49 protein-coding genes, 1 tRNA gene and 2 pseudogenes (1 of these 52 running past the window's edge) are annotated in these 57,671 nt (G+C 39.8%); 22 read left to right on the forward strand and 30 right to left on the reverse strand.

Annotated elements, in window-relative coordinates:
- Positions 1 to 530 precede the first annotated feature (530 nt).
- The 10 genes from LI164_RS09890 to LI164_RS09935 all read right to left on the reverse strand — a co-directional run bounded on the left by LI164_RS09890 (position 531) and on the right by LI164_RS09935 (position 11,277).
- Positions 531 to 1,619 carry an AAA family ATPase gene (locus tag LI164_RS09890; protein ID WP_187116436.1) on the reverse strand — a complete coding sequence of 363 codons (1,089 nt, stop codon included), beginning with the start codon at positions 1,617 to 1,619 and terminating at the stop codon, positions 531 to 533.
- A gap of 159 nt (positions 1,620 to 1,778) precedes the next feature.
- Positions 1,779 to 1,866 (reverse strand) — tRNA-Ser (locus tag LI164_RS09895).
- 68 nt (positions 1,867 to 1,934) lie between these two features.
- On the reverse strand, positions 1,935 to 2,849 hold the full coding sequence (locus LI164_RS09900; protein ID WP_147567877.1) for a YitT family protein: 915 nt from the start codon (positions 2,847 to 2,849) through the stop codon (positions 1,935 to 1,937).
- 26 nt (positions 2,850 to 2,875) lie between these two features.
- A complete protein-coding gene (locus LI164_RS09905; RefSeq protein WP_147567878.1) occupies positions 2,876 to 4,252 on the reverse strand; it encodes a metallopeptidase TldD-related protein in 1,377 nt (458 codons plus the stop codon).
- Complete coding sequence (locus LI164_RS09910; RefSeq protein ID WP_147567879.1) at positions 4,246 to 5,628, reverse strand: TldD/PmbA family protein; 1,383 nt, start codon at positions 5,626 to 5,628, stop codon at positions 4,246 to 4,248. The genes LI164_RS09905 and LI164_RS09910 overlap by 7 nt, the downstream gene beginning before the upstream one ends.
- Before the next feature lie 84 nt (positions 5,629 to 5,712).
- Positions 5,713 to 6,690: an ABC transporter ATP-binding protein gene (locus tag LI164_RS09915; protein ID WP_147567880.1), complete on the reverse strand. Its 978-nt coding sequence runs from the start codon at positions 6,688 to 6,690 to the stop codon at positions 5,713 to 5,715.
- On the reverse strand, positions 6,690 to 7,712 hold the full coding sequence (locus LI164_RS09920) for an ABC transporter ATP-binding protein (protein WP_227087062.1): 1,023 nt from the start codon (positions 7,710 to 7,712) through the stop codon (positions 6,690 to 6,692). The genes LI164_RS09915 and LI164_RS09920 overlap by 1 nt, the downstream gene beginning before the upstream one ends.
- Before the next feature lie 17 nt (positions 7,713 to 7,729).
- Positions 7,730 to 8,677 carry an ABC transporter permease gene (locus tag LI164_RS09925; protein WP_331464371.1) on the reverse strand — a complete coding sequence of 316 codons (948 nt, stop codon included), beginning with the start codon at positions 8,675 to 8,677 and terminating at the stop codon, positions 7,730 to 7,732.
- Positions 8,678 to 8,688: 11 nt separating this feature from the next.
- Complete coding sequence (locus LI164_RS09930; protein ID WP_147567882.1) at positions 8,689 to 9,612, reverse strand: ABC transporter permease; 924 nt, start codon at positions 9,610 to 9,612, stop codon at positions 8,689 to 8,691.
- A gap of 66 nt (positions 9,613 to 9,678) precedes the next feature.
- Positions 9,679 to 11,277 carry a peptide ABC transporter substrate-binding protein gene (locus tag LI164_RS09935; protein ID WP_369123546.1) on the reverse strand — a complete coding sequence of 533 codons (1,599 nt, stop codon included), beginning with the start codon at positions 11,275 to 11,277 and terminating at the stop codon, positions 9,679 to 9,681.
- Between LI164_RS09935 and LI164_RS16500 the strand changes: the two are divergent.
- Positions 11,275 to 11,349 (forward strand): annotated as a pseudogene (locus tag LI164_RS16500) (hypothetical protein); the annotation flags it as partial. The gene LI164_RS09935 and the pseudogene LI164_RS16500 overlap by 3 nt on opposite strands.
- A gap of 178 nt (positions 11,350 to 11,527) precedes the next feature.
- On the opposite strand, the gene LI164_RS09940 reads toward LI164_RS16500, so the two are convergent.
- From LI164_RS09940 to dnaA, 11 genes are all read right to left on the reverse strand, one after another.
- Positions 11,528 to 12,355: a MurR/RpiR family transcriptional regulator gene (locus tag LI164_RS09940; RefSeq protein ID WP_227087064.1), complete on the reverse strand. Its 828-nt coding sequence runs from the start codon at positions 12,353 to 12,355 to the stop codon at positions 11,528 to 11,530.
- A gap of 201 nt (positions 12,356 to 12,556) precedes the next feature.
- The gene (locus LI164_RS16335) at positions 12,557 to 12,733 is read right to left on the reverse strand and encodes a transposase (protein ID WP_227087081.1); all 177 of its coding nucleotides are present in this window, start codon (positions 12,731 to 12,733) and stop codon (positions 12,557 to 12,559) included.
- 363 nt (positions 12,734 to 13,096) lie between these two features.
- Positions 13,097 to 13,834 (reverse strand): 1-acyl-sn-glycerol-3-phosphate acyltransferase, encoded by a 738-nt coding sequence (locus LI164_RS09950; RefSeq protein ID WP_227087065.1) that lies wholly within the window; start codon positions 13,832 to 13,834, stop codon positions 13,097 to 13,099.
- Positions 13,831 to 14,382 carry a Fe-S-containing hydro-lyase gene (locus LI164_RS09955; RefSeq protein WP_117657335.1) on the reverse strand — a complete coding sequence of 184 codons (552 nt, stop codon included), beginning with the start codon at positions 14,380 to 14,382 and terminating at the stop codon, positions 13,831 to 13,833. The genes LI164_RS09950 and LI164_RS09955 overlap by 4 nt, the downstream gene beginning before the upstream one ends.
- A gap of 2 nt (positions 14,383 to 14,384) precedes the next feature.
- Positions 14,385 to 15,227 carry a fumarate hydratase gene (locus LI164_RS09960; protein WP_227087066.1) on the reverse strand — a complete coding sequence of 281 codons (843 nt, stop codon included), beginning with the start codon at positions 15,225 to 15,227 and terminating at the stop codon, positions 14,385 to 14,387.
- A gap of 149 nt (positions 15,228 to 15,376) precedes the next feature.
- The gene (gene gyrA, locus LI164_RS09965; protein WP_005334671.1) at positions 15,377 to 17,917 is read right to left on the reverse strand and encodes a DNA gyrase subunit A; all 2,541 of its coding nucleotides are present in this window, start codon (positions 17,915 to 17,917) and stop codon (positions 15,377 to 15,379) included.
- Positions 17,918 to 17,974: 57 nt separating this feature from the next.
- Positions 17,975 to 19,906, reverse strand: a complete 1,932-nt coding sequence (gene gyrB, locus LI164_RS09970) for a DNA topoisomerase (ATP-hydrolyzing) subunit B (RefSeq protein ID WP_005334672.1) — start codon at positions 19,904 to 19,906, stop codon at positions 17,975 to 17,977.
- A 10-nt stretch (positions 19,907 to 19,916) separates the two neighbouring features.
- Positions 19,917 to 21,002: a DNA replication/repair protein RecF gene (gene recF, locus LI164_RS09975; RefSeq protein ID WP_117657337.1), complete on the reverse strand. Its 1,086-nt coding sequence runs from the start codon at positions 21,000 to 21,002 to the stop codon at positions 19,917 to 19,919.
- Positions 20,992 to 21,201 (reverse strand): RNA-binding S4 domain-containing protein, encoded by a 210-nt coding sequence (locus LI164_RS09980; RefSeq protein WP_005334675.1) that lies wholly within the window; start codon positions 21,199 to 21,201, stop codon positions 20,992 to 20,994. Before LI164_RS09980 ends, recF begins: the two co-directional genes overlap by 11 nt.
- Before the next feature lie 96 nt (positions 21,202 to 21,297).
- A complete protein-coding gene (dnaN, locus tag LI164_RS09985; RefSeq protein ID WP_227087067.1) occupies positions 21,298 to 22,407 on the reverse strand; it encodes a DNA polymerase III subunit beta in 1,110 nt (369 codons plus the stop codon).
- A gap of 340 nt (positions 22,408 to 22,747) precedes the next feature.
- Complete coding sequence (gene dnaA, locus LI164_RS09990) at positions 22,748 to 24,136, reverse strand: chromosomal replication initiator protein DnaA (protein WP_005334678.1); 1,389 nt, start codon at positions 24,134 to 24,136, stop codon at positions 22,748 to 22,750.
- Positions 24,137 to 24,328: 192 nt separating this feature from the next.
- Here dnaA and rpmH point away from each other — a divergent pair, with 192 nt between their 5' ends.
- The 13 genes from rpmH (at position 24,329) to LI164_RS10055 (ending at position 36,540) form a co-directional block, all read left to right on the forward strand.
- Entirely contained in the window at positions 24,329 to 24,463 is a 135-nt protein-coding gene (gene rpmH, locus LI164_RS09995) for a 50S ribosomal protein L34 (RefSeq protein WP_005334681.1), read from the forward strand.
- A 49-nt stretch (positions 24,464 to 24,512) separates the two neighbouring features.
- Positions 24,513 to 24,851, forward strand: a complete 339-nt coding sequence (rnpA, locus tag LI164_RS10000; protein WP_005334689.1) for a ribonuclease P protein component — start codon at positions 24,513 to 24,515, stop codon at positions 24,849 to 24,851.
- A 7-nt stretch (positions 24,852 to 24,858) separates the two neighbouring features.
- Positions 24,859 to 25,071: a membrane protein insertion efficiency factor YidD gene (gene yidD, locus LI164_RS10005; protein WP_029731685.1), complete on the forward strand. Its 213-nt coding sequence runs from the start codon at positions 24,859 to 24,861 to the stop codon at positions 25,069 to 25,071.
- Positions 25,072 to 25,104: 33 nt separating this feature from the next.
- Positions 25,105 to 26,166 carry a YidC/Oxa1 family membrane protein insertase gene (locus tag LI164_RS10010; protein ID WP_227087068.1) on the forward strand — a complete coding sequence of 354 codons (1,062 nt, stop codon included), beginning with the start codon at positions 25,105 to 25,107 and terminating at the stop codon, positions 26,164 to 26,166.
- A gap of 14 nt (positions 26,167 to 26,180) precedes the next feature.
- Positions 26,181 to 27,062 carry an RNA-binding cell elongation regulator Jag/EloR gene (jag, locus tag LI164_RS10015; RefSeq protein ID WP_005334695.1) on the forward strand — a complete coding sequence of 294 codons (882 nt, stop codon included), beginning with the start codon at positions 26,181 to 26,183 and terminating at the stop codon, positions 27,060 to 27,062.
- A 188-nt stretch (positions 27,063 to 27,250) separates the two neighbouring features.
- Positions 27,251 to 28,663, forward strand: a complete 1,413-nt coding sequence (gene mnmE, locus LI164_RS10020) for a tRNA uridine-5-carboxymethylaminomethyl(34) synthesis GTPase MnmE (protein WP_117606958.1) — start codon at positions 27,251 to 27,253, stop codon at positions 28,661 to 28,663.
- The gene (gene mnmG, locus LI164_RS10025; RefSeq protein ID WP_227087069.1) at positions 28,629 to 30,551 is read left to right on the forward strand and encodes a tRNA uridine-5-carboxymethylaminomethyl(34) synthesis enzyme MnmG; all 1,923 of its coding nucleotides are present in this window, start codon (positions 28,629 to 28,631) and stop codon (positions 30,549 to 30,551) included. Before mnmE ends, mnmG begins: the two co-directional genes overlap by 35 nt.
- Before the next feature lie 135 nt (positions 30,552 to 30,686).
- Entirely contained in the window at positions 30,687 to 31,406 is a 720-nt protein-coding gene (gene rsmG / locus LI164_RS10030) for a 16S rRNA (guanine(527)-N(7))-methyltransferase RsmG (RefSeq protein ID WP_105309790.1), read from the forward strand.
- A 723-nt stretch (positions 31,407 to 32,129) separates the two neighbouring features.
- On the forward strand, positions 32,130 to 32,894 hold the full coding sequence (locus LI164_RS10035; protein ID WP_005334704.1) for a ParA family protein: 765 nt from the start codon (positions 32,130 to 32,132) through the stop codon (positions 32,892 to 32,894).
- Positions 32,895 to 32,911: 17 nt separating this feature from the next.
- Positions 32,912 to 33,820, forward strand: coding sequence for a ParB/RepB/Spo0J family partition protein (locus LI164_RS10040; protein ID WP_029731690.1), 909 nt, complete (start codon positions 32,912 to 32,914; stop codon positions 33,818 to 33,820).
- Position 33,821: 1 nt separating this feature from the next.
- Entirely contained in the window at positions 33,822 to 34,361 is a 540-nt protein-coding gene (locus LI164_RS10045; protein WP_005334708.1) for a DUF4446 family protein, read from the forward strand.
- A 14-nt stretch (positions 34,362 to 34,375) separates the two neighbouring features.
- Positions 34,376 to 35,662: a serine--tRNA ligase gene (gene serS, locus LI164_RS10050; RefSeq protein WP_005334710.1), complete on the forward strand. Its 1,287-nt coding sequence runs from the start codon at positions 34,376 to 34,378 to the stop codon at positions 35,660 to 35,662.
- 2 nt (positions 35,663 to 35,664) lie between these two features.
- A complete protein-coding gene (locus LI164_RS10055) occupies positions 35,665 to 36,540 on the forward strand; it encodes a DUF3881 family protein (RefSeq protein ID WP_005334712.1) in 876 nt (291 codons plus the stop codon).
- A gap of 1,326 nt (positions 36,541 to 37,866) precedes the next feature.
- Here the strand turns inward: LI164_RS10055 and LI164_RS10060 are convergent.
- Both LI164_RS10060 and LI164_RS10065 read right to left on the reverse strand, forming a co-directional pair.
- On the reverse strand, positions 37,867 to 38,856 hold the full coding sequence (locus LI164_RS10060) for a serine/threonine-protein kinase (protein WP_227087070.1): 990 nt from the start codon (positions 38,854 to 38,856) through the stop codon (positions 37,867 to 37,869).
- A gap of 115 nt (positions 38,857 to 38,971) precedes the next feature.
- Positions 38,972 to 39,169, reverse strand: coding sequence for a hypothetical protein (locus tag LI164_RS10065; protein WP_173794181.1), 198 nt, complete (start codon positions 39,167 to 39,169; stop codon positions 38,972 to 38,974).
- Between the two features lie 201 nt (positions 39,170 to 39,370).
- On the opposite strand from LI164_RS10065, the gene LI164_RS10070 reads away from it, so the two are divergent.
- From LI164_RS10070 to LI164_RS10090, 5 genes are all read left to right on the forward strand, one after another.
- The gene (locus tag LI164_RS10070; RefSeq protein ID WP_227087071.1) at positions 39,371 to 40,369 is read left to right on the forward strand and encodes a serine/threonine-protein kinase; all 999 of its coding nucleotides are present in this window, start codon (positions 39,371 to 39,373) and stop codon (positions 40,367 to 40,369) included.
- Positions 40,362 to 41,594 carry a hypothetical protein gene (locus tag LI164_RS10075; protein WP_227087072.1) on the forward strand — a complete coding sequence of 411 codons (1,233 nt, stop codon included), beginning with the start codon at positions 40,362 to 40,364 and terminating at the stop codon, positions 41,592 to 41,594. Before LI164_RS10070 ends, LI164_RS10075 begins: the two co-directional genes overlap by 8 nt.
- Entirely contained in the window at positions 41,581 to 42,519 is a 939-nt protein-coding gene (locus tag LI164_RS10080; RefSeq protein WP_227087073.1) for a PP2C family serine/threonine-protein phosphatase, read from the forward strand. The genes LI164_RS10075 and LI164_RS10080 overlap by 14 nt, the downstream gene beginning before the upstream one ends.
- Before the next feature lie 145 nt (positions 42,520 to 42,664).
- On the forward strand, positions 42,665 to 43,990 hold the full coding sequence (locus LI164_RS10085; protein ID WP_227087074.1) for an AAA family ATPase: 1,326 nt from the start codon (positions 42,665 to 42,667) through the stop codon (positions 43,988 to 43,990).
- Positions 43,991 to 44,128: 138 nt separating this feature from the next.
- The gene (locus LI164_RS10090; protein ID WP_227087075.1) at positions 44,129 to 44,842 is read left to right on the forward strand and encodes a hypothetical protein; all 714 of its coding nucleotides are present in this window, start codon (positions 44,129 to 44,131) and stop codon (positions 44,840 to 44,842) included.
- Between the two features lie 64 nt (positions 44,843 to 44,906).
- Here LI164_RS10090 and LI164_RS10095 read toward each other — a convergent pair whose 3' ends face one another.
- The gene (locus LI164_RS10095) at positions 44,907 to 46,970 is read right to left on the reverse strand and encodes an ATP-binding protein (protein ID WP_227087076.1); all 2,064 of its coding nucleotides are present in this window, start codon (positions 46,968 to 46,970) and stop codon (positions 44,907 to 44,909) included.
- 212 nt (positions 46,971 to 47,182) lie between these two features.
- On the opposite strand from LI164_RS10095, the gene LI164_RS10100 reads away from it, so the two are divergent.
- Positions 47,183 to 48,943, forward strand: a complete 1,761-nt coding sequence (locus tag LI164_RS10100; RefSeq protein ID WP_227087077.1) for a diguanylate cyclase — start codon at positions 47,183 to 47,185, stop codon at positions 48,941 to 48,943.
- A 120-nt stretch (positions 48,944 to 49,063) separates the two neighbouring features.
- On the opposite strand, the pseudogene LI164_RS16340 reads toward LI164_RS10100, so the two are convergent.
- From LI164_RS16340 to LI164_RS10115, 3 genes and pseudogenes are all read right to left on the reverse strand, one after another.
- Positions 49,064 to 49,129: pseudogene (locus tag LI164_RS16340) on the reverse strand (LPS biosynthesis protein); the annotation flags it as partial.
- Positions 49,130 to 49,209: 80 nt separating this feature from the next.
- Positions 49,210 to 50,613, reverse strand: coding sequence for a sodium:alanine symporter family protein (locus LI164_RS10110; protein WP_005334730.1), 1,404 nt, complete (start codon positions 50,611 to 50,613; stop codon positions 49,210 to 49,212).
- Positions 50,614 to 50,866: 253 nt separating this feature from the next.
- Positions 50,867 to 51,763 carry a helix-turn-helix domain-containing protein gene (locus LI164_RS10115; protein WP_005334731.1) on the reverse strand — a complete coding sequence of 299 codons (897 nt, stop codon included), beginning with the start codon at positions 51,761 to 51,763 and terminating at the stop codon, positions 50,867 to 50,869.
- 271 nt (positions 51,764 to 52,034) lie between these two features.
- On the opposite strand from LI164_RS10115, the gene LI164_RS10120 reads away from it, so the two are divergent.
- Entirely contained in the window at positions 52,035 to 53,231 is a 1,197-nt protein-coding gene (locus tag LI164_RS10120) for an ATP-binding protein (protein WP_005334733.1), read from the forward strand.
- A 453-nt stretch (positions 53,232 to 53,684) separates the two neighbouring features.
- Positions 53,685 to 53,915 (forward strand): DUF6061 family protein, encoded by a 231-nt coding sequence (locus LI164_RS10125; RefSeq protein ID WP_009203541.1) that lies wholly within the window; start codon positions 53,685 to 53,687, stop codon positions 53,913 to 53,915.
- 157 nt (positions 53,916 to 54,072) lie between these two features.
- On the opposite strand, the gene LI164_RS10130 is transcribed toward LI164_RS10125, so the two are convergent.
- The 3 genes in view from LI164_RS10130 to LI164_RS10140 are tightly spaced (at most 3 nt apart) and all read right to left on the reverse strand, a layout consistent with a single transcriptional unit that may run on beyond the window.
- A complete protein-coding gene (locus LI164_RS10130) occupies positions 54,073 to 55,782 on the reverse strand; it encodes an ABC transporter ATP-binding protein (RefSeq protein ID WP_227087078.1) in 1,710 nt (569 codons plus the stop codon).
- Positions 55,775 to 57,538: an ABC transporter ATP-binding protein gene (locus tag LI164_RS10135; RefSeq protein WP_015524537.1), complete on the reverse strand. Its 1,764-nt coding sequence runs from the start codon at positions 57,536 to 57,538 to the stop codon at positions 55,775 to 55,777. Before LI164_RS10135 ends, LI164_RS10130 begins: the two co-directional genes overlap by 8 nt.
- A 3-nt stretch (positions 57,539 to 57,541) precedes the next feature.
- Positions 57,542 to 57,671, reverse strand: partial view of an ABC transporter ATP-binding protein gene (locus LI164_RS10140; protein WP_118507809.1) — the 3' portion only. The gene runs 1,343 nt beyond the window's last position; 130 of the gene's 1,473 nt are visible here — the last part of the coding sequence; its start codon lies beyond the right edge, outside the window — the gene reads right to left on this strand; its stop codon occupies positions 57,542 to 57,544.

Below are 57,671 nucleotides of genomic sequence, written 5' to 3' on the forward strand. Positions count from 1 at the left end.
ATTTGACTCGGATTTAAAATCAAAGTTCGTTCCAGGTCAAGAAAACTACTAGCTTTCTTATCCCTTTTACTGTTTTAAGGTTGACATTGTCATTCAATGTCCGTTCTGAATTTTCTCTTAAAGAATCTTCAGGGTTGTTGTCTATTATTTAATTATCAAGGATCTTTTTATTTGTTGTCGTCTCAGCGACAGCTTATTTATATTATCACATTCACAACCGCTTGTCAACAACTTTTTTATTTTTCTTTTTTTGCTGTTTGTTTCGATCATCTCTGTCGTTCGAAACAGCTTATCTAGAATATCATAGTTATTAACTCTTGTCAATAACTTTTTTATTCTTTTTTTGATTCTTAAGAATTGTTTTCTCGCGAATCAGCTTAGTTATAATATCATTTGGACAACCATATGTCAATACTTTTATTCATCTTTTTTTATTCTTTTTTTACATCTTTTTCTCATTAATTTTCCGCATCTATACTTAGTGTTTACACGCATATAACATACAAAATATAGTGCCCATTGTTACAATCTTATCTATAATAAATAGGTCCCATTATTTTTGCCAGATTCTCTGCTTTGATATTCTCTATGATATTTCCTTCTACATAATATAAACTAATAACAGATTCACACATTTTCCGGCAGATTCTTTCAAGGTCACGGACCCCTTCCTCCGGACACAGCGCAATCAATTCTTCTATTGCATCTTCCTCAATATCTACCTGCTCTATCTGATACTCCTTGATCAGTTTTGGCCAAATGTATCCTTTCACAATTTGCTTTTTGTCTCTTATCGTATATGGAGGTAATTCTACAATGTCCAGACGATCCTGTAATATCGGCGACAACGGTTCAAGACTATTAGCTGTTGCCACAAAAATTACATTTGACAGATCCAGCGGAAATCCCAGATAGTTATCTACAAATTTTGAACGGTCACTGTCTAATATGTCAAGAAGTACATTTTCCGGGCAGCCATGTTCGATGGAGCTTCCCATTTTGTCAATTTCATCCAATAAGATCAATGGGCAGAAGCTTTTTCCATGTACCAGAGCATCCACAATCCTTCCCGGCTTGGCATTATTGAATACGGTCTGTGTTCCTCGTAGAAATAATGCATCCGAAACACCTGCCAGTGATATTTTCACACAAGGTCTTCCCATCGCCTTTGCAATCGAAACTGCAATGGATGTCTTGCCTACTCCGGGAGGTCCGGCAAGCAGCATAACTGCCCCATAGTTCTTTCCAAGGTACTTCTGGCAAGCCATATAACGTAATACCTTCTCTTTTACCTCCAGCATAGCATAATAGGAATTGTCCAACATCGTCTTGGCTTCCATTAACTCAATCTCCGGAACCTTGAACTCAGACTCCCATGGAAGATTCAGCAATGTAGATATATATACTTCTTTCATGTCTGTCGGATCCATATCTATCAGGAAATCCTGTATTTCTTCCGGCATCCGTGCAAATACTTCCGGACGGATTCTTTTCTTCAGGCGGAATTTGAGCTGATCATGCTTTTCTTTTTCTAATACTTCTTTTGTCTTTTCCTCTGAAAATGTATTCTCTTCTACCTTCTCAAGCCGAAGCATGCGTCCAAGTTCTTTATCATCCATACTTTTTCTCCATCCCATGTTTCTTATACATCTTTTCTTCTATGCTTGTAGTTTATTTATTTAAAAAGATAGTACCCCAGACAAATGTAAATTTCAAGTAGCGGCCTTTGCTTAGAACGAAAAAAAGAGATTCGGAATTTCTTCCAAATCTCTTACCTACGGAGAAAGAGGGATTTGAACCCTCGCGCCGGTCACCCGACCTACACCCTTAGCAGGGGCGCCTCTTCAGCCTCTTGAGTATTTCTCCAGCAAAAATGATTATACTAGAGGTTTACCCTAATGTCAATCATTTTTTTATTTTATTTTTTCAAACTCTTACTTCACATTTGCACTGGCACTATTTTCTTCGCTCTGAGTACTCTTGTGCTCTTTTGTCAATGAAAATCCACGACCGCTGACTTCTCTGACTTCACTTACGATTACAAAGCTTTCCGGATCAATATTCTTTACAATACGCTCCAACTGATGCAGTTCACGATTTGACACAACAACGAGAAGCACCTGGCGGTCTTCCTGCGAATATCCACCTTCTGCACGCAGAATTGTAAGTCCCCGGTCCAGATGCCCGATAATCGCCTGGCGGATCGGCTCCGGATCTCTGCTGATGATCTTAACCTCCATTTTAGAGCCACCAAGGAGCAATACCTTATTCAGCACTGTTGTATAGGTCATAACAAGAATAACTCCATATAACAGCATTTCAGGCGGTATGAGGATAGCCTGGCCAAGCAGGATGCATATATCAAATGCATTCAAGCTGACTGACACAGGTATCTTGAAATATTTATTCAAAATCAACGGCGGAATATCCATACCTCCGGTGGATGCTCCCATACGAATGACGCTTCCAAGCCCCACTCCGATTCCCAGCCCTGAGAATATCGTGTTCAGCCAGATATCGTCTGTGAAATGTACATTTGCAAATATCTGTCCGAATAACTCCAGGCAGATTGGATAAGTAAATGTACTTACAATAGTTGTAAATGCGAATTTCTTTCCAAGAAAAATAAATCCGACTACCAGCATCACAATATTAAATCCCAGCACGAACATCGAAACGGATAATCCGGTCAATCTGTTCACTAAAAGTGCAATACCTGTCGTTCCTCCGGTCGGCAGCCCTGACGGAAGCAGGAATAATACCGCGACCGCTGCGTACATAGCATTTCCAATAATAACTGTCAACAATGTTATTCCCCGCTGTAACATTGTCTGATTTTTGTTTTCCACAATTTTCTTCCTCCGAAATCACATACTTATATTCCGGATACTGCCAATTCTCCTACATACACTGATGGAGCAATTACACTTGCGCAATCCGGATATGTAGATATGTAATCATTTGCGATTCCCTGAATCTGACCAAGCATATCAAAGAAATTACCTGCAATCGTCACCTGACAAAATGCATCTGTTTCCCGGCCATTCTCAATCTTTCTTCCTTTTACAATTAATGAAAATGTCCCCGTCATTACATTAATTCCTGCAAATACACCATCTACATCGGTTACAAGGATACCATGACACATTTTTTTCTTCAAGTCCAAAATTGAGGATTCTGTTTTCTCACCTAGATCACATTCAGATTGCAAAATAACATTTGTAATCCCAATTTCCACATCAGATTTTGGCGATTGTTTAAAACCATTTCCTGTAGGTTCGATTTTTAATTTTTTCGCAAGTTCTTTATTTACAAGTTTTGTTTTAAATATTCCTTCTTTTATCAGGTATTTTTCTTTCACAGGTATTCCTTCATCATCAATTCTACGGCATACTCTGCCCTCTTTCAAATCTGGCACCTCTTTTAATGAAACATTTGCAGATGCAATCTTATCACCCTCACGTCCTGCAAGCGCACTTCTTTCATTTTTAATCCGGTCTGCATAAAATGCCGGAATATACGCTTCCAGTAATTCTGCCATCACGGAGTTTTTCAAAATGACCGGATACTGCCCAGACACAATCGGTTCTGCATCAAGGCCGGCTCTGGCTTCTTTAGCTGTCTCACACGCCAGCTTCTTTGCACTGTCATCTGCCAACTCACTCACATAACAGCATCCTCTGGCATAAGATGCCTGTCCATCCTTCTCCGCCTTTAAATCTGCACGGAGACTGTGGTATCCTGTAGCATCCATGAACCTCTTATCTCCCGGTCCCAATACATAAATCTCTTCCAAATATTGCTCATATCCAAGATAATCCACAAGGTCTATATTCGGGACCTGATAAACTTCTTCCTTTGCCTCTGCAAGCTTTTTCATCACAGTCTCATGGTTCTCCCACATGAACTGCACTTTTTCGTCCTCTCCACATGATTCTTTTGAATTCTCAGAATTATCCACATCTTCTTCATATTTTTCACCCAGAGCTTCCATATTCTCTCTCAGCATTGTAATTAAATCTTCTGCTCCCGGAAGAGCTGTCCAGTAAGACTTTTCTTTTTTCCCGTCATGAGCAGCCTCGATTACATAGACTGCATCCTCGCTGTCCTGTTTTTTTACAGACTTGTGGCCACGTACACTTGTTGTTCTTGACTTCGTATGAACGACCTGGAAAGAAATGTGAGTATAGCCAGCTTTTTCAAGCTCCTCAGACAGCTTTTCTATTGTTTTCTGCTCTCTGCAATCTAACATATCTCGTCTCCTCCCACTGTCATCTCTGATACTTTTACGGTAGGCTGTCCTGCCCCAATATAGATAGCTCCGCTTCCGGCATAGCAGAACCCCTGACCAAGCTCATAATCCTTTCCTACCTGCTCGACTTTCTGAAGGATATCCCCTCCTGTTCCAATCAGAGTGGCACTGTGAACCGGCACCGTAATCTCTCCGTGTTCAATCAGAAATGTTTCTCCCGTATTAAAGTTGAACTCGCCGGTAATACTGTTGACCGAACCTGCATTGATACTCTTTACATAGATTCCACGGTCTACAGACGCAATCATTTTCTCTACGTCATCACTGCCCGGTGCAATATAAGTGTTGCTCATTCTTGCCACCGGCGCAAACCGATAGCTCTCGCGGCGACTGCTTCCATTTGCAGACAAACCAAGTTTCTTTCCATTCAGGCGGTCCACCAAATAATTCTTTAGGATTCCATCTTTAATCAGCACATTTTTTCTTGTCAATTCACCTTCATCATCGATATAGCCAGATCCCCAGCCATCACGAATACTTCCGTCATCAATCAGTGTCACTTTCTCAGAAGCGACTTTTGTACCTAATTTTCCTGAAAATTCACTTCCATTGTCAGAAACAGAAGTCGCTTCCAGAGAATGACCGCAGGCCTCATGGAAGAACAGTCCTCCGAATCCATTAGCAATAATGACTGGCATTCTTCCTGTCGGGCAAGCTCTGGCTCCCAGACAGCGGATGGCGTTCTGTGCGACCTTTCTGGCACACTCTTCTACATTTATCTGTTTCAGGAACTCATAACCTCCCATTGCCCCAGGTCCATAATAACTCCGCTGCACGTCCTGGTCGTCACGGACAACCGCCTCAATAGAGAGTCTTGTCTTCATGCGGTGGTCTTCCATGTAGCAACCTTCCGAATTGGCAATCTGCACATGCTGATCCATATCCAAATATTTCAGATACATCTGCGAAATCTGACTACTATATGCACTTCCTGCTTTGTCGCATTTTTCCATAAGTTTCATCTTATCTTTGACAGAAGCACTTTGGAAATATTCTGTCGTGCTGTCATATATTTTCTGATCTGCCGACAGCTTCTCCCAGTCCGGTCTGACTGGTTCCCCTGCTTTCCAGTTTTCTTTTAACAGACGGAAAAGATTCTCTTCCCTCTCATCTTCTGTGTAGAAATATGCACACTGGTCGCCGGAAAATATACGGATTCCTACTCCTGATTCAATTCCTGCCAGTGCCTCTGACATATTTCCACCTGTCATGGCAAGCTGATTCCGTCGTGTATGCTCTGCGAACACTTCTGCAAAATCCCCTCCATGAGACATGATGTAGTCTATGATTTTATCTGTCATATTCTGACTGAGCATGTCTTTTCCTCCTTAACATGTTACATTCAGACCTTTTAGACATGGTCTGTTCAAAATAAATTTTAAAAATTGTGAATCAAAATCTTATTTTTCTCCGTCTTTATCAAACAGATGGCACGCCACAAAATGATCCGGCTCTATCTCTCTGAACACTGGGGGCTCCTGCGCACACCGCTCGGTCGCATATTTACACCTGGTACGAAATTTACATCCAGATGGTGGATTCAATGGACTTGGAACCTCACCTTCCAGTTTCGTCTTTTCCTTCTGGCTCTCATAATCAGGATCTGCTTCCGGAATTGCTGAGATCAACGCCTGCGTATACGGATGCTTCGGAGATGAATACAGCACTTCATTGCTTGCCAGCTCCACGAAGGATCCAAGATACATAACTCCGACACGGTCGGAAATGTGTTTCACCATGGACAGGTCATGGGAAATGAACAGATAAGTCAGTCCCATTTCTCTCTGCAATTTGATCAGAAGATTGACGACCTGTGCCTGAATAGAAACATCCAGCGCAGAGATTGGCTCATCACACATAATAAACTTCGGTTCTACCGCCAGCGCACGGGCAATACCGACACGCTGTCTCTGACCACCGGATAACTCATGAGCAAAACGGTTGGCATATTCAGCATTTAAACCTACTTTATTTAACAGATCTGCGACTCTTTCATCCATTTCTTTCTGAGAAAGTTTCAAATGTACATGCATTCCTTCACTGATAATCTCTCCGATTGTCATACGTGGGTCCAGAGATGCATACGGATCCTGGAATATGACCTGAACATCCTTTTTGAAAGATAACAGTTCCTTTCCATGAAGTTTGGATACATCTTTTCCTTCAAAAAGAATCTTTCCCTTTGTCGGCTCATACAACTTGATAATCGTTCTTCCACAAGTTGTCTTTCCACAACCAGATTCTCCAACAAGACCAATTGTCTCGCCTTTTCGAATCTTCAGATTAATTCCGTCTACAGCCTTTACGACCTTTTTCTTTCCTGCCGGAAAATATTTACAAAGGTCTTCTACTTCAAAGATATAATTATTCTGATCCATTATTTTGCCTCCTTATCATAGAAGGATTCTACCTTCGGTGCTTTTGGATGCTGCAGCCAGCATGACACCTTATGTGTATCACTTAAGGATGTCTCCATTGGATTTCTCTCTTTACAGATTCCCATGCAGTACTCACATCTGGATGCAAATGGGCATTCATGTAATGGAAGCAGGAGATCCGGAGGTGTTCCCTTTAACGCATATAATTCTTCTTTTGATTCATTGGTAACCTTTGGCACGGAACTTAAAAGCGCCCATGTATACGGATGTTTGCTTTCATAGAAAATCTCACGGGCAGTTCCCCTCTCTACGACCTGGCCTGCATACATAACCTGAATACGATCCGCGAAATTAGCCACAACACCAAGGTCATGTGTTACCAGAATAATAGCTGTATTAGATTTTTCTTTTAATTCGCGCATCAGATCCATAATCTGTGCCTGGATTGTTACATCAAGCGCAGTTGTTGGTTCATCTGCAATCAGAATTTTCGGATTACATGCAAGTGCAATGGCAATCATAACACGTTGTCTCATACCACCGGATAATTCATGCGGATAATTATCAATTCGAGATTCCGGGCTTGGAATCTTGACCATCTCAAGCATACGGATAGCTTCTTTTCTTGCCTCTGCCTTATTCATGCCACGATGAATGATCAGACTTTCCATAATCTGCTTACCAATGGTCATCGTAGGATTCAGTGAGGTCATTGGATCCTGAAAAATCATACTGATTTCGTCTCCGCGAAACTTATATAATTCTTTGTCCGTCATTTTCATGACATCTTTTCCATTACAGACAATCTTCGACTCCGGTTTAATCTCTGCGAATGGCGGTTTTAAAAGACGCATGACAGCTTTGGCCGTTACGGTCTTTCCACATCCTGACTCTCCTACGAATGCAAGCGTCTCACCTTTTTTTAATTCAAAGCTGACACCACGGACAGCTTTTACTTCTCCTGCATAAGTCTGAAAAGAAACATACAGATTATCTACTTCTAATACTTTTTCATTTTCCATCTTCATCTACCTCCAGACTATTTTCTAAGTTTCGGATCTAATGCGTCACGAAGTCCGTCACCAAGCAAAGTAAAACTCAGCATTGTAAGGGCAATCATAATTGCCGGGAACAAAAGCTGTGTTGGATAGAACATAAAGTTCTGCTGAGCGGCAGATGCAAGAGCTCCCCAGCTTGTCTGTGACGGCTGGATTCCAAGTCCTACATAACTTAAGAACGCCTCTGAGAAAATGTATCCTGGAATATCAAATGTAATAGCTACGATAATCATACCGAGTGTATTTGGAATCATATGTTTCATAATAATTTTCATCGGCGATACACCGAGTGCATTTGCTGCAAGGACAAATTCCTGTGATTTCAGCTGAAGCATCTGTCCACGCACCAGTCTGGCAATTCCACACCATCCTGTCAGTGTCAAGGCAATCAGCATCGTTCCAAGACTCTTGCTGTCCGTCACTACAGAAATCAGGATAACAATCAAAAGATATGGAATACTTAAAAGAACCTCTACAATACGCATCATGATATCGTCCACAATTCCTCCAAAATATGCTGCGATACCTCCATAGATACTTCCGATCAAACTAGCTACAAGCGCTCCTGTAATACCAATCAAAAGAGAGACACGTCCCGCCTGCCATACTCTGGCAAACAGATCACGTCCAAGGTCATCTGTTCCGAACCAATGTGCTGCACTTGGTCCCTGATTGATTGCACCCGAATCAATTTTCTCATATCCATACCCGCTGATGGCCGGTCCGAATATAATGAAAAATATAAGAACAAGAAGGATAATACCTGCCAGAAGCGCTACTTTATTTTCTTTAAATCTTCTCCATGCATCGGCCCAGTATCCGATTCTCGGACGAGCAGGAACCTCTTCATCTTTCTCAAGTCCGATGATTTCAAACATTTCATCTGGGATATTTTCTGTCATATCAAATGTATTCTGGTTTTCCATCATGTATCTTCCTCCTAATCAACCCGGATTCTAGGATCCAGAACTGTATATGCAATATCTACGATCAACTGTACAAATACAAATAAAAATGCTGCAAATACAGTGGTTCCGATAATCATCGTGTAATCTCGGTCATTAATTGAATTGATGTAATAAAATCCAAGTCCTGGTATTCCAAATATTTTTTCTACAACGAAAGAACCTGTAAAGATTCCGGATATCTGGCCTACGAGAAGTGTCATACATGGGAGAAATGCATTTTTCATAACATGTTTGCGGATCACATTGAATCTGCTGACACCTTTTGCTTCCGCTGTCAGAATATAATCTTGATTCATAACATCCAGCATATTGGACTTTACATAACGAGCATAAGTGGCAATCGTGCCAAAACTCAATACAACGGTCGGAAGCACCACATTCTGCCAGCTTCCCCATCCTGTTGTTGGCAACACTCCGAGTTGTACACAGAATACAAACTGAAGAAGTGATGCCAGTACGAAGACTGGAACCGTAATACCCAGTATTGCTATGAACATGACTATGTAATCAGGCCACTTATTTTTATGAAGTGCGGCCACGATTCCAAGAATAATACCTAAAAATACTCCAGCAATCAGCGCCAGTCCTCCCGGAGTTGCTGAAACTTTGGAATTTTCAAGAAGTGTGTCTGTTATATAAGTTCCAGGATATTTTAAGGACTCACCAAGATCACCTTTCGTAATCAGATTCTTCATAAAAATTCCATACTGCTCCGTTGTGGATTTGTCCAGTCCATATTTTGCATAATAATTTGCTTTTGTCTGCTCAGGAAGATTTCTTGCCATGTGGGCAAGCGGATCTCCCGGAATACTGTGCATCATATAAAATGTGGCTGTAATGATGATTACGAGAGTAACAATCATATAACCGATTCTTTTTACAAGAAATTTTTTCATATTATCCGCTCCTGTTAAAAATACCGCCGCTCTTAGATTAAGCGGCGGAAAAATTCTTATCTTTTACTATCTTGCACTTGTATCTACATATTTCAGTCCACTTGTTGAACTTGCCAGTTTATTGTAATTCTTCACATACTGATAATAATAAGAATGTGTACATTCATTTACGTTCGGGCTGACAACACAGTCTTCTGCCAGAAGAATATTTTCTGCCTGCTTGTAAAGGTCAACTCTTGTCTTTTCATCCATCTCTTTTCTTGCCTGAGCAACAAGACTGTCATACTGCTCATTCTGCCAGAATACAGGAACCATGTTAGAACCACCGGCAAATACTTCCATCATAGCCATTGGATCATCATAGTCGATAGACCAGGTCATCATAGCAATCTGGAATTCACCATTATTCGTCTTACTCTGGAATGTTCCCCACTCATTGAAGTCAAGCTCAACTTTTACTCCAAGAATTTTCTCCCACATCTGCTGACAATATGCTGCATAAGTTCTTGTCCACTCTGTTGTACCACTTAATGTGTATGTAATGTTTAATGTAGATGGATCACTTCCGAGTCCTAATTCCTGCATACCTTTAAGAAGTAACTCTTTTGGATCTTCTGTAATAGATTTTAATGGCTCTTCTACCTGATCACGATACTCTCCAAGTTCACCCGTTGATGTAGAATATGGAATCCAGCCGTATAATGGTTTGTGGATATCATTGTAAATAACAGAACACATATCTTCACGGTTTACTGCCATTGTGAAAGCTTTTCTGATGTTTACATTGCTGAATATTTTGTCCTGGCAGTTAAAGAAATCGTATCTTACTGTTGGGATTGGTGCTTCAACAACATCAACTTTGTCTTTCTTATCAAATCTTCCGATCCACTCTTTATCAGCACATGCAACATAATCCAGAGATCCACTGTCGAAGGAGTTGAATCTTGCTGTCTGGTCTGATACAATCTGATAATTTACTTTATCTAATTTTACAGAATCTTTATCCCAGTAATTTTCATTTTTCTCTAATTCGATTTTAGAATTACGTTTCCAGCTTGTCATCTTGAATGGTCCACATCCGACCATAGATTCTACATTTGCGCCATAGCTCTCTCCGTATTTTTCTACCAGATCTTCACGAACCGGATACATCGCTCTTGTATCTGTCAGAGAAAGGAAATATGGTACCGAGTACTCTAATGTAATCTCAAGTGTTTTATCATCGACTGCTTTTACGCCAAGTTCAGACACATCTTTTTCTCCATTGTAGATTGCTTCACCGTTCTTAATACATGTAATGTAAAATGCATTTGGTGAACCAGCTTCCGGGTCAAGTGTCTGCTTCATTCCGTATACGTAATCATCTGCTGTAACCGGCTCGCCATCAGACCACTTATTATCACGAAGATGGAATGTCCAGACGGTACCGTCATCATTAGATTCCCATGATTCTGCTCCGGCACCTTTACGTTCCTGCTTATCTCCATCTTCTTCCAGACGTGTCAAAGGCTCCATAATATTTCTCAGGATTCCCATACTGTAAGTATCATTACCTTTGACCGGATCCATCGTTGTCGGATCTGTGTCCAGATACGTGTTGTAATACGTTCCGTCTGCTGACTTTTTGTCACTTCCACCACCACAGGCTGTCAAGGAAAATACCATAACAGCTGCGAGAAGTGCACTTATGATTTTCTTTTTCATAGATTAGCCCTCCTTTTTCCGTTGCATCTATAATATTTGTCTATATTATATCAAATACTTTAATTTTGGTCTATCTTTTTGTAATAAAAAGTGGTGCTATACTACATTTTCAGTAATATTGCACCACTTTTCTTATATTTTCACTTTATTTTTGCTTTATTTTCAGTCTATTTTACTAATCCGTTATTGTTCTTTAATTCTTTTTTGCACGCTAATTCTCATTAAGTTCTGTCTTGCCCTGCTTTAATTTTATAGCGGAGGTCAATAAATTCAGCATAAGCATCGGTGATGTCAATGTATTCAGAAAAACACGCGTCATAGTCGGAGCTGTCAATGTCAAGTCTGCGCACTGCGCCACTGCTGTGTCCAGACGGTCAGTAATTGCCAGTATTTTTGCATTCTGCATTCTTGCCCGCTCAGTCACTTTCGTTGTCATAAAGTAGTAATCCGGAAATGAAATCGGTATGAGCAGAGATTCTTCTGTCAGTGAAGTCAACATTCCATAAACATCATCATTCAATTCTGTATTTGCAGTAATTCCAAGGACCTCACAAGAAGAGAGTCTATTTTTCATATATTCCGCCATCGTCCAGGAAATGCCTCTTCCACAGATAAAAATCTGCTTACTGTTCAAAATCAAATCTGCCGCTTCAAAATATTTTTTTAAATCAATATTTTTCCAGTAATCCGTAATAGCTTTGACCTCTTCATCTCCAATCTCTGCCAGAACCTTTTCCCGGTTATCATGTTCATATTTGGGAACTTTCTCTGTATAGACACTGCTTTCGTCCAGAACATCCGTCTTTTGTTTCTGAATTATATCCTTGCGAAATTCATATTTAATCTGGGTAAAACCTTCATAGCCAAGTGATGCACATGTATTGAGTATCGTAATCTCCGTTACTCCAATGTCCCGACTCAACTCTTTCAATGTAATATATGCCATCTCGTCCGGATGATCAATCATATACTTTGCAACCATGTACTGTTTTCTTGTAAGCTCTGTGCTTCTCTTTTTGATATTTTCTATAATGTCCATGATTTCTTCTCTCTTTCCATCTGACCGCCTTGATTTTTCTTAGTATACATTACTTTGATATCTCTGCGCAACTATATTACTATAAAGTTATTATAAAATCACTATATTTTGTTTTTACCATATAGTATTTTATCACTTTAACCTGACGAATTACAAAAAAGATATAGTTCCCCTTCCCCATATGAATGCTATTATGAAATTCTATGCGGCAGTTGCACCTTTTTTCTGTTTGTTGCGATATTTATAAAGAATGTGTCTGATAGAAACGAGAAATGCTTCAAGCAATACAGATTTTATTTCTCTTCGGACAATCCTTTTGTACCAACGGTCGTTTTTTATGATACCAAATGTACCTTCTGCCTGGATGGATCTGTGAATCTTGAATTAGCATTGGCAAAACTGCCTGTTTTGGGTTAGAATAGATTTTATTAATTTTCATTGCAAGTTAATTATAACAGAAAGAAAGACCTTGAGTTCATTATAAACTCTTGGTCTTTCTTTTCTGGGGGACTATTCTTTTTTCACAGCCCCCTCAATCATTTACTTTATGAATTTTTTCTTCTTCGAAGTACGATAAGCACAACCACAATTGCTGCAATAGAAAGAATTGTTTTCAAATGAGATTCTATCTGCACTCTCGGATGAGTTATCCACATTTGTTCCATTTTTTACATAAGTTATCAACATATCCGTATTTATCCATCTTATTATAACGAACTTTCCTTCCCTGGAAAAAGAAATCTAAATAGAAACATCTGTTTTATTCACGTTCGTTGCTTCTTGGATCGTTTTCTGAATCTGACTTCTTACAAGTTCCGCGATATCATTCGTCTTCATGTCTTTATAATCATCATAGTATAATGGTTTTAAGAAATGTACCTGCACTGTGACCGGTGCAATGCTGTTAGTGTCAAATGGCTTGAAAGAATCGATCAGTGCAACCGGCACGATCGGGCATTTTGCTTTTGTGGCTGCTTTAAAGCTTCCGCCTTTGAACTCCAGCATCTCATTTCCCATCTTAGATCTTGTTCCTTCCGGGAAAATGAGATAATTTCTTCCGTTCTTTACCTCATTTGTCACATTTACAATGACCTGCAGTGACTGACGGATATCGTTACGATCCATCATATATGCTTTCATACATTTGAAAACTTGTTTTAAAAATGGCACATTTTCCACTTCTTTTTTAGCAACTACGGAAAATGGCTTCGGGCAGACATCTACCAATGACAGTACATCATAAAGTCCCTGATGATTCGGAAAGAACATAAATCCGTTCTCTTTAGGGATATTCTCAAGCCCGTGGGCATCTATGGACACATTTCCACCCTTATTGGCGCGATGTGTGATGAACTGGAGCATCCGGTAATGTTCTTCTTCTGTGTATTTGTCTACGTGAGACGCATGATAGCATAATTTCGCCCACATCCACGGGACAAGTAAAATGTTCCGAAGAACCATCATTATGATTCGTTTCATATCTTCTTGTACTCCTTTATGGCACTTTCGTACAGATAACCGCCCTCGCAATCAGCGACTACGATCACCGGGAAATCTTCTACATAAAGCTTGCGGATAGCTTCTGTTCCAAGATCATCGTAAGCTACGACCTCAGAAGTCTTAATACATTTTGAAAGAAGCGCTCCTGCTCCTCCTACTGCCGCAAAGTAAACACTTCCGTTTCTTTTGACAGCATCCAGTACTTCCTTACTTCTCTTACCTTTTCCAATCATGGCTGTGAGGCCAAGATCCAGAAGCTTCGGCGCGTAGCGGTCCATACGGCTCGCAGTTGTCGGACCTGCGGAACCAATCGGACGTCCTTCTCTCGCCGGGGATGGTCCCATGTAATAAATCGTCTGTCCAGCCATGTCTACCGGAAGATTTTCTCCATTTTTAAGCGCATCATCCATTCTCTTGTGAGCGGCATCTCTCGCCGTATAGATAGTTCCTGTAATGTATACATAATCTCCTGCTCTGAGCTTACGGGATACTTCTTTGCTGATTGGTGCTTTTATATGCTTCTCCATGACTATACCTCCCTCACGATGTGTCTGTTGACGTGACAGCAAATATTGATTCCTACCGGAAGTCCGGCAATGTGAGTCGGATATGTATTAACATTTACCGCAAGAGCCGTTGTTGTTCCTCCAAGACCTCCAGGTCCGATGCCAAGCTTGTTGATTGTCTCAAGCATCTCCTCTTCCAGATCCTTGACCCACTGGATGTCTGAGTGTGTGCCAACTTCACGTGTCAGGGCATCCTTCGCCATAAGAGCACATTTTTCAAATGTACCACCAATTCCGACACCGACTACCATCGGCGGACAGGCATTCGGTCCTGCATCCTGAACAGCTGTCAGAATTGCATTCTTCACACCTTCAATCCCATCGGCAGGCTTCAGCATAAAGACACGGCTCATATTCTCGCTTCCAAATCCCTTCGGAGCAACTTTAATCTTTACTTTATCCCCCTGCACAATGTTATAGTGAATAACTGCCGGCGTGTTATCTTTCGTATTCTCACGGATAATCGGGTCACCTACAACAGACTTTCTAAGATATCCTTCCACATATCCCTGGCGCACACCCTCATTGATGGCATCCGTAAGACTTCCACCTTCAAAGTGTACCTCCTGACCAACTTCTATGAACACGACCGCCATACCGGTATCCTGACAGATTGGGATCATATCCTCTCCTGCAATCTTTAAGTTCTCCTGAAGCTGTGTCAGAATCTGCTTTCCAAGCGGTGCTTCCTCCGTCTCCACCGCATTTTTCATTGCTATATCCATATCCTCAGACAGAAAATGATTCGCCTGAATACACATTTCTTTAATATTTCTCGTAACTATACTTACATCGACTGAACGCATAATGATCTCCTTTCATCTCTTTTTTCATTTTACCCTGTCCCTTAGTGATATACAAGACAAAAAAATCTGCAGCCTCGGATTTTCATGTCTTGCAGCTGCAGATTTTTTTATAGTCTTATTAAGTATTCTTTTCTCAGATAGAATTATTTTTATTCTTCGTCACTTTCTAACGCCAGTGATTCTACATCAATCTGGTCTACTTCAACCCCATCTTCGCCGAAGATTTCTTTCTTTTTGGCTTCTTCTTTTTCTTCGTCTCTGACTTTTGCGATACTTGCTACGGTCTCTTTATCTTTCAGGTTGATGAGTTTGACTCCGGATGTGATTCTTCCGAGTACGGAGATTCCGGAACACAGCATACGGATGATGATTCCGTCTGTGTTTATGATCATAATCTCATCGTCTTCGTCAACTGCCTTGATTCCGATGACATTTCCTGTCTTTTCAGTGATCTTGTAGCACTTCACTCCTTTGCCGCCACGGTTCTGTGCTGTAAATTCATGGATGTCTGTACGTTTACCCATACCTTTTTCAGATACGATCAAAAGGTCATGTCCCTGGGTCACAAGCTGCATTCCAATCACTTCGTCGCGGTCTGCAAGGTTGATTCCGCGTACTCCCATGGAGTTACGTCCTGTTGCTCTTACGTCGGTCTCATTAAAGCGGATACACTGACCATACTTCGTTGCAAGAATGATTTCCTGATTGTTGTCTGTGAATTTTACTTCGATCAGTTCATCCTCATCACGCAGTGTAATTGCGGCAAGTCCTGTCTTTCTTACATTCATGTACTCGCGAAGTGATGTCTTCTTCACAAGACCTTTCTTCGTTGCCATGATCAGATAATCCTGGTCGCGGTAGTAGTCAATTGGGATTACTGCGGTAATCTTCTCGCCCGGCATTAACTGGAGCAGGTTGATGATTGCAGTTCCTCTTGATGTGCGGCTTGCCTCCGGAATCTCGTAACCTTTCAGTCTGTAGACACGTCCGGTGTTCGTAAAGAACATAATGTAGTGGTGCGTATTCGTCATGAATAGCTCTTCCACATAGTCTTCATCCAAAGTCTGCATACCTTTAATTCCCTTACCGCCACGATTCTGTGCCTTAAATGTATCATCAGACATACGCTTGATGTAACCAAGCTTTGTCATGGTAATTACAATATTCTCCTTCGGAATCAGATCCTCCATGGAAATGTCATACTCGTCAAATCCGATGGATGTTCTTCTGTCATCACCATATTTATCCTTAATGACAAGAATTTCTTCACGAATCACTCCAAGAAGTAATTTTTCGTCTGCCAGAATTGCCTCCAGTCTCTCAATCTGAGCCATAAGTTCTGCATATTCTTTCTCAAGCTTCTCTCTTTCCAATCCGGTCAGAGCACGCAGACGCATATCTACGATAGCCTGAGCCTGAACATCATCCAATTCGAATTTCTCCATGAGTTCTGCTTTTGCAGCCTGTACCGTACTGGAACCACGGATGATCCGGATAACTTCGTCAATATTATCAAGCGCGATCAATAATCCTTTTAAGATATGCGCTCTTTCTTTTGCTTTGTTCAGTTCGTACTTTGTACGACGTGTCACAACATCTTCCTGATGCTTCAGGTAATATCCAAGAAGCTCTAAAATATTCATGACTTTTGGCTGTTTGCCGACCAGTGCCAGCATAATCACGCCAAATGTATCCTGAAGCTGTGTATGTTTGTAAAGCTGGTTCAGCAATACATTTGCATTGACATCTTTACGAAGTTCAATAACAATACGCATACCTTCACGGCTGGACTGATCACTTAAGTCTGTGATTCCATCCACCTTCTTGTCACGTACCAGCTCTGCGATTTTCTCGATCAGACGGGCCTTATTGACCATGTACGGAAGCTCTGTAACAATGATGCGGCTCTTTCCATTCGGCATCGTCTCAATGTTCGTTACGGCACGTACACGAATCTTACCACGTCCTGTTCGATATGCTTCCTCGATTCCTCTTGTACCAAGAATCTCTCCACCGGTCGGGAAATCTGGTCCCTTGATGATTTCAAGGATTTCTTCCATTGTTGTCTCGTCTTTATCTGCAATCTTGTTATCGATAATTCTGACTACTGCGTCAATGACCTCACGAAGATTGTGCGGCGGGATATTCGTTGCCATACCTACGGCAATACCGGATGTACCGTTCACCAGAAGGTTCGGGAATCTTGCCGGAAGTACGACCGGCTCTTTCTCCGTCTCATCGAAGTTTGGCATGAAATCTACCGTATCTTTGTTGATATCAGCAGTCAGTTCCATGGAAATCTTACTCAGTCTTGCCTCTGTGTAACGCATAGCCGCTGCTCCGTCACCGTCCACAGAACCGAAGTTTCCATGCCCGTCGACAAGCGGATATCTGGTAGACCATTCCTGAGCCATATTAACCAATGCTCCGTAAATAGAACTGTCACCGTGCGGATGATATTTACCCATTGTATCACCGACGATACGGGCTGATTTTCTGTGCGGTTTATCCGGTCCATTGTTCAGCTCGATCATGGAGTAAAGAATTCTTCTCTGTACAGGTTTCAATCCGTCTCTTACATCTGGAAGCGCACGGGAAGCAATAACACTCATGGCATAATCGATATAGGAGGTCTCCATTGTTTTCTTCAGGTCGACCTCATGGACTTTATCAAAAATATTGTCTTCCATTTATCTATTTTCCTTTCTGCAAAGCGAAAATATTTCGCTAATATTTAAATGTCAGGTTTAAATGTCAAGATTCTGTACATACTGTGCATTTTCTTCGATGAACTCACGTCTTGGCTCTACCTTATCTCCCATCAGTGTTGTAAATGTGAGATCCAGCTCGCTTGCTGTCTCATCATCCATTGTGACACGAAGGAGTACGCGGTGCTCCGGATCCATAGTGGTATCCCAAAGCTGCTCTGCATCCATCTCTCCAAGACCTTTGTAACGCTGAATTTTATTATTGTTATCACGCCCAACTTCCTGCAAAATGCTGTCAAGTTCTTCGTCGCTGTATGCATACCAAACTTTTTTATTTCTTTCGAGCTTATAAAGTGGCGGCTGTGCCAGATACACGTATCCTTCTTTGATCAGATCTGGCATAAATCTGTACATAAATGTCAGAAGCAGTGTACTGATATGGGCTCCATCCACATCGGCATCGGTCATGATGATGATCTTGTGATAACGTAATTTGCTGATATCAAAGTCTTCATGGATTCCGGTTCCAAATGCCGTGATCATGGCTTTGATCTCCGCATTTCCATAAATTCGATCCAGTCTTGCCTTCTCAACATTGAGTATCTTACCACGAAGTGGAAGGATGGCCTGTGTTGCACGGTCTCTGGCTGTCTTTGCAGAACCACCGGCGGAATCTCCCTCTACGATGTAGATTTCGCATTTTTCCGGATTCTTGTCAGAACAGTCTGCAAGCTTACCAGGAAGTGACATGCCATCAAGAGCTGATTTCCTTCTTGTCAGATCTCTCGCTTTTCTTGCAGCCTCTCTCGCACGCTGTGCCATCACAGACTTCTCAACTGTTACTTTAGCGACCTGAGGATTCTGTTCCAGGAAAATCTGAAGCTGTTCACTGACAACATTATCAACTGCTCCTCTTGCCTCACTGTTTCCGAGTTTCTGCTTTGTCTGACCTTCGAATTGAGGATCCTCGATCTTGACACTGATAATTGCAGTCAGTCCCTCACGTATATCCTCACCTGTCAAGTTCGGCTCATTATCTTTTAAAAGTTTATTCTTTCTTGCGTAATCATTAAATGTCTTTGTTAACGCATTTCTAAATCCGACAATATGAGTTCCACCTTCCGGAGTCGTAATATTATTTACAAATCCGTAGCTGTTCTCATTGTAGGAATCATTGTGCTGCATTGCAACTTCAACAGATACATTGTTGACGATTCCCTCACAGTAAATGATCTGCTCGTAAAGCGGAGTCGTACTGCGGTTCAGATACTCAACAAATTCTTTGATTCCACCTTCGTAGTGGAAAGTCTTCTCAATCGGCTCTTGTGGTCTTTCATCGCGAAGAACGATCTTCAGTCCCTTTGTCAAAAATGCCATCTCACGGAATCTCTGCTGTAAAATGCTGTAATCAAAGATTGTTGTCTCAAAAATCTCTCCATCCGGCAGGAATGTGACCTTTGTTCCTGTCTTTCCCGGCTCACATTCTCCGATGACTTCCAGCTTCTTTGCAACTTTTCCTCGCTCATAGCGCTGTCTGTATACTTTTCCTTCGTGGCAAATTTCAACTTCCAGCCAGACAGAAAGCGCATTTACAACAGATGCACCTACTCCATGAAGTCCTCCGGATACCTTGTATCCTCCACCACCGAATTTTCCTCCGGCATGAAGCACCGTAAATACGACTTCAACTGCCGGAAGTCCTGATTTATGGTTGATTCCGACCGGAATTCCACGTCCATTATCTGTGACAGTAACGGAATTATCCGGATTGATCGTTACGTGAATGGTATCACAGAATCCTGCCAACGCCTCATCAACCGCATTATCAACAATCTCATATACCAGATGATGAAGACCTCTTGATGAGGTACTTCCAATATACATTCCCGGACGCTTTCTTACAGCTTCCAGTCCTTCCAGTATCTGAATTTCGTCTGCGCCATATTCGTGCTGTACCTTTTCTGTAGCCATGCTAATCCTCCTAGTTTTCCTTTATCACTTGTCCGCTCTGGACATGAAATACTTTATTGACTTCAAATCTATGATTTACAAATTCATCCACTCCTGTACAGGTAATGAGTGTCTGTATATCATGAATACTGTCTAATAAATAGTTTTGCCTGTGTTTGTCAAGTTCAGACAACACATCGTCAAGTAACAGAACCGGTGTGTCTCCGATCACTCTTTTCACCAGCTCGATTTCTGCCAGTTTCAATGACAATGCTGCGGTCCTTTGCTGTCCCTGGGATCCGAATCTCCGGATGTCCAGATTCCCGACCATAAAACAGACGTCGTCTCGATGGGGCCCTACCGAAGTACTCTTCATCCTGATATCTCGCTGTCTGTTCATCTCAAGAGCCTGCTCAAGAGACATGTTTTTCGTACTCGGTTCGTAAATCAGACGGATTTCTTCCTTACCGCCAGTCAGTTTCTTATGTATTCCGGAAACAATTTCGTTCATTTCGTCAACAAATTGTTTTCTCCTCGCAATGATTGCATTGCCATACTGAACAAGCTGGAGATCCCAGATGTCCAGAGTCTCCATTGCATCTTGCCGGTATGCACTGTCTTTTAGTAAATGATTTCTCTGATTTACGATCCGACTGTAATTGGATAAATGATTAAAATATACTTTATCAAGCTGTGACAGCTCTAAATCTATGAACTTTCTTCTTCCCGCCGGACCATTTTTTATAATGTTCAGATCCTCCGGTGAAAAAAATACGAGATTTACAATGCCAAATAATTCTCCGGCTTTGCGTATCGGAATCTTATTAATAGCAACACCTTTCGGCCGGTTCTTCTTCAGATGCATGTCAATCTGATCCTGAATCCCGCGTTTTTCAACAATCACCTCAATGTGTGATTCCTCTGCCCCGAACCGGATCATATCTCGGTCTTTGCTTCCTCTGTGGGACTTCGTCGTCCCGGACAGATAGACAGCCTCCAGAATATTCGTCTTTCCCTGGGCATTATCCCCGTAGAAAATGTTGGTGCTGCCATCAAATTCCAGATTCAAAAGTTCGTAGTTTCTAAAATTTTTCAGTTTCAAAGATTTAATCTTCAATTTTGATTTCTTCTCCGCCAAATGATACAACATCCCCGCCGTATAATTTTCTTCCACGGCGAGTATCAATTTCTCCATTTACAGACACCTGTCCGTCCTGGATGACTTCTTTTGCCTCAACGCCCGATTCAACAAGACCGGCTGCTTTTAATGCCTGCCCAAGCTTTATAAATTCATCACGCAATTTGATTGTTTCCATAGTCGCTCCTTTATATTTGTTAAAAATGAATAAATGTATAATTATTCATGCATTTTCATGAATAATATTAGCTTTTTTTACATAATTATGCACTTATTATACATTTGCATTAAAGTTTACAGGAAGGATAAGATAAATATAGCTTTCTGTCTCATCCTTGATGAAGCAAGGTGCTTTTGCATTCATCAGATAAAGTGTAACCTCTTCATCAACAATAACACGCAGTGCGTCAATCAGGAATTTCGGATTGAATCCGATCAGAAGATCTTTTCCATCCTTGGAAATCATAATCTCTTCATTCATGGATCCGATCTGAGATTTGATTTTTAACTCCATCATTTCATCCTGGATGTCAATGATGATCGGTTTTTTATCTCCTTCTTTGATGAGAAGTGTTGCGCGGTCGATACAATTTAAGAATTCTTTTTTGTTAATTCTTACTTTTGTATCGTAATCACTGGACAGCATCTGATCAATTTTAAAATAATCACCTTCAATAAGTCTGGAAACAACGATTGTATTGTCAAATTCAAACACAATATGGTTATTTGTATAAGAAATTTCGGCCATACTCTCAGCTTCTCCGGATAAAATTTTGCTAATTTCAATTAAAGTTTTACCAGGTACAACCATCTTATAATCACTTACTGGATTTTTCAATTCAATTTTACGGATAGAAATTCGATGTCCATCCAAAGATGCAACTCTTAAAACATTATCTTTTATTTCAAATAATTCTCCGGTCATTAATTTGTTGCTTTCTGTATCAGCAATAGAAAAGATAGTCTGACGAATAACTTCTTTCAAAGTGAACTGTGAAATTGCTATAGAATCATCTTTCTCAATAATTGGAAGATAAGCAAATTCATTGCCAGGTTTTCCGGAAATATCAAATTTTGCTTTTTCACACACAATAGTTGTCTGAAGTCTGTCATCAGTTTCTATAGAAACTTCATTATCCGGAAGTTTTCTAACAATTTCAGAAAAAATCTTTGCATCAATGGCAATCATACCACAATCAATGATCTCACCTGCAATTTCTGTCTGGATGCCAAGTTCCATATCGTTGGCAGTCAACTTAATAATGTCAGTAGTGGCATCAATTAAGATACATTCCAATATTGGCATTGTTGTTTTTCCAGGAACAGCTTTAGAAACAATATTAACTCCTTTTACAAGGTCTGATTTGTTACATACGATTTTCATATGTGTAAAACTCCTTTCCCACGTTACGCATATATAGAAATAAATAAATTTTTTCCGCCTTATTCGCCTTAGGGGCTGTGGATAAGAGGAAAACCCCTGCGCGCCCAGTAAACTCAGGCGTTTCGCGCTTTGATAAGTCTGTGTAATTAAACTGGAAAATGTGTGGAACTGCTTTGGAAAACATTTTTGTTGCTTTTTTGAAAAATGGACAAAAAAGCACTTCTCCACACCATATCCAAATAAATCGGAGGATTTTCCACGCACTGTCCACATACTATCCACACAAGTATCCAAAAATGTGGATAATGTGGATAAATTGTGGATAACTATATGGAAAATCCTAAGCCGGGTTGATTTTCTTCTTTATTATATTGATTGTATTCGCCATCATTTCATCTGATTCGATATCCTTGGCGATCTTTTCTACTCCATATTTGACAGTAGAGTGGTCTTTACCTCCAAGAACTGCACCAATTCCTTTCAGGGCAGTATCGGTCATAGTACGCATCAGATACATACAGATCTGACGTGGAACGGCAATCTCCGAATCACGTTTTTTGCTTTTAAGGTCAGCAACGGTGATACCAAAATGATCCGCAACGATATCAAGTATCAGTTCCGGAGTAACTTCTCTTCTATTATCAGAAGAAATAATATCTTTTAATGCTTCTGCTGCAAGAGCAATATCAATCGGATTATTATTGTTGTTGAGCTTATAGAGGGCAATGAGTTTATTCAGAGAACCTTCCAGCTCACGGATGTTAGATTTGACGTTGGCTGCAATATAGTCCAGTACATCATTCTTAATGTTATATTTTTCCAGATGATCCAGTTCAATTTTCTTCTGGAGAATTGCCATACGTGTCTCATAATCCGGAGATGAGATATCAGCAATGAGACCCCACTCAAAACGTGTGCGGAGTCTGGATTCCAGTGTCTCGATATCTTTCGGAGGTTTATCACTGGAGATTATGATCTGTTTTCCAAGTGTATGAAGGTGATTGAAAGTATGGAAGAACTCTTCCTGAGTACTTTCTTTACCTATTATAAACTGGATATCGTCAATCAACAGAACATCAATGTTCCTGTATTTATCACGGAAGTTCAGCATGGCAGATTCATTACCGGCTGTTTTACCATTCCTCAGGGCATCAATCAGTTCGTTGGTGAACGTCTCACTGGTTACATATAATACTTTTTTCTTCGGATTCTTGTCCAAAATGAAGTGTGCAATGGAATGCATCAAATGGGTTTTTCCAAGTCCAACACCTCCATATAAAAAGAGAGGGTTGTACACTTCACCGGGAGATTCGGCAACGGCCAGTGAAGCTGCATGAGCGAAGTTGTTATTTCCGCCTACAACAAAAGTATCAAAAGTATATTTTGGATTCAGCCCTGCTTTCTCTGCTAAGGACTTCGTCTTTTTCTTTTGACCGTTATCAATAGATGCATTATGAATTTCATTCAGTTTATCGTCATCTTCCGATACAAACTGTATCTCGTACTCTTTGCCTGTAATCTCAGCAATACATACCATGAGTGGGAGACGGTACTTCTTATCGATGTATTCAACACTGGAATCCTTGTTCACAAGAATATAAGCAGTGTCATCGATGACATCGTAAACTTTCAGCGGCTTTATCCACGTATTAAAGGATACATTCAGCAGCTCGTGTTCCACTCGTAAATGTTCGATGATCTCAGGCCATTTTTCTTTCACTTCGTTCATTTTAAACAAACTCCTACTTCCCAAGTCTACTCTTTATCTATTTTACATCAAAATATGTATTTAAGCAATTAAAAAGTAAAGAAAATCATCGGTAATGCTTGACGTATCAAGATTTTTTTTATATAATCAAAGCTGATGTCTTAAGAAAAAATATGGGGCAACCCTTGGAAAAATATAAGGAGGTGGATATCTATGAAAATGACATTCCAGCCAAAAAAGAGACAAAGATCTAAAGTACATGGTTTCAGATCAAGAATGAGTACTGCAGGCGGAAGAAAAGTACTTGCAGCAAGAAGAGCAAAAGGAAGAAAGAAATTATCAGCGTAGGCCGCATATATGTGGCCTTTTCTTCTTTCAAAAAATAGGAGATTAAAGCATGAAATATTCCGAATCATTGAAAAAACATAAGGATTTTCAACATGTATATAAAAAAGGAAGTTCTTATGCGAACAAGTATCTTGTCATGTATGTACTGGAGAATCAGACGGAAGGTAATCGATTGGGAATATCTGTAAGTAAAAAAGTGGGAAACAGTATCGTAAGACACCGATTAACTAGGTTAATCCGAGAGAGTTACCGGCTACAAGAAGACATGTTCAGCAGTGGGCGCGATATCGTAGTTATCGCAAGAGGTGCAGCTAAGGGTAAGAATTACCGCGACATAGAGAGCGCACTGATCCACCTGGCACGTCTTCATAATATATATAAGGGGTAATTGCGTGATGAAAAAGATTCTGCTTGGTATCATCAGATTCTATCAAAAGTATTTATCAGGAGCAAAGGGATATTCTTCCTGTAAGTATTATCCGACCTGTTCCAGATATGCGATAGAAGCAATTGAAAAGTACGGGGCCTTTAAGGGAGGTCTTCTTGCTGCCTGGAGAATCTTGCGTTGCAATCCTTTTTCAAAAGGAGGATATGACCCTGTTCCTTAAAAAGAATTACAAAATCCGATGGAGGAAAAAGAGATGGTAGGAAGTTTACTAAGTGCAGCAAATTGGCCGATTGTCGGACAGATCTGCTGGGTATTAGGTAAAGTCATGAATTTTATCTATACGATGTTAGATAGCGCACTTCCAAGTGACACCGGTCTGGTTGGTATATCTATTATCCTGTATACGATTCTTGTATATACCCTGATGCTGCCGATGACAATTAATCAGCAGAGATCATCTAAGATGCAGGCCGTTGTACAGCCGGAAGTCATGGCTATCCAGAAGAAGTACAAGAACAAAAAAGATCAGGCTTCAATGCTGAAACAGCAGGAAGAGATACAGCAGGTGTATGACAAGTATGGCGTATCCATGATGGGAGGATGCCTTCCGTTACTGATCCAGATGCCGTTTTTGTTCGCATTGTATCCGGTCATTTACAGAATTTCTGATTACGTACCAAATATTACAGCTCAGGCAAATAAGTTTCTCACAATTCCGGATATGACAATCACTCCGGGTAACATGCTTAGCATGGCAAAAAGCGGAGAGACAATGGGATATTCAGCGGCAGCGCTGGTTATCACAGCAATTTTACTTCCGGTATTATCTGCATTTACACAGTATCTGAATATGAAACTGTCTATGGCAGTAAATGGTTCTAACAGACCGGCAGATAAAGATGACCCGACAGCAGCAACAATGAGAACTATGAATATGACAATGCCTCTGTTCTCACTGGTTATGGTATTTACATTACCGACTGGTATCGGTATCTACTGGATCGTCAGTGCAATCGTACGTATGGTTCAGCAGGTATTTATCAATAAACATCTCAGTAAGATATCAGTGGATGACATGATCGAGAAGAATAAAGAAAAAGCGCAGAAGAAGAAAGAAAAACGTGGCGAAAAAGCAGAGAAGATCAACGCTATGGCTCAGACAAATACAAAGAGTATCAAATCTTCTGCAACAAAGAGTTCTTCTATGTCTGATATAGAAAGAGAAGAAAAGCTCGAAAAAGCAAGAGCAAATGCGAAACCGGGAAGTCTTGCTTCAAAAGCCAACATGGTTAAGAATTTTAATGAGAATAAGTAAGGGGGCATATATTCATGGATTACATTACTGTAACAGCAAAGAATCTTGATGATGCGATTACAGAAGCGTTAGTTCAGTTAGAAGTAACAAGTGATCGTCTTGATTATGAAGTTATCGAAAAAGGAAGCGATGGTTTCCTTGGATTCGGTAGAAAACAGGCCGTTATCAAAGCCCGCAGAAAAGAAGAGCCTGTAGTCGAAGTAAAAGCTGAGAAAAAAGAAGAGAAACCTGTAAAGGTCGAGAAGGCAGCAAAAGTTGAGAAGACAGAGCATGCAGAGAAAAAAGAACCAGTAAAAACTGAGACTAAGAATGAATTTAAGAAAGAGCATAAGAAAGAGAAAGATTTCAAAAAAGCTCCGAAAAAAGAAGTAAGAGAAGAGACAGAACTTGCAAAAGTTGAGCCGGCTACAATTGAAGCTTGTGAGAAATTTGTAGAAGATGTTCTGAACGCCATGAATATGGAAGAGGTAAAGGTTACTTCTACAGTTGATGAGGAAGGTGCACTGAGCATCACTATGGAAGGTAAGAACATGGGTATCCTGATCGGTAAGAGAGGACAGACACTGGATTCTCTTCAGTATCTTACCAATCGTGTAGCTAACAAGATGCAGGATGGATACGTTCGTGTAAAACTTGACACAGAGGATTATAGAAGAAGAAGAAAAGAGACTCTTGAGAATCTTGCAAAGAACATTGCAAGCAAGGTAAAGAGAACAAGAAGAACAGTTGCACTTGAGCCAATGAATCCATATGAGAGAAGAATCATTCACTCAGCACTGCAGTCTGATCCGGCTGTATCTACACACAGTGAAGGTGAAGAGCCTTACAGAAAAGTCGTTGTAACACTGGCAAGAAGATCCGGTGGCTCTCATAATTACGAGAAATACGACAAATAGAAGATAAAATTACAAAGCAGGGGTTTAAAAAACCTCTGCTTTTTTGTACAATAAAATAATGATGCCAGGATAATTCTACGATATAGCCTCCGGCAGGATTGCAGAGGTAAAGAAGTGCGAGAGTGCACAGCACGAAGCAGTTCGTAAGGCATCATGTGTACAGGTGAAAATAACAGGGAGGATATAGAATGAGAAATGAGTCTGGCACAATCGCAGCCATATCTACCGCCATGAGTAATTCCGGAATTGGAATTGTCAGAATGAGTGGAGAAGAAGCTGTAGAGATTGCAGAGCGCATATATAAAGGAAAAAATGAAAAAAAGCTGTCAAAACAGCCTACGCATACCATTCACTACGGGTATATTGTAGACGGAGAAGATACGATTGATGAAGTGCTTGTGATGCTGATGCGTGGACCGCACAGCTATACAGGAGAAGATACTGTGGAAATCAATTGCCATGGTGGTGTGTATGTTGTGCGAAGAATTTTGGAGACGGTGATAAAATATGGCGCAAGACCTGCAGATCCAGGCGAATTTACAAAGCGCGCATTTTTAAATGGAAAGATGGATCTATCCCAGGCAGAGGCGGTAGGAGATCTCATTTCTTCAAAAAATGAGTATGCACTTCGAAGTTCCGTCAGCCAGTTGAAGGGGAATATTAAAAAAGAGATCCAAAAAATACGTGAAGAAATTCTGTATCATACAGCATTTATCGAGACAGCACTAGACGATCCGGAACACATCAGTGTGGACGGTTATGGCGAGAAGCTTGAAGTTGTCGTGGAAGATCATATGAAGAGCTTGAAACATTTATTATCCACTTGTGATGATGGAAGAATGATCAAAGAAGGAATTAAGACAGTCATCGTAGGAAAGCCAAATGCCGGAAAATCTTCCCTGTTAAATGTGTTATTAGGTGAAGAGCGTGCAATTGTAACTGAGATTGCCGGAACAACGAGAGATGTACTGGAAGAGCATATGAATCTGCAGGGAATCTCATTAAATATCGTAGACACAGCAGGAATCCGTGATACCGAGGATGTGGTAGAGAAGATTGGTGTAGACCGTGCAAAGGAAAATGCAAAGGATGCCGACCTTATCATGTATGTCATTGATGCTTCAGCGCCACTGGATGAGAATGACGATGATATTATGCGTATGATCTATGGTAGAAAAGCTATTATTCTGTTAAATAAAGCGGATCTTAATACAATTCTTGGAAAAGACGAGATAAAGAAGAAATATTCCGAGATTAATCAGTTAGAAAGTTGTGATATTTTTCCTGCAATTATAGAGATATCTGCGAAAAACGGGCAGGGGATCGGTGAATTGGAACAGACATTGAAAGAGATGTTTTTTGAAGGAAAAATATCTTTTAACGATGAAATTTATATTACAAATGTGCGACATAAAACAGCATTGAACAATGCTTATGAGGCATTAAAAAAGGTAAAAGAAAGCATAGATATGGGTATGCCGGAAGATTTTTATTCTATTGATCTGATGGATGCCTACGAAGAACTTGGAAGTATAACCGGAGAGACGATAGGAGAAGATTTGGTCAATGAAATATTCAGCAAATTCTGTATGGGAAAATAAAGACGAATATGATATTGCAGTAATTGGAGCAGGACATGCAGGCTGTGAGGCAGCTCTGGCGGCTGCAAGAATGGGATTTAAGACAGTAGTATTTACCGTCAGCGTGGAGAGTATTGCCATGATGCCTTGCAATCCGAATATTGGAGGAAGTTCAAAAGGACATCTTGTCAAAGAAGTTGACGCTCTTGGCGGTGAGATGGGCAAGGTCATTGATAAGACATTTATTCAGTCAAAGATGTTGAATCAATCAAAAGGACCGGCAGTACATTCACTGCGTGCCCAGGCAGATAAGGAACAATACAGCAGAACAATGAGGAGAGTGCTGGAAAACCAGGAAAATCTGGATGTCAGACAGACGGAAGTGGTAAATATCCTGACTGAAGAAGTCTGTGAAAGTGGGAAGAAAAAAGTAATTGGTGTTCAGATACTCTCTGGGGGTATATATCGAGTAAAAGCAGTCGTATTGTGTACCGGAACATATCTCCGTGCGAGATGTGTATATGGTGAGGTTAGTAATGCAACCGGTCCGAATGGTTTGCAGGCTGCAAATCATCTGACAGAATGTCTGAAGAATCTTGGAATTAACATGTACCGTTTTAAGACGGGAACTCCGGCAAGAATCGATAAAAGATCTATAGATTTCAGTAAAATGGAAGCGCAGTATGGTGATGAAAGAATCACACCATTTTCATTTACCACTAATCCGGATGATATTCAGATTGACCAGGTGCCATGCTGGTTAACCTACACTAACGAAAAGACACATGAGATTATCCGTAATAATCTGGATCGTTCTCCATTATATTCCGGAATGATAGAAGGAACAGGACCGAGATATTGTCCATCTATTGAGGATAAAGTAGTAAGATTTGCGGACAAGAACAGACATCAGGTATTTATAGAGCCTGAAGGAATTGATACAAATGAAATGTACATCGGAGGTATGTCCAGTTCTTTACCGGAGGATGTCCAGTATGATATGTATAGATCTGTTGCAGGTCTGGAACATGCCAAGATTGTAAGAAATGCATATGCAATTGAGTACGATTGTATAGATGCAAGACAGTTAAAGCCATCACTGGAATTCAGAGAGATTGAAGGGTTATTTAGCGGAGGACAGTTCAATGGAAGTTCCGGTTATGAAGAAGCTGCATGCCAGGGATTGATTGCAGGTATCAATGCAGCAAGAAAGCTTCAGAAAAAAGAAGCAGTTGTACTGGATCGATCTCAGGCATATATTGGCGTTTTGATTGATGATCTGGTGACAAAAGAAAGTCATGAACCATATCGTATGATGACATCCAGAGCGGAATACCGGTTACTTCTAAGACAAGATAATGCAGATCAAAGACTGACGGAGATAGGATACGAAATCGGATTAATTTCACAGGATAGATATGAACGTTTAAAATTAAAAGAAAAACTGATTGAAGAAGAAGTATCACGTGTAGAGCATGTGCATGTAGGAACAAGTGAAAAGGTTCAGAATTTACTTGCGCAGTACCAAAGCACACCGTTAAATTCCGGAATTTCACTGGCAGAACTTATCAGAAGACCGGAATTAACTTATCAGGTACTTGCTCCAATCGATGAGGCAAGACCGGAATTTCCAAAAGATTTGTCAGAAGAAGTCTCTGAGCAGGTAAATATATCAATTAAATATGATGGATATATTAAACGCCAGAAAAAACAGGTAGAACAGTTCAAAAAACTTGAAAATAAGAAAATACCAGAAAATATAGATTATGATCAGGTGAAGAGTCTTAGAATCGAAGCAGTTCAAAAATTAAAAGAATTCCGTCCGGTTTCTATTGGACAAGCTTCTAGAATTTCCGGAGTATCACCTGCAGATATATCTGTATTGCTTGTATATCTAGGCGGCAGGTAAAATAATTCGAGATCAGTATATTGTGCGTATTTTGCAAAAAGAATGCCGAGAATATTTTTTAATTAATATATGAAGAACTGAATTAATATGGATAAATAGAAGAATATAGAAGAATGAAAATAGTTAGGAACGGATATGAAAAATAAAGAACAGAGATTAATCGAAAACATGAAAATGATATCTGTAGAACTTACGGATAAACAGGTATCTCAGTTCATCAAATTCTATGAAATGCTTGTAGAGTGGAATAAGGTTATGAACCTCACAGGAATTACAGAATATGATGAAGTAGTTATGAAACATTTTGTGGATAGCTTATCTATTGTAAAAGTAAATGGATTTGATAATGTAACGTCTATTATTGACGTAGGAACTGGAGCAGGATTCCCGGGTATTCCACTAAAAATAGTATTTCCAGAGATAAAAATCACATTATTAGATTCATTGAACAAGAGAATTAAGTTCTTAAATGCTGTTATAGATGAACTTGAGCTGGAAAATATAGAAACAATACACGGAAGAGCAGAGGACTTTTCGAAGAAAGAAGATTACCGTGAACAATATGATCTGTGTGTTTCCCGTGCAGTAGCAAATCTGGCGACTTTATCAGAATATTGTCTTCCTTATGTAAAAGTAGGTGGATGTTTTATACCTTATAAATCCGGAGAAATTGATGAAGAGTTAAACAACTCAAAAAAAGCAGTACAGATATTAGGTGGAAAAATCGAAGAAGTGGTAAAATTCCAGTTGCCAGATACAGATATCGGAAGATCATTTGTAAAAATAAAGAAGAACAAGAATACTGCAAAGAAATATCCACGAAAAGCAGGCTTGCCGGCGAAAGAACCATTATAAGATTGAGATGTTTCACGTGAAACATTAAATAAAAAATATGGATTGATTGATAGAAAAATGGCGTCCTCAAACAGGTCATTTCAATTCATTGCTGCGTCGTATATTATTATATCAAAAATTAAACTCGTCTCAAAGAGACTCAAACAGTAATTTTTGATATAAAACTATACTCGCAATGAATTGAAAAACAACCTAAGTTTGAGGACTCTCTTTTTCTATTTGATATCCACAACTATTTTGTATATAAAAATATGTTTCACGTGAAACATTGAAAAGAAGTGAAGATAAGTATATTCATTTCAATTCAGTGTTAAGTCGTATATGATTATATCAAAAACAAATTCGTCTCAAGGAGATTCAAACAGTAATTTTTGATATAGCACTATACTCACAATGAAATGAAAAATAACCTATGTTTGAAAAAGTCCTTTTTCTATTATATATCAGCCACTGCTCTTACATATATAATATGTTTCACGTGAAACATTAAAAAGAGTAAAGCACAGATTCGTTACTCTCAACACGAGAATAAAAGTAATGGGAGCGTAGTAGAAATATGTCATGCAATTGCATGACGCGCACCTCGCAATAAGAATGCTGAGGCATTCTTGAATCTTATATCCTTATTTTCACAAATTCAGACAAAAAACTATGTTTCACGTGAAACATTTGTGGTATACTATAACTTGTAACGAAATGTAGAATGAAAGGTGAATTAATAATATGGGGAGAATTATTGCCGTAGCTAATCAGAAAGGCGGAGTTGGTAAGACTACCACATCTATCAACCTTGCAGCTTGCCTTGCTGAAAAAGGGAAAAAGGTTCTTGCTGTTGATATGGATCCACAGGGAAATCTCACCAGTGGTCTGGGGGTAGATAAAGATTCTGTGGAAAAGTCTATTTATGAACTGATTATTGGAGAAGTTGATATCAAAGAAGTAATTAATAAAGAAGTTCTTGAAAATCTTGATATTATTCCGACCAGTATTGATTTGTCAGCAGCAGAAATTGAATTGATTGGTGTAGATGATAAAGAATATATTCTTAGAAATGCAATTGATCAGGTAAAAGATCAGTATGATTTTGTAATTATAGACTGTCCACCATCTTTGAGTATGCTGACGATTAATGCTATGACTACGGCAGACTCTGTTATTGTACCGATTCAGTGTGAGTACTATGCATTGGAAGGACTCAGCCAGTTAATACATACAGTTGAATTAGTAAAAGACAGATTGAATTCAAAATTGGAAATAGAAGGTGTCGTATTTACAATGTATGATGCCAGAACGAATCTGTCTCTTCAGGTAGTTGAGAATGTAAAAGACAACCTGCAACAGAATATATATAAAACTATAATTCCTAGAAATATTCGACTGGCAGAGGCACCAAGTTACGGATTGCCAATTAATAAGTATGATCCAAAATCAACAGGAGCAGAAAGCTATATGAGATTGGCTGATGAGGTTATCGAAAGAGAAGAATAAAAAATAAGGAGGTTCCCATGGCTGTTAAGAAAAAAGGATTGGGAAAAGGACTTGATAGTCTAATTCCTGAGAAATCAAATAAGCCATTAGCAAAAGAGCCGGCTGAAGAAAAGAGGGAGTCTGAGTCAGGTTCGGGTATTCAAATGATGAAAATCAATATGGTTGAGCCGAATCGAGATCAACCGCGTAAAAAGTTTGATGAAGATGCAATTCTTGAACTGGCAGATTCAATCAAACAATTCGGAGTACTGCAACCGCTTCTTGTAAGAAAGAATAAAGATTATTATGAGATTATTGCAGGAGAGAGACGTTGGAGAGCTGCTAAACAGGCCGGAGTCAAAGAAGTCCCTGTTATTGTAAAAGAGTATACAGAACAGGAAATAGTAGAAATCGGTTTAATTGAAAATATCCAGAGAGAAAACTTAAATCCAATTGAAGAAGCAATGGCATTTAAGAGATTGTTGGAAGAATTTAATCTGAAACAGGATGAAGTGGCCGAGCGTGTATCAAAAAGCAGAACTGCAGTCACAAACTCTATGCGACTTCTGAAATTGGACGAGCGTGTTCAGCAAATGATTATTGATGACATGATCTCGACCGGACATGCAAGAGCATTACTTGCAATTGACGATAAGGATGAACAGTATAATCTGGCAAACCGGATATTTGATGAAAAATTAAGTGTACGTGATACAGAAAAGCTTGTAAAAGAAATCAAAAATCCGAAAAAGCCAAAAGAAAAAGTAAAGACCGTAAATGATTTCATTTATAAAGACCTTGCGAATAAAATGAAAGAAGTTATGGGTACAAAAGTTAGTATAGCATCTAAAGGGAATGGAAAAGGTAAAATAGAGATAGAATACTATTCTGATGAGGAATTAGAACGAATGTTCGATATGATTATGAGCATTGGAAAGGAAGAATAATATGGAAAGCAAGATACTGAATGCACTGGGGATAGATCCAGCATTTATTTTCCTGTTTATGCTGATTCTATTCGTAGTTTTGTTTATACTATATGTAAATGTAACCATGAAATACAATCGTTTGAAAAACAGCTATGCAACATTTATGAAAGGGAAAGATGGAAAATCCCTTGAGCAGAGTCTGAAAGATAAATTCGAGGAAGCAGAGGCGGTTCTTAAGTTTACAAAGCAGAACAGAACAGAAATCCGTGAGTTAAATCGTAAATTAGAGACAAATTACCAGAAAGTCGGAATTGTAAAATACGATGCATTTAACGAGATGGGTGGAAAACTGAGTTTTGCACTTGCTATGCTGGATGGAAATGACAGCGGCTGGATCATCAATGCAATGCACAGTCGTGAAGGATGTTACACTTATGTGAAAGAAATCGTAAAAGGTGAAAGCTATGTAGAGCTTGCTGAGGAAGAGGCAGAGGCACTGGATAAAGCCATCTTCCATGATATAGAAAAGATTGAAAAAAGCGAGATTATTGAAAAATAAGGAGGATATGAGAGATGTTAGATATCAAATTTGTCAGAAATAACCCGGAGGTCGTAAAACAGAATATCAAAAATAAATTCCAGGATGATAAGCTTCCACTAGTTGATGAAGTTATCGAATTAGATCAGAGAAACCGTGAGATTAAACAGGAAGTAGAGGCTCTTCGTGCTGATAAGAATCAGATTTCCAAACAGATTGGTGCATGTATGGCACAGGGAAAGAAAGAAGAAGCAGAAGAGTTAAAGAAAAAAGTTCAGGAAAATGCAGAACGAGTAGAAGCTTTATCTAAAGAAGAAAAAGAAGTAGAAGCTAAAATCAAACAGAATATGATGATTATTCCCAATATTATCGATCCTTCTGTACCAATTGGAAAAGACGACAGCGAGAACGTTGAAATTGAAAAATTCGGTGAGCCGGTCGTACCTGATTACGAAATTCCATATCATACAGATATTATGGAAAGCTTTAATGGAATCGACCTTGAAAGTGCCGGAAAAGTAGCCGGAAATGGATTCTATTACCTTATGGGAGATATTGCAAGACTTCACTCTGCAGTTATTTCTTATGCAAGAGATTTCATGATCGACAGAGGATTTACTTACTGCATTCCTCCATTTATGATCAGAAGTAATGTAGTAACAGGAGTTATGAGCTTTGCAGAGATGGATGCCATGATGTACAAAATAGAGGGTGAAGACCTGTATCTGATCGGTACAAGTGAGCATTCCATGATTGGTAAATTCATCGATACAATGCTGACAGAGGATCAGCTTCCACAGACACTTACAAGTTATTCTCCATGTTTCCGTAAAGAAAAAGGAGCACATGGTATCGAGGAAAGAGGAGTATACCGTATCCACCAGTTTGAGAAACAGGAAATGATCGTGGTATGTAAACCGGAAGAGAGCAAGATGTGGTATGACAAATTATGGCAGAACACAGTAGATCTGTTCCGTTCTATGGATATCCCGGTCCGTACACTTGAGTGCTGCTCCGGAGATCTGGCAGATCTGAAAGTAAAATCCTGTGACGTTGAGGCATGGTCACCAAGACAGAAGAAATACTTCGAGGTCGGAAGCTGCTCTAACCTTGGAGATGCTCAGGCAAGAAGACTTGGAATCCGTGTAAAAGACGCTGATGGAAACAAATATTTTGCAAACACACTGAATAATACTGTAGTAGCACCACCAAGAATGCTGATTGCATTTCTGGAGAACAATCTTCAGGCAGATGGTTCTGTAAGAATCCCAGAGGTACTTCGTCCATATATGGGTGGTATGACTGAAATCAAAAGGAAATAAAAATGCATCAATATCTGAATGCCATAGGATTTGGCAGCATGAAGTCAAAAAAAGAATTATATGAGATACTGGATAAAGTAGAACAGCAATATACGTGTCATGAGCTTGTATATCAGGACGAAGAATTAGATTTTTGTGAATATCAGAAGGAATTCGGACCTGGAATGGGGATATGTCTGTGCGGAGACATGGATTCTGTGGATAACTTTACGAAAAGATATTATTATCCATATTTTCTTGGAACAGGAATCACGTCCTATGCAGATATCACGATTGAGCGCAGAATGGACAGAGAGGCCTATGTAGGAATCTGTGAAGATGCAAAAATCGGAATTACGATTATATTTTATCTGCAAAATGTGCCACAGTATTTGAAGGAAAAGCAATTGAGTGGTAACAAGATGAACTATACATCTGTAACACTTGCAGGATTATGCGAGTCAGGGACTATATTGCTGCCGGTAAAGAAAGATCATTCACAAAAAGAACGACAGAGAGAAGAGGTGTATAACCGCATGCAGCTTCTCTCTGCTGCAAAATCCGGAGATCCCAATGCAATCGAGACGCTCACACTGGAAGACATTGATACTTACTCAAAGGTGTCAAGGCGACTGGTGACGGAAGACGTATTCAGCATTGTGGATACATACATCATGCCGTATAGTGTGGAGTGTGACCGATATTCCATATTAGGTGAGATCCAGGAACTCCATGAAATCGTGAATGAGTATACAGGGGAAAATGTTTACGTGATGAAATTAGACGTAAATGGCCTCGTATTTGACGTTTGCGTGCCGAGACAGGGACTTCTTGGGGAACCGGCAGTAGGACGCAGATTTAAGGCGAATATGTGGCTTCAGGGCTATATTAATTATTAGTATCTGACTATAAGATGATTATAAGACTGAAAATGTAAGATAACAAGAGAGCAGGGGATTACCTGCTCTCTTGTGTATTAGATGGTCATGTATCACACACTAAAATCATGAGACATCATCAGAAAACACCTTGATAAAATATAAATATACAGAATATTCTATTGAAATAGTACAATTATAAATTAATTAAAATAAATATCATAAATAGTATTGACAAAACAAAACCTAGATGGTATTATATAGTCAATCCAAAGGAAAACAAAATATCAAATCAAAAAAGATTTAATATAAGATATGATCAAAAAAATTAAATGATAAAGAAGAACCAAAAAAGTTCAGTAAAAAAATTTAATGAAAAGATTAAATCGAAAATTAAATCAACAAATTTTAGATTAAGATAGAATAACCTAAAATAACCCAAAAGGTTAAATCGAAATTCGTATAAGAAGATTTGATAGAATAATTCCTTAGGAATCATCGATAGAAGTCCTGACGAGAAAGGGACGAACGAAATAGAAAGGAAGGAGGCTTAAACCGTTGGACAATTCAGAATCTATAAATAGTCAATATGTTGGTGGTATGGCAAATGGAAGTTCCCACAGAATAAGCCTTAACCATAGATCATAAAAATCCGGTAAGAAGATTGAATAAAAAAAGATAAATCGGAGAAGAAAAGATAACCGGTATAAAAGAGAAAACATTTGCAGAACATATTGAGGATAAAGATACCGCAGTAATTCAAGGAATTAGAAGATGTGTAAAGAAACATCGAACTAATCGAGATTTATATAAAAAATGAGTTCTATAAAGAAGAGATGCTATAGACGGAATAGCTGGATGGTCGTAGAGTATATTGAAGAATCTCATGGAAGAGAATGATAGCGATAACTACTATGAGAAAGTTATAGATAGGGAATAGTAAGGAACTTCAATATAGAAGATGAGGGTTATATAAATCAAATCAATGAAGCGTAAATCGGCGACTTTGAATTACATGTTATAGTTCTAAAAGAAAGGAAAACAGGCAGGGAACAAGATCAACAGAAACCTCCGATAATAAAAAATATGAATATAATGAAATTTAATATAAAGTAGCCATTATAATTAAGGATAATTATAATGGCTACTTTAATGTGGAAAAAGGGCAGAAAATGTATTTGTCATCAAAAGTGGTAAATGCTGTGAAAAAAATTATGAAATTAATTGAGTGGGATAACTCTTGATGATAATGTGGAAAAATACATGAATCAGAGACTATAACGTGGAAAACTAACGGGAGAGAAGAAAAGGAAGAACCAAGGCAATCAAAGTCCAAGGTTCTTCTTTTTATTTCTTCTTCGCAGCTTCCCAGTTATCATCCCTTTTTTCTAATGTACAGATTTTATCCATGCATATCATTAAATCCCGTTTCATTGCCGTCGCTGACTGATATCGAGCTTTCGGGTCATTAGCACAGGCGGTCATTACAGTATCATAGAGGATTTCTTCAGACATTTTTTGTTTGATATTTGTTGCAATTCCCCAGCTTGACAGCTTTTGCTTCCAGTCCCATTCGGTATCTCCGTTCATACGCCGGTTTATCCGGTCTATGGAACTTTGAATTTCAGAAAAAGGCAGTTTGAAATCATTTGCCAGGTAATATAAAACCATACCAAGGGAATAAATGTCTGCGGTCTGGTCATAAGGCATTCCTTTGTAAACTTCCGGTGCCATAAAATCATAAGAGCCAATCACGGTCATAGTTCCTGAAATCTGCTGTCTGGCAACACCAAAATCTCCCAGTTTAAAGTAACCTTTTGGGGAGACCATAATATTTGCCGGCTTGATATCACGATGAATGATATTTTTTGCATGACATACTTCTAAGGCATTGCAAATATCAATTCCCAACTTCACAATTTGTTTTCTTGTAAGTCCATTACATTCGTCTGCAAAATCCATCAGATCTTTCAGATATTCCATCTGGATATAAAGCTTCCAGTAATTTAACTCCGGCATTTTTTCCGTACAGCTTCCTTTCAACTGCACAATCGTCTTCATTCCCACAAATGATTCTAATAGATTCACTTCTTGTGTCATCTGGTCGAATCGCTGCGCGTAGCTTTTTCTGGCTTCGTCCCAATCCTTGGTAAATTCATACCGTACCGTATTGTTATCCAATGTCCAGTTTATAATTTTCAGGGCCGAAACCTCTTCATTTTCCGTTCCTTTATCTTTTACTAGTTTATAAACAGAACCGTAAGAACCATGACCTAATTCTTCTGTAATCTCATAGCCGTTCTCGCTCCACTGTATTGGTAATTTTGGAAATGTCATCTTTTTTGTTCCTTTTATTTTAGAATTGCGATTTTAATTAAAAAGCTGATACTTTTTCATTATATTCTGGATGATTGAAAATTACTAGATTAGATACCAAAATGAACTTTAAACTTTAAAATAATATACAGGCAATGATGAAAGCAATAATACTCTTTGCAACTGTCCACAGATCTCGTTTGATGGCTCTGTCCCTTTCAGGACTGTCGTAATTACCTTTGATTGCGGTGATGATATCTCCGAGTGTAGCTAAAAACAAAAATTTGAGAAATTCATAAATACTGTAAATAAATAAACCATATACAATGATCATCGTAAACTCCTTTCCAATCCTTTGGATTGCTGCATTTGTAATCTGATGACGTTATTGTAAAGGATTCGAATAGTGATTTTGTAATGACAACGGAATCCATAAATTTTCCGCCACAGGAGGAAGTGTGTTGAAAGGTTGTCAGAGGACTGATACAATGTCATATATAATATATTGTGAATACATTGTGGAGGAAAGATTTTGATGAGAAATCTACAATTTCCGGAGCTGCCAAGACAGTGGAGTTCTCATGGATATGAAATTGATGAACTACTGGGGCAAGGCTCTTATGGAGCTGTTTACCGCATGGTGAGAAATAAAGGAACGGATCAGGAAGAATATTGGGCTTTAAAAGTTATCGAGAAAAATCTTACAAAAAAAAGAATCAGATTCCAATATCGTAATGACATAGCGGCCGCGAGAAGAGATTTTGGTAAGGAATTTAACAAGCTTGCAAGGGAAGTTAATATATTGGAATCATTTATGGATGAGAAGCATATTGTCCAAATTAAAGGCAGTTGTCTGGAAAAAATGCCGGAGGAAAATTACTGGCGTGCCTACATACAGATGGAATATCTTACGGAGCTGATGGACTATGCTTATCCGGAGGAAGAGGATTTGGAGAGTAGTAATTTGGAAAGCAGCGATTCAAAAAATCAGGATTTCAAATTTACAGAGGAACGCATGAATCAGGAGGAAATCATCCGGCTTGGAATTGAAATCTGTCAGGCGCTGGAGGTCTGCCATAAGGAAAATGTATTGCATCGGGATATTAAACCGGAGAATATTATGGTTGCGAAAGACGGAACTTTTAAACTTGGCGATTTTGGTCTTGCGAGAGAGTGGGATGATGGATCGATGACAGTAATTGGTACGAGAAATTATATGGCACCGGAAGTATATAATACATTTTATGATAAAAGTGCAGATATTTATTCGCTGGGAATGGTACTATATTATTTTGCAAATGATATGAGGCTGCCATTTTGGGACCTCCATGATTCAGTTGCTCAGATGAATGCTCGTTGTAAGGGAGAATTGCCGGAGCCCAAGACAGCATTTGAACCGCTGAGAAGAATTATTTTAAAAGCATGTGCCTTTGAACCGAAAGACCGTTATCAGTCTGCGGCAGATATGAGAGCAGATCTGGAAAATGCAAAAAGTATCGGAAATAAGGAAAAGGAGATAAGAAAATATGTCTAAGGAAAATATGTCCAAGAAAAATATACTGGATTACGATGAGGAGAAAACAATCCGTCCACAGAACTTCACGCTTACAGCTATGAAGGAATTTTATGATACGATTGAGTCAGATCAGTTCCAGGGAGCGAGTGAAGATACGATCTATAAGTATCTGACGAACATCATGGAGATTGTATCATTTAAAGACTTTTTGAGAAGATATATTTATGAATATGCAGGGATTAAAGAAAACTTTAATCAGGTCACAAATTATCCTGAGCTGCTGTTGGAAATCTTTGCGAGAAACGATTGCTATGATTCGAACGATGTAGAAGAAAAAAAGAAATTAAAGAAAAAAGCGAACCGCTGGCTGACATCAGAGAGTGTAAAGCGTGAGAATATGTTTTATATCGGATTTGGACTGGATATGAATGATAAACAGATTTCTGAATTCCTGACACTGGTATTAAAGGAGCCGGATTTTGATTTTACGAGTCCTTCGGAAACGATTTACTGGCACTGCAGGTATAATGGAAAGTCTTGGATGGAGGCGCAGAAGCTTCTTGAAGCTTATGAGAATCAGGCAGAAGATCCGTCCATTCGGGAGAATCATATGTGGCAGGCAATGCAGAATGACCCGAAAATGTATGTGAGCAGCGAGGAAGGTCTGGAGAAATATTTACATTATCTGAAACAGCTTGGCGTTGCAAAAAAACGTGAGACACAGGCGCGGGAAGTGTTTATGAGACTGTACGAGAGAGCGCAGAAGCTGTGTGCAAAGCATTTGAACCGTTATCCGGATTTGATTGAAAAAGATGGAAAACAGGCGGAACTGAAAGCGGAAGATATCAATCCGTCCAGAATGGAGAGCATATTGTATAGTGGAGTGGCTGTAACAGATAATGGTAATCTGATGTCCTTTGCAAAGCTGAAAGAACAGTTCAAGAGCAAACGTCTGAGCCGTGCCAGAATCAATGGAATTTTAGGTGGTAAGCCGATTGAGCGATTTGATCTGATTACACTGATTTTCCTGATTTATGCATTGGACGAAGAAAAACTGACGAAAAGTGCACCGGCACGTTTTAATGAATTTGTAGATGAGACCAATGATTTGTTAATAGAAGCGGGAATGATCGAGTTATATCCGGTCAACCCGTATGAGGCATTTGTCATGATGTGTGTCGTATCAGAAGATCTGTTAGATACATTTGCAGGAGTATGGGAGAAGTCATATGACGAAGAATAAGGAAAAGTTGGTGAAAGTAGAAGCGGTATGTACCAGCATGACCGGCGAGTTCCGGGACACGAACGAAGACAATTTTTATTTTAACGGGCAATACATGGATTCGGACGGGGGAATTGCGCTGCGTCTGACGTCAGGAGAGCCGGAAGAAGTGGAACCGGAGGAAGAAGAACTGTCTGAAGAAATGTTGCAGATTATTGAAGAGAGTTATAGAGAAGCGGAAGAGAATGGGGAGATTCCGGATTTCGATGATTTCGATGTGGCAGAATTACTGGAAGATAATCCTATAGGTGAAATCCTTCATGCGCCAGAGGCTGATGTGTCAGGTAAATGGGTTGCTGTGTTCGACGGAATCGGCGGCCTGCCGTGCGGCGAGATGGCTTCGTATATTGCGGCAGTGACACTTGCGAAGGCAGAATGCCCATGGAGATCGAGAGAAGAGGCTGACTATGAAGCATGTATGTGGAAAATTGCAAAAGCAATGGAAGCCAATCTTATAAAATGGAAGAAAATGCAGAAGGTAAGGCAAATGGGGACGACCATGACGGCGTTAAAGTTCGGTCGGAATTACATTTTCGGAATGTCTCTTGGAGATTCCAGAATTTACCGGCTGCGTGAAGGGAAGCTTGCGCAGTTATCCACCGATCATACTTACCGCCATCCGGGGCATATACGAAGTGCGCTGGTCGGTTATATCGGAACGGAGTATGCAGATGATTTTAAAAAGATGGATTTCTACAAGCTTGAATATCAGAAAGGTGATAAGTATCTGCTTTGTACAGACGGTGTGACGGATATGGTGAAAGATGAAGTCCTGGAAGAAATCTTGCAGATGCCGGTAGCAGAAGCACGTGGAAAAATGGTCGATGAAGTCAACCGCATGGGAGCGGAAGATAATGCAACGTTTATTATTGCGAAGGTTGTGTAGAAGATGAGAAGGTACCCTTCCCGGTTACAGATGTGAAAATGTGATGTAGTAAGATAGAGACATAAACAAAGAAACACATGAAAACAAACACATTTGAACATATATTTTCAATCGAAAATGAAAACAAACCTGGGAGGGTACATTTATGTTAAGAGAAAAAGCTTTTGATTTCTGGAAAACTTATATTGGACTTATGACAAAGGGCGGAGTTGACGTCACGATGACAAATCCGGCAGTAACCTTTACAGCTGATGCAAAGGCCGGAGAGTATGATGACATAAGCGATGAAGAATACTATGAACTTCTGGACTTTACAGAAGAACTTGCAAGCTTCTGGAAGAAAAACCGGGAAGCGACAGCCGGGGCGGTTCTCCTTGAAGCACTGGTCAATACAGATTTAAGTCTCAGCGAAACAGATAAGCTGGCTCAGATTCTTGCTGAAGCATCAGAGCGTAAGACTTATAAGTATATAAAGCCAGAGCCGGAGTTCGAAACAACTTTTGATAAGACGCCATTTGACGAAAGCGAAGTAGAATGGACACCACAGATGATCTACGAATATCTGGACGAGAATGTCTACAGACAGGAGAATGCAAAAAAAGCAGCAGCAATCATGCTCTACAATCATTTGAAGGGACGCAGACGGAATATGATTCTTGCCGGACCGACCGGATGTGGTAAAACAGAAATCTGGCGCTCCCTTCAGAAGAGATTCCCGTTCATCAAAATCGTGAATGGTCCTCAGATCGCCTGTGACGGCTGGAAAGGCAGCTATCACGTAAAAGATATTTTCCTTGAGGAGCCTGCCGAAAAAGTGAAAAAAATGCTGATTGTCATCGATGAGGCAGACAAGCTCTTTGAGCCATCGATCGGATCGGCCGGAGTAGATTATTCCCGAAAAATCCAGAATGAATTTCTAAAGATTATGGACGGAGATAAAGTCGAATTTGTCTCAGAAGGCAATGATGCCAAAAAGACGACAATTGATTGCAGTCATGTTTCATTTGTCTTCTGTGGAAGTTTTGAGACGCTGCTTCAGAACCGTGAAGACAAGCCGGCAACAATCGGATTCTTCCAGAATACAGCTCCTGATGAAGAAGCAGAGTCAATCACAATCGAAGATCTCGTTGAGTACGGAAATGTCCGTCGGGAGATTGCAGGACGTATCCAGCAGATCGTAGCGTTAAATGCTCTGACCGTCGATGATTTTGAGCACATTCTGAACAGCAGAAAACAGATGTCCCCGATTCGTCAGCTGGAGAAGCTGTATATGGTGAATCTTTCCGTAGACGATAAGACAAAACGAATCCTGGCAGAAAAAGCTGCCGGAAAAAATCTCGGATGCCGTTACATGCGATCTCAGATTCAGAGCATGCTGGATGAGAAGATGTTCGACGATCCGGATTGCCGAAATTTCAAACTTTCACTTGTGGAAGAGAAAGAAGAAGGACTTCCGTGGTGCGCAGCGTAGCCCACGGAAGTCCCTGACACTGAAACAGAAAGTCCATGACATAACAGTAAAAAGGGGAAAAAACATAGTTTACTTGCACAATGTTGTAAGGCTATAAAAGAACAAGATAAAATTATACTACATAGGAGATAAAAAATTATGGAACAGAACAATTATCTGGAATTTGAAAAATCTAAAGCAGCAGTTTATACGATTATGGAAGCTTGCTTTCAAGATGTATTTGATCTGGAAGATGATGAATTGGGAAGTTTTCATGATGAAATTGACGAATATATGAACCAGAATCAGAAAGGCAGCTGGCTTCCGGAAAATCAGATGATTACAGACCGTTTTTATGAGTGGCTGTTTGAAGAACTCCCGTACTTTTATGTGGGACTTCTGACAAGACCGGTTCTTGTAAACTGGTTATTTAAAGTGATGTATGAATCTGAAAAAAAGAATAATAAAATGCAGGCTTATGAAGTGAATCCAGAATTTGTTGACAGATCTTTCCCAACAGAAAAAAGTGCTGTACATGAGGTTGATTTTATTAAATATGACGGCGTATACAAGGTTGACTTCACAAAATATGATGAAGAGTTATATCATACATTTGCAGATAAAATCAGCGAAGGACTTCATCGGATACAACCATTAAATTCAGTACTCAGTGTCTGTTGTGGTACGATGTCAGATCAATATAAGATAATGATTCGTTTTATTGTGGGACATTTTCTTGAACTGCTTTTCCTTCTGATGCATGATTTGAAAGTGTATATAATGTTGGCTAATCATTTGGCAAATATTCAAATAGAAATAAACTGCATGCTTGATCCATTTGGATGTGAGGAGCCGCCTGAATGGGAGGAATAGAAAAGCCTGCGGCAGCAAAGCCGCAGGCGCTGGAATGTGCCGAGGCACATTCTTAATTCTATAACTAATTCTCTACAATACTCTGTTTTAATATAGTGAACATCTTTTCCGCATCTAATGGTTTCGCAATAAATCCATTCATTCCAGCCTTTTGAGTCATCTCAATATCTTCGTCAAAGAAATTTGCGGTCATGGCAACGATCGGTGTGGTTGCTTTTTTCGGGTTTTCCATCTGCCTTATCTTTGCGGTTGTATCATAGCCATTCAAGATCGGCATCTGAATATCCATAAGAATCAGATCATAGTATCCGTCATCTGATTCTTCCAGTTTATCAAAACATTCCTGGCCATCTTTGACCCAGTCGATCAGAAATCCTTCTTCTTTCAGTAGTTCCATCGCAATTTCAGCATTTAATTCATTATCTTCTGCAAGAAGAATACGTTTTCCAATATTTTTATCGGTCATAAACGTTTGCTCTGGCAGTCCTTTTTTGCATACATCTTCTTCAGAAGCAAGTTCCAGTGGGACTTCTACTGTAAATTTTGTTCCTTTTCCCGGCTCACTTTCCACATGAATCCTACCATTCATCAGTTCCACAAAAGATTTCACGATAGAAAGACCAAGACCTGTACCGCTGACTTTATTCTCCGTAGCTGTATGTTCTCTGGAAAATTCATCGAAGATATGTGGAAGGTATTCCGAGGCCATTCCAATTCCAGTATCTTCGCAGACAAATACATACCGTGCTTTTTTATCATCGAATTCCGTCTCATTAATAGTCACATGAATCGAATGACCGTCAGGAGTATACTTGATGGCATTGCTCATGATATTCAAATATATTTCCTGGAGCTTTGTCTTATCACAAAATGCATATTTATGTTGAACATTTGTATCGATAGAACAGAGGATTCCTTTCATTTGGATATCAGACTCTAATACTGTATTTACCGAATAAAATAATTCGCTCAAATTTGCTGCTTCTGTTTTTAATATAGCAGTTCCGCTTTCGATACGGGCCATTTCCAACACCTGATTAATAATCGTCATCAGAAAGTTTCCGGAAGATTTAATCTTTTTCAAATATTCTCGTACTTTTTCTTCGTTGTCAAGATTCTTTCCGAGAAGATCTGAAAACCCAATGATTGCATTCATCGGGGTTCGGATGTCATGGCTCATATTAAACAGAAATCGAGTTTTTGCCTCACTTGCTTCTCTTGCCTGTTCAGCGGACTTTTTCAGTTCCACTGCATACTGGTTTTCACGATATTTTTTACTGCGCACCTGATTAAAAATAGTGGCGCCCATTAAGGACGTTATACAGGAAACGGCAATAACAGCAATCCATTGATAAATGGAAATCCAGCCTTCGTCTGGTACAATATCTACATACCATGTATCATTAGGAATTTCGCATTCTACTGTAAGGCTGTTCTTAGGTATGTGTTCCTGACTTTGAGTCAGAACAACTCGGCTGCCTGTAGTTTCATCAGTTGTCCATATTTCATAGCAATAGGAAGCTTCATTTAATCGGTCCAAACCTATTTCATCTATAAATTTATCCCAGTCGATGACCATAATCACAAAGCCCCAAAAAGAGTCATTGTCTATAGAATCTTCTTTATAAACCGGATGGAACAGCAAAGCGCCTGTTCCTCCCTGTTTTAATTTATATGGTCCACCAAGTGTATAGTTTCCGGTTTCTTTCGCACGGTTTGCATCATCCTTACGCTCATGATCTGTCAGCATATTTATTCCAAATGCGTTCTCATTTCCCTGCTGTGGAAATACATCAGTAACAACTCCATCCAGCGCAAGTTCAAAAGCTTTCACAATACCATCCTCGTTTGGAAGCATTTTCGCTAATTCCGAAAATGAAGTCTGATCCAGGTTATATCCTGCGAGAACTACATTTCCAAGAAACTCTGAAAGTTCAACATACTGATTCAATTGCGCATTGATTCGTCTTACTGTACTTTGGGCAGTATAAGTGGCGGCTGTTTTTTTTCCTTTTTCTATGTTCTTTAAATTAATATATCCAAAAAGAAAGGATGCAATAAAAACAAGTAATCCAACAATCAAACTGTATTTTTTTATTTGTTTAGAAGCGCTACTTCTTTTTTTCATTCGCGGTTGCCTCGTCATCTTCAATCATTTAAAATTACGTTAAGAACTAATTGCATTTTACACCAATATTTCCATTGTACGCAAGGAAAACGTTATTAGTACAATGGAAAAACGTCCTATAACTTTTTGGGCAAAATCTATTCAAATTTTTTACTTCTGTGATATAATGCTTTATTATAAAAACATTAGATAGATAAAACGAGGTAAATCAGGTGAAGAAAAAAACGCTTGTGCCTCTTATCGTTTTTTTACTGGGCATATGCCTTGCTAGTTTAGTTGTATACAAAACAGATACCCATGAAAAAGAGCAGAGCCGCACAACAGCACAATTAAATGTAACAACCTATGGGGAACGTATAAAGAATGAGATTACAAATGGAATAGAGATTACAGATGTTCTGAAACAGCTTTTGATCAGTGAAAATGGAGAAATCAATCAATTTGACACAATTGCAGAAAATATTATGTCGGATTCTGTTGAAAGCGTACAGCTTGCTCCGGCTGGCATTGTAACGGATATTTATCCGGCCGAGGGAAATGAGACAGGTAAAATTGATCTGATTCATGATAAAAACCGTGGTGAAATTTCCATATATGCAAGAGATCATCATACAATCGTTACACAGGGGCCTTTTGAATTGAAACAGGGGGGATATGGAATTGCTGTCCGCAATCCTATTTATTTGAAAGATGAAAACGGACAGGAATATTTTTGGGGATTTACCATTGTTATCCTTCGTGTTCCGGATATTTTTTCAGATGCAACAAGTGCACTTTCGAAGTTTGGATATGAATATAGTCTTTCAAAAATGGATAATCCATGGAGTGATCATTATAAAGTTGTTTATCAGTCAGATCGTCAATTAACGAATCCGGTTTCTTATGACTTTATGATAGGAGAGGAGAACTGGAAGTTTGAAGTAACGCCTGAAAATGGCTGGGAAAACAATACATTAATAGCAGTAATCAGTGTTTTCTTTATTGCGATTACCTTGCTTTTGGCAGTTCTTACCCGGGTATGGCTGGTATCAAAAGAAAATAAAAACAAATTTCAAATACTGGCGCACACAGATTCTCTTACAGGTATTTACAACCGCTATGGATTCGATGAACTGGCAGAACAGATGATTACTAAAAATCCGGAAGCAAAATTTGTGGCTGTACTTCTTGATATTGATGATTTTAAGTTTGTTAATGATATCTATGGGCATGTCTATGGAGACAATGCATTAAAGAGTCTGGCAGACAGTATGAAAGCTTTTTTTCCGTCTGGTGCGTTATTAGGAAGAAACGGCGGCGATGAGTTCGTTATTCTTTTAAAAGATTATTCCTACGATGATGTAAAAGAGAAGCTACAGCAATTCACTATAGCTCCAAAGACATTTTCATACAAGGGAAAAGAACATCAATTTTCTATTTCTCTTGGATATGCGGAATATCCGACATTTGCGTCTAATCGTTCACAGCTTATGCGCTGTGCAGATGCAGCCCTTTACGAAATAAAACTTCATGGGAAAAATGGCTGTATGGCTTATAAGGAAGGGCTTGAATTAAGGGCTCGTAAACAACTTGGATTTGCATTCAAGGATATCTCCGAGAACCTTCCAGGAGCATTTATCATATACAGAGCAGACAAAGAAGATGACGAACTCTTTTATGCAAATCAGGAGTTTCTTCATATGGCCGGGTATAAAGATATGGATGAACTATTCAGACTTACAAAGAAAAGTTTCCGCAACCTGATACGCGAAGATGAGCAGAAGAAGATAGAAGCAAGCATTTGGGAACAGATTGATAATGGCAATGAAAATGATTATATCCACTTTCATTTACGAAGAGCGGATGAATCGTATCTGTCTGTGCTTGACCATGGGAGAATTGTTGAGAGCCAGCAATATGGCAAAGTATTTTATGTATTGTTCATGGACTGGGAGGATATGAATAGTCATTACAGTGAAAAATTTTCCGGATAATCAAAGGAAATATTGTAAAAAATATTGTTGTAAATAGAAAAATCCTGCTCATATTCATATATTGAACAGGATTTTTCTATTACGCTGTTAAATATTCCGTTTTACTGGAAGTTGACTTGCCTATTTTCTTAAAATCTCATGTGGAGCTTCTATTTCATTTGCCAAGGTATGTTCTGTTAATTCTGACAAGTCCATGTTTTGCCAGCCATACCGGATAATGGATATAATCATAGATTTTTCATAATATCTTTTAGCTTTTGTTAAATTTAGCTCCAGAAATCTGTTTTTTGACTAAGACCGATGTCTGCGCTTTTAAAAACCGGGTTGATTTCTTGTTTTAACTGTACTTCATAATCTTGGATCGCTTTAACTGCAATTCCTGATAAAATCAGAATAACCGGAATGTTAATGAGCGCCATAACACCCATCAGTACATCGGAAAGATCCCACAAAAGAGACATCTCCATTCCTGCTCCCAGAAAGATTGCAAGTGCCGATACCAGTCTGAAGCCTTTCATAAAAGCTTTTCCCGGCTGTTTTTTGTGAATGTAGATTAAAAGATTGTCACAATAGAAACAGTTCCCAAGCAGAGTTGTAAATGCAAAAAATACCATTGCAACTGTAATAAAGACCGGCCCGAAAGAACCAAGTGATTCCTGAAGTGATGCCTGCACCCATGGTGCTCCCTGCAATTCTTTTGCCGGATCGATTCCAGATGACATACACATCATAGCTGTTGCTGTACAAAGCAGCAAGGTATCAATAAATACGGATAACATCTGTACCAGCCCCTGTTTTACCGGATGGCTGACATTTGCCGCAGCTGATGCATTCGGAGCCGAACCGATACCTGCCTCATTGGAATAGAGACCCCGGCGGATTCCCTGCATCATGGCCGAACCGGAAAATGCTCCGAAAATTGCTTTAAAATCAAATGCTTCTTCAAAAATGCGCACAAACATTGCAGGCACATTCTGAATATTGATAATTACTACCAAAAGTGAAATCCCAATATACGCAATCCCCATTACCGGTACAACCATTGATGTTACTTTTACGATACGTGATCCGCCGCCAAGCAGACACCAGCCTGTCAGCACTGCCAAAATTCCACCGATGATCCAGGGACTTATCTTTGCTTCATAAAAGGAAAATACTGAAAATGTAGACTGCAGATTATAAGATGCCAGCATATTAAATCCAAATGCGTAGGTTAAAATCATTGCAACGCAGAAAACAATTGCCAGTGGGCGACAATGAAGTGCCGCTTCAATATAGTAAGCCGGTCCTCCATAACAGCTTCCGTCTTCTCCTTTTTTCTTATAAATCTGTGCCAATGTACTCTCAATCAGAGCAGATGCACTTCCGATGATCGCAATCACCCACATCCAGAATACAGAACCAAATCCTCCTATACAAATCGCCGATGAAACTCCGACAATATTTCCCGTTCCCACACGGGATGCTGTTGAAACCATAAGTGCCTGAAAAGAGGAAATTGCCTTTTTATCCTCCGGCTTTTCCATTACGGATCCACAAGCTCTCTTAAATAATCTTACCTGCGGAAATCTTGTGCGGACTGTAAAATACACTCCCGCACCAATCAGTATAATGACCAGCAGCTTGCTGTACATAAAAGAACTGATTGTACTAATAATCGTTTGAAACATACCTTCTTCCCTTTCTATATTTTTGTCAATATATTAAAGGAAAGAAGGTGGATTTGCAAGCTTTTTCGTATTTTCCTCTGTTGATTGGTAACAGTTCAGCCTTATTATTTTATCAGAAAAGGTAAGAGATAAAACGGTTTCAACAATAGAAGAAACATTCCTTGATCACGGATAGTGGGAAGTGTATAGCCGAACAGCAGGGTGTTCGTTGTGAAGTGAAATTTGTTCGCCGATGCTTCTCCGTATATATCTATTACTTACAAAACTCAAATGCTACATAGTACACATAATCATTTTTTGAAAGAAAATCTGTTTGGCTATTTATAAAATTGTCTAAAGTTGGAACATTCATTTCGTCATTATCATAAACAAAAGCAATGAGTGGTTGCTGCTTATTATATTTAATGTCTACGACATTTTTTATTTCAGTTGCTGCTCTGCCATAGTATTCTTTATCTTCTACATTTTCTAAAACAGGAAATTCAGTTGACAACTTATTACCATCTCCAGAAATAATTAACTTAATTATATAATTATTGAAATCAGGTACCATTACAATTTCACCACTTTGGGGCGAACTAATATCTTCAAATCCCATTTCAACTTTGTCCTGATCAATCAATTTTCCTGATTCGTATCGATAAATATGTAATCTAAGTTTTTTATATTCATCCGTTGTGATAAACTTGTAGACAAATGCTCCATCCGGTCCGGCAAGCAGTTCTGCGGTCTGAATTTCTATGCTATCCTTTGCAACAGGAGAAATATAATTCTGTGGTTTTTTCAAACGGTATATGGCAAATCCAAGTACTGATAACGCAAAAATAGATATAACTAATAATATATATTTCATAACCTTTAGACATTTCTCTTTATTTATATTGTCTTTGATTACTTCAATAATATTTGTTTCTGACTTCTGAATCAAATTCTCTTGGGCTATATCTTCTCCCGCCAGAAACTCATTGAGGCTAATACCAAGAATTGAACAAAGTTCTTTATAAACAGATACATCCGGAAGGCAAACTCCTCGCTCCCATTTAGAAACAGACTTATCACTCATACCTAATTTTTCTGCCAGTTGCTTTTGGGTCATCCCCAATGACTTTCGCTTACTTGCAATATATTTTCCAATTTTAATAAGATCCATCCAGTTACCCCCTTTTTTATATTAATCGTACTCTATTTTAGAGGAAAAACATACCCCTCGAAGGTAGAATATGTTTTTTAAGCCAAATGTTAGCTGGAAATTGCTTTTTTTTATGGAATTTTGAATCCATAGTTTCCACTTTCAAAAAATAAAAAATTTTGTGCTTTTGAAAGCGACATCTTGCATATACTATTAGCAGACAGTATACTAAGTACAACGAAGCGGTTTCGAAAAATAAAAAAAACTTCAATTTTTGAAAGTGGGTGACTAAATGAAAACAATCACAAGAGCAAAATATCTCGATAGAATCATTGAACTGAATGGCACTCCTGACATCAAGATTATCACGGGTATTCGTCGATCTGGTAAGTCCAAATTGATGCAGGCGTATATTGCGTATCTGAAAAGTAACTTTGAAAACATCAATATTATCTTCATTGACTTCATGGATTTAATGTATGAAGAAATCAAGGAATACCATGCCTTACACGCCTATGTGGAAGAACATTATCAGGAAGGCAAAACGAACTACCTGTTTGTGGACGAGGTTCAGATGTGTCCCAAGTTTGAGCTGGCAATCAACAGCCTGTACTCTAAGGGAAAATACGACATCTATGTAACAGGCTCTAATGCTTTCCTGTTGAGTGCGGATCTGGCAACTCTGTTTACCGGACGCTATATTGAAATTCATGTGTTTCCTTTCAGCTTCCAGGAATATTGCCAATTTTATGATGATATTAGTGACAAAGATAAGCTCTTTGATGAGTACGCTATCAAGGGCGGTTTAGCCGGTTCCTATGCTTATAAAACTGAAAAAGACAGAACAAACTATATAAAAGAAGTCTACGAAACCATTGTTACACGGGACTTAGTACAGAAATATGCTCTGCCGGACACTTTGGTTTTGCAGCGTCTGAGCGAGTTCTTGATGGACAATATCAGCAATCTGACTTCTCCTAACAAGGTCAGTCAGCTGCTGACAGCAAATGAGACTCCAACCAATCATGTAACCGTCGGCAAGTACATTAAGTATTTGTGCAATGCTTTTGTATTTTATGATATTAAGAGATACGACATCCGAGGTAAGAAATACCTTGAAAGCTCTGAAAAGTTCTATTTGTGTGACAGCGGTATTCGATATGCAATACTGGGAAGCAGAAATATGGATTATGGCAGAGTATATGAAAACATCGTTTGCATCGAGCTTCTTCGCCGTGGATATGATGTTTATGTCGGCAAGCTCTATCAAAAGGAAATCGACTTTGTTGCTCAGAGAGGCGGCGAGAAGATTTATATTCAGGTCAGCGACAACATTTCCGGGCAGGAAACATTTGAGAGAGAATACTCTCCTCTGCTTCAGATTCGAGATGCTTATCCGAAAATGATTATTGCCAGAACCAAACATCCCCAATATAGTTATGAAGGAATCGAAATTCACGATATAGCTGATTGGTTACTACAAGAATAAGCAGGGCGAAATATCTTTTACGAGTCTTCTTGCGAGTTTTTTAATACCACTCGTAAGAAACTCGTAACATTAGATTTTTCAGTAAAGAAAAAGAGCATATGGAATTGAATCCATACACTCTATGATTACTGGAACTTTATTTCATTTTTAATTCAACAAACTTGAATTGAGATTTCATATATTCAAAGGGATTTAATAACTGTTATATTTTATTATCAAATATCTCTCAAGCCCTTGAAAACACTAAGTTTGTCGCAGGTGAGCTTTCCCTTATTGTTTCCCTTGTATTATATTGTCCCATGAGTGTTTACGAACTCTGATAAGGGAAAAAACAAGGGAAAGAAAATCTTATAAAACAGTATAACACAAAATAAAAGTGACATGGTGAACTGATTGAAATGCTTCTGATTTTTGCAACAAATGATTGATTGAACGATAAGGAGATTTGATACGATGAGAACGATATTTGCAGAATACAATCCACAACGCAACAGCATTGATGTTTATACTTCTGCTGGCTATATGCTCCGCATTGACTGCTGGGAAGCGGAGAAGAATTTAACAACTACTCCCGGATCTGACTGTGCATTAAACGCACTTGCCATTGATGAACCACTTGAGTATGCAAGATTGTATCTTGATGGAACGATGCAAATGTGGATAGATGCGGAAGATTCCTTTTAGGTATACGCAAGAAACGGCGGCTCTGATTTCTCAAAACCGCCGTTAGGATAATAACTTAAAATAGGCGCGCAAAATCACCTGCCCCAGCCAGCGTTTTTTCTTTCCCCATAGTCGGGGCAGGTTCATGCGCTATGCAATTATTCTTCTTTAGCTTCTATCAAGCCGATATTTTTTGCTCTGCGTTCCACATAGCAGCATATTTTCCGCCTTTCGCAAGCAATTCCTCGTGGGTTCCAGATTCAGCAATCCTGCCATCACCCATTACAAGAATTTGATCAGCGTTTTTGACAATGGAAAGGGTATGAGCAATCATTACCACTGTCTTTTTCTCTTTTAATAGATTAGCGATGGCCTGCTTTACGGCAAGCTCATTTTCAATGTCAAGAGATGCTGTTGCTTCATCCAAGAGCAGGATGGGGCTATTTTTCAGTATAGCGCGGGCTATTGAAATTCGCTGACGCTCACCGCCAGAGAGAAGATTTCCGTTCTCACCAGTCGGCGTATCATATCCCTTTTCCATCTTACGGATGAAGCTGTCACAGTTAGCCTCCCGGCAAGCATCCTCGATTTCCGTGTCCGTAGCATTAGGGCGGGCGTGTCGGATATTATCCCGGATGGTATCGTCAAAAAGAAATACGTCCTGGTCTACCATAGAAACTTGTTCCAGTACACGCTCTGCGGCAACATGGTTAATGGGTTTACCTCCAATAGAAATCGTCCCGCCCGTTGCTTCATAATATTTTGCAATCAGATTCAAAATAGTAGATTTGCCAGAGCCAGAGTCTCCGACAATGGCCGTGAGCTTTTGATCTGGCACCGTAAAGGTGGCGTGTTTTAGTACAGGTTCACCGGGAACATACTCAAAATCTACATTGTCAAATGTGATTTCATGGGTAGCTGTGTGAAGCGGCTCCATGCTGCCAGTTTCCTCCGGCTCATTCATTACACTCAAGATTTTGTTTTTCGAGATCATCAGGTTCTTATAACTGGTGAGGTCTACAAAAATCGAGTTAGCCAGCTTTGCACAGAACAGGGGCAGCATACAAATCAAAAGGTAGTCCACCGTGTTCAGTGTCCCTGCGACCCAGGGTGCATAGGCCAGCAAGATAACCAGCGGGCAGGACAGCCAACTCAAAATACCAAAGACCGCACCAATAGGAAGCACTTTTGATTCGTACACAAAGCTGATCCGACAGAACTCCCGCATAGCGTTGATAACGGTTTTATTCTTCAAACCACCTACGCCATAGGCCCGGAAAGTTTGAATACCAGACACATACTCCACAATGCTGCTGACATTCTCTGCACAAATATCATTCTTTTCTTTACCATACTTCCGAACCATACGGAAGGAAAGCCACAGTCCAGGGATCAAAAGCAAGTCGGCAATCAGCAGGATAATTCCGGCAGGCACATAAATGGTCATCACAAAAATAATCAGCATGAGCGAAAGTGCAAAACTCTTTGCCATATCACCGATCTTATGGGTCAGGATTTTTTCATAGTTGTTTACATCGCTTGTGATGGTATTGATATAATCGCCGGTCTGTCCCTGGGTAAACCGGGAAAGCGGGATACGCTTCAAATGGTCGCCCATAAAGAGGCGGGTATTCTTGCTGACCTCTGCACCGCCGATCTGCGCTTTGGTATAGCCATAGCTGTAAATCAGGATACGAAGAAGAAAAACCACCGCGATCACACAGGTCAGAACCAGGACACGGTTCATGTCAAATTGTCCCGACCACAAAAACTGCATGACAGAGTAAAGCAGCATAAACAGGCTGCCGGAGAGAAGCCCTTCCAGAACAGTCCCGCCAACGCCAATATAAAAATTACGGTTCTTTTTCAATACATCATGCTCACTCATGCTGCTCGCCTCCCTCCAACTGATAAGTAATATTCCGGGCTGTTTCGTAGTCCTCCCACGCCTTCCGATAGTAAGCATTGTTCTTTCGGACTTCCTCATGGGTTCCGACACAGGTAATTGTGTGATTTTCAACCACTGCTACACGCTCGCACATCTTCAACGCGCTCAAACGATGGGCTACCACAATGACAGTCTTTCCCTTACAGAGATTTTGAATGGCTTTGTCAATCTCCATCTGATTTTCCGGGTCAGAGGCGCTTGTGGCCTCGTCTAAGATCAAAATGGGGGCATTCTTCAGGATAGCGCGGGCAATGGCAATCCGCTGTTTTTCACCGCCGGAGAAGCGAGAGCCAAAGCTGCCCACCTTCGTGTCATATCCATCCGGCAAAGACATGATGAAATCATCAATCTGCGCCTCTTTTGCGGCGGTCCGTACTTTTTCCAGAGTGGCGTTACTGCCCATGCGGATATTTTCTAAAACGCTGTCACGGGTCAGGAAGGTCTTTTGGAACACAATGGCGACATTTTTTAGGATAGTATCATAATTGAGTTCCTTTACATTTTTCCCGCCAATCAGCACTTCGCCCTCCTGCACATCATAGAACCGGGAGATCAGCTCAATCACGGTACTTTTACCGGCACCAGACTGTCCCACAAGGGCCATGCGTTCACCATCTTTAATTTTGAGATTAACGCCTTGCAGTACATCGGTCTTGCCATCATAGGAAAACCGAACATTCCGAAGTTCAATATCGTGATTTTGGGGAAAGTCCGCTCCACCCTCATAAATTGGAATATCCAGTATCTCTTTGGTCTTAGTAACAGCGTTCAGCACATTGGCAAAATTAGTCCCCAGTTCCTGTAGGGGGCGTATTTCCGTCAGATACATGGAACCTACATAGACGAACAGCAAAAATGCGCTGGCAGCCAGTGAGCCTTTCAGGAAAAACATTCCGCCGATTGGAACCATTATCAACATCCCACATTCGATGATAACAACAAAGGCCGCATAAGGTGGCCCCATGCGCCGGGAAGTTTCATTCCACATGGCATTTTCTTCCTGGATAGCGTCTGAAAACTTTTGAAACGATTTGCTCCCCATGTTATAGGCTTTAATCAATTTCATGCCGCTGATGTACTCAATCATAACCGAGTTCAGTGTGGTAATGGAGTGATTGGCCCGTTCCATCAGGTCATCCGTATTGCGGAACATCATCCCCATTACAACAACAGCAAGGATCAGCGGAACCAGGGAAATCAATGCCAGAGGAATATTGACGGTCATCAGATAAATAAAGATGACTACCGGCCCCACCAGATAGCACACAAGGTCAGGAAGGTTATGGGCCAGAAACAGCTCCAACTTTTCAATATCTTCATTCAGAACCGTTTTTATGTCCCCGGTGCGCCGTTCATTCAAGGCCCCTAAAGGCGCTCTGGCCATGTGTTCTGCAACCATGCAGCGCACTTTGAAAAGAGCGCCATAGGCCCCTTTGTGGGCTGCTACGCCGGAACAGCCAAACAGGGCAAACCGCAAAGTTACCGCCACTGCAATCATTACCACGGTATGTACAACAAGTTCCTGCGTGCAGGTATGATTGAAGGTGGCGTCCATCAGCCGGTAAATTCCAATGTAAGGGACGATAATGCAAAGACCGCTGACCGCCGATAGAAAAATTGCCAGGAACAGCCAGATTTTTTGCTCACCGGCCCAGTGGAGCAGCAAAGCTACTCTGTTTTCTTTTTTCTGTTTCATAGATCACCTCTCCTTTCCATCTGAAACAGAGAACAGCTCTCTCAATTTCGGGAGGGCATCCATTGTAACTGGTACATCATCGGGCATTTCGCCCTCGTCAAAATGCAGGACACGGGAGCAGGTACGGCAGACA

Origin of the sequence: Dorea sp. 210702-DFI.3.125 (assembly GCF_020560945.1) — a bacterium.
GTDB lineage: Bacteria > Bacillota > Clostridia > Lachnospirales > Lachnospiraceae > Dorea > Dorea formicigenerans.

Excerpts from the sequence above, each read along its gene's own strand:
- LI164_RS09890 (WP_187116436.1), bottom strand. The coding sequence starts at position 1,619 with ATGGATGATAAAGAACTTGGACGCATGCTTCGGCTTGAGAAGGTAGAA.
- LI164_RS09905 (WP_147567878.1), bottom strand. The coding sequence starts at position 4,252 with ATGTTAGATTGCAGAGAGCAGAAAACAATAGAAAAGCTGTCTGAGGAG.
- LI164_RS09910 (WP_147567879.1), bottom strand. The coding sequence starts at position 5,628 with ATGCTCAGTCAGAATATGACAGATAAAATCATAGACTACATCATGTCT.
- LI164_RS09915 (WP_147567880.1), bottom strand. The coding sequence starts at position 6,690 with ATGGATCAGAATAATTATATCTTTGAAGTAGAAGACCTTTGTAAATAT.
- LI164_RS09920 (WP_227087062.1), bottom strand. The coding sequence starts at position 7,712 with ATGGAAAATGAAAAAGTATTAGAAGTAGATAATCTGTATGTTTCTTTT.
- LI164_RS09925 (WP_331464371.1), bottom strand. The coding sequence starts at position 8,677 with ATGATGGAAAACCAGAATACATTTGATATGACAGAAAATATCCCAGAT.
- LI164_RS09930 (WP_147567882.1), bottom strand. The coding sequence starts at position 9,612 with ATGAAAAAATTTCTTGTAAAAAGAATCGGTTATATGATTGTTACTCTC.
- LI164_RS09935 (WP_369123546.1), bottom strand. The coding sequence starts at position 11,277 with ATGGTATTTTCCTTGACAGCCTGTGGTGGTGGAAGTGACAAAAAGTCA.
- LI164_RS09940 (WP_227087064.1), bottom strand. The coding sequence starts at position 12,355 with ATGGACATTATAGAAAATATCAAAAAGAGAAGCACAGAGCTTACAAGA.
- LI164_RS09950 (WP_227087065.1), bottom strand. The coding sequence starts at position 13,834 with ATGAAACGAATCATAATGATGGTTCTTCGGAACATTTTACTTGTCCCG.
- LI164_RS09955 (WP_117657335.1), bottom strand. The coding sequence starts at position 14,382 with ATGGAGAAGCATATAAAAGCACCAATCAGCAAAGAAGTATCCCGTAAG.
- LI164_RS09960 (WP_227087066.1), bottom strand. The coding sequence starts at position 15,227 with ATGCGTTCAGTCGATGTAAGTATAGTTACGAGAAATATTAAAGAAATG.
- gyrA (WP_005334671.1), bottom strand. The coding sequence starts at position 17,917 with ATGGAAGACAATATTTTTGATAAAGTCCATGAGGTCGACCTGAAGAAA.
- gyrB (WP_005334672.1), bottom strand. The coding sequence starts at position 19,906 with ATGGCTACAGAAAAGGTACAGCACGAATATGGCGCAGACGAAATTCAG.
- LI164_RS09980 (WP_005334675.1), bottom strand. The coding sequence starts at position 21,201 with ATGGAAACAATCAAATTGCGTGATGAATTTATAAAGCTTGGGCAGGCA.
- dnaN (WP_227087067.1), bottom strand. The coding sequence starts at position 22,407 with ATGAAAATCGTATGTAACAAATCAGACCTTGTAAAAGGAGTTAATATT.
- dnaA (WP_005334678.1), bottom strand. The coding sequence starts at position 24,136 with ATGAACGAAGTGAAAGAAAAATGGCCTGAGATCATCGAACATTTACGA.
- rpmH (WP_005334681.1), top strand. The coding sequence starts at position 24,329 with ATGAAAATGACATTCCAGCCAAAAAAGAGACAAAGATCTAAAGTACAT.
- rnpA (WP_005334689.1), top strand. The coding sequence starts at position 24,513 with ATGAAATATTCCGAATCATTGAAAAAACATAAGGATTTTCAACATGTA.
- yidD (WP_029731685.1), top strand. The coding sequence starts at position 24,859 with ATGAAAAAGATTCTGCTTGGTATCATCAGATTCTATCAAAAGTATTTA.
- LI164_RS10010 (WP_227087068.1), top strand. The coding sequence starts at position 25,105 with ATGGTAGGAAGTTTACTAAGTGCAGCAAATTGGCCGATTGTCGGACAG.
- jag (WP_005334695.1), top strand. The coding sequence starts at position 26,181 with ATGGATTACATTACTGTAACAGCAAAGAATCTTGATGATGCGATTACA.
- mnmE (WP_117606958.1), top strand. The coding sequence starts at position 27,251 with ATGAGAAATGAGTCTGGCACAATCGCAGCCATATCTACCGCCATGAGT.
- mnmG (WP_227087069.1), top strand. The coding sequence starts at position 28,629 with ATGAAATATTCAGCAAATTCTGTATGGGAAAATAAAGACGAATATGAT.
- rsmG (WP_105309790.1), top strand. The coding sequence starts at position 30,687 with ATGAAAAATAAAGAACAGAGATTAATCGAAAACATGAAAATGATATCT.
- LI164_RS10035 (WP_005334704.1), top strand. The coding sequence starts at position 32,130 with ATGGGGAGAATTATTGCCGTAGCTAATCAGAAAGGCGGAGTTGGTAAG.
- LI164_RS10040 (WP_029731690.1), top strand. The coding sequence starts at position 32,912 with ATGGCTGTTAAGAAAAAAGGATTGGGAAAAGGACTTGATAGTCTAATT.
- LI164_RS10045 (WP_005334708.1), top strand. The coding sequence starts at position 33,822 with ATGGAAAGCAAGATACTGAATGCACTGGGGATAGATCCAGCATTTATT.
- serS (WP_005334710.1), top strand. The coding sequence starts at position 34,376 with ATGTTAGATATCAAATTTGTCAGAAATAACCCGGAGGTCGTAAAACAG.
- LI164_RS10055 (WP_005334712.1), top strand. The coding sequence starts at position 35,665 with ATGCATCAATATCTGAATGCCATAGGATTTGGCAGCATGAAGTCAAAA.
- LI164_RS10060 (WP_227087070.1), bottom strand. The coding sequence starts at position 38,856 with ATGACATTTCCAAAATTACCAATACAGTGGAGCGAGAACGGCTATGAG.
- LI164_RS10065 (WP_173794181.1), bottom strand. The coding sequence starts at position 39,169 with ATGATCATTGTATATGGTTTATTTATTTACAGTATTTATGAATTTCTC.
- LI164_RS10070 (WP_227087071.1), top strand. The coding sequence starts at position 39,371 with ATGAGAAATCTACAATTTCCGGAGCTGCCAAGACAGTGGAGTTCTCAT.
- LI164_RS10075 (WP_227087072.1), top strand. The coding sequence starts at position 40,362 with ATGTCTAAGGAAAATATGTCCAAGAAAAATATACTGGATTACGATGAG.
- LI164_RS10080 (WP_227087073.1), top strand. The coding sequence starts at position 41,581 with ATGACGAAGAATAAGGAAAAGTTGGTGAAAGTAGAAGCGGTATGTACC.
- LI164_RS10085 (WP_227087074.1), top strand. The coding sequence starts at position 42,665 with ATGTTAAGAGAAAAAGCTTTTGATTTCTGGAAAACTTATATTGGACTT.
- LI164_RS10090 (WP_227087075.1), top strand. The coding sequence starts at position 44,129 with ATGGAACAGAACAATTATCTGGAATTTGAAAAATCTAAAGCAGCAGTT.
- LI164_RS10095 (WP_227087076.1), bottom strand. The coding sequence starts at position 46,970 with ATGAAAAAAAGAAGTAGCGCTTCTAAACAAATAAAAAAATACAGTTTG.
- LI164_RS10110 (WP_005334730.1), bottom strand. The coding sequence starts at position 50,613 with ATGTTTCAAACGATTATTAGTACAATCAGTTCTTTTATGTACAGCAAG.
- LI164_RS10115 (WP_005334731.1), bottom strand. The coding sequence starts at position 51,763 with ATGGATCTTATTAAAATTGGAAAATATATTGCAAGTAAGCGAAAGTCA.
- LI164_RS10120 (WP_005334733.1), top strand. The coding sequence starts at position 52,035 with ATGAAAACAATCACAAGAGCAAAATATCTCGATAGAATCATTGAACTG.
- LI164_RS10125 (WP_009203541.1), top strand. The coding sequence starts at position 53,685 with ATGAGAACGATATTTGCAGAATACAATCCACAACGCAACAGCATTGAT.
- LI164_RS10130 (WP_227087078.1), bottom strand. The coding sequence starts at position 55,782 with ATGAGTGAGCATGATGTATTGAAAAAGAACCGTAATTTTTATATTGGC.
- LI164_RS10135 (WP_015524537.1), bottom strand. The coding sequence starts at position 57,538 with ATGAAACAGAAAAAAGAAAACAGAGTAGCTTTGCTGCTCCACTGGGCC.